We start from the raw sequence: 57,362 nt of genomic DNA, 5'->3' as shown, positions 1-57,362 counted from the left end.
TTGCAACTGCGCGTGAAGCCGCTTCGGTGCGTTCCCAAAACTGCACATAACCCAGTGCTGAGCCATACAAATCGGCCAACAGTTCAGGTGGTGCTTCCAGTTGCAGTTCGGCAATGCTGTCGGCGGCCATGCCGTAGTGAGCGTTGCCGTCGATGTCCACGTGCCAGGTGCGGCCCTGGCCATTGGGCGCTTTGCTGCCGGGCTGGTCGAAGGCCAGTGGTTGGGCCTTGGCAAAGGCGGCTTGTTGATCAAAACCTTGGCCTTTGAACAGGGTGAAGGGGTAATTGATTTCTTTGCCGGGCTCAATGGTGGCTCGCGGTGCGGCTTGCGGCGACAGGCCGTTGGTGTCGCTGCCAAAACCCATCACAAAGGGGTGGGGGCTGCCGCTGTTGCGCCACGCGGCACGCAAAATTTTCCATAGTTTTATAAAGTCGGCGGTGTCGTTGTAGGTGGGGTACACCAAGCCACCCGTGGCAAAAATGCGTTTGGCTTGGGTGAGCGACAGGCCGCTGAAGCCGTGGCCCGATATGGTGGGGTAGTTGGGGCTTTGCGCGGCCGACAAGTCGAGCAACTGGTTTTTGAGCGTGTAGCCCAGGTGGTCGATTTCAAAATTGAAACCCAGTTCCATCACCTTGCCAAAGGTGTACAGGCCGATGGGGGTGAGGGTGCGGGCATTGCATTGGGGGCCAGCCGGGTAGCAGGCGGTGGTGCCGCCGGGGCGGCCACCACGCCCCGTGTATTGGCAGGCGGGTGGTGGCGGGCCAAGGTTGGTCATCTCGGCCCCAAGGGCAGGGAACACGGTGCCCACCTCGGGGTCGTCGATGCTGGGGCAGGTGTGGGTGGTCCAAAATTCGCCGGTGGGCAGGCCATTGGGTTCCAGCGCGGCCAGGGCGGGGGCTTGTGCGCCACTGCCTGCACCCATGCCCAGGTTTTTGGTGATGGTGTCCACGCCACCAGAGTTTTCTCGGGTGCCCAGGTTAAGCACCAGGCCTTCAAAAATGTCGCTGCCACCAAAGGCGTTGTCAAATTCGTGGATGGTAAACAGGTTGCTCACGCCCAAGGCCTTCAGCTCTTGCAGTTGCGTGAGGATTTCGTGCGGCGCGCCGGTTTCGGTCATGGCGCAACCGTAAAACTGGCCGGTGGGCCCGCCCGTGGTTTCTTCAAAGCCCTCTTGCCGGTTGGCTGGGTTGTAATGCACGGTGCAGTTCAGCAGGTTAGAAATTTCAACCCCCAGCAGCACGGCCAGCTTGCCTTGGGCAATCACCTCGCGCGCTTGCGCGGGTGTGGTCACAATGCGCCACCACCCCTGGCCGGGGCCACCGTATTGGGCGTCGATATAATCTTGCATGGCCCATGCCACATTAATTTGTTGGCGGGCGCTTTGCATTTCGTTGCAGTCGCGCGTGGGTTGCCCTGCCACATTGCGTTGAATTTCGCACAGGGTTTGGTTGTCCACGGCAAAGTTCACCGTGAGGCGAAGGCCGGCTTTCCAGGCGCGTTCAATCCATTTCCAGTAAGTGGCTTCGTGGGTGGTGGCTGTGCGCGAGGGCCAGTCGGTAAACAGCGGCCAGCCCTGGGTGCTGTGGCCATCCACATCGCCGGTGAACAGGCTGCCCACCACATCGCGCTGCCCTGTGGGGCCGTGGTCGCGGTCGCAGTCGTGCAGTGCATGCACCACGCCAAATTTGTGGAAAGGTGTGCCGGGTTTTGCGCCACCCAAAAATGTGGTGGAGGTGGCGTGCAGGTGGGTGTCTGCAAAACCCGCCAGGGCCGGGCCGGCAAAGGTGTCGCCTTCCACATTGCTTTGTGCTTCGGGGAATGTGGCACATGCCGTGCCACTGCTTGGGCGCAGGCGGAACGCACTGGGCTGGGTGCCCATGGTGAGTTGCCCTTGTGGGCCCACGCTTAAAAACTGGCCGTTGCTGTTGGCAAGCACCACTCGCTCGCCCCTCACCAAGGGGTCTTTAAAGCGTCGGTAGGCATCGATGGCTTGTGGCGTGGCAGGCTGCCCCGCCGCAGGCAGCGCGGGGTAGACGGTGCTGTCGCCTTCTACTTTAAGCGTCCACAACGCCAATGGGTCGGCATTGGCCAAGGGGGTGGTGCCCACGTTGTTGGTGCTGGTCAGCAGTTGTTCATCGGGCGTGTACAGCAGGTATTCGCCCAGGGCCGAAGGTTTAAAAAACAGGGGGCTGCCTTGCGAGGTGTTGTCGGCGGTGGCTTGCCAGCGACCATTGTTGTTGAGCACTGCTTTACCGCTTTGTGCATGCTCAAGCACCATGCATTGGTTGGCCGGCGCATAGCGGGTGTTGGCCAGGCGGCTTTGCTGCGCGTCTACCCGGCCTGTGCTGCCGCTGCTGTTGCTGCCCCCGCCACCGCCCAAACAGGCGGCCAAGGCGCCTGTGGCCAATGCAGCCAGCGTGGCCCATGTGAGGCGTTGATAAAAATGGGGTGAGGCTGGGCTTGGCATGGTGGCGGCATTTGTTTACAGGGTGTAAGTAATACCGCCAGTGCCAGCGTTTAGATTTTTTGGGTTAGCGCACGGCTGGTTTGAGTGAGTCTTTCTTTCATCATCTGTGCCATCGAGTGCTCTAGCAAGTGTTGTGTGGCTTCAAAACCCGCTTTCACTCTGTCCACAAAGCTGTGCAGGTGTTTTAGAGCGTGGGCGTTGCTTTCGAAGCCAAATTGCAGGGCATGTTGTAACAGGTTGTTTGCGGAAATTTGTGAACTGTTCAAACTGAGGCCCATGGCTAGGTGTGTTGGTGTGGTGTCGGGGTTTGGCACCACATCAAAGGCTGGGGCAAGGCGCCAGCGGTGGGCCTCTGGGTCGTAAATTGCGGCGTGGTTGCGCGGGTGGTCGTCGTCGTTGCCGCAAAGCGCATTGAATACCATTCGCTCAAACAACTCTATGCCATCTTCGGCGGGTGCGCCAATCAACCTCAATTGACCGGCCAAGCGCGGGTAGCTGGGCACTGCTGGAGGAATGGTGCCGCCCGGAAACTCCACCTGTAGCAAGCTGGCAGCGCTAATGCAAAGCGTTCTTCGGGATTTGTGGCGGTCGAATCGAAGCACCCGGACCGCAGCATGCCCATCCCCGGGTTCGTGATAAACCGTTTTTGCAAACCGCATGCCACATTCAAGCCCCCAACTTTGAGCAAAGTGCTCGAGCATGGGGATGTTGGCGGTGTCGTTGGCGACCAAGGGTTTGACTAGCCAGTACTGCCCATGATGGTCTTGTACAGTGGCTTTGGGGCGGGCTCCGCCCAGGCTGGGTGTTTGCTGCAGGCGCGCTCGCAGTGCTGGGTCCACTGCCGGTTTGCGTGCTGCCATGGCCTGCAATTCAATGACCACCGCTTGTAACTTGGGCAATTTTGGGGTGGCAAGTGCGGCGATGCTGGGCTTGGCGGTGCTACCTACGGCCAAAGCACCCCAGCGGTCTGCGTTGCTGGCGGCTTTGAGGTAAGCCAGCATCGGCGCGTTGGAGGGCAAGCCATGCAATTTGCGCAGCACCGCCTGGCCCCAGGCGTCGGGGCAAGCATCTCGCAGCACATCGTGCAGGCCTTGGTAGCGGTTGCAGGTGTACACATGCCCCGGCGCTTGTTGACGCGCCAGGTTGATTGGGTCGATGGCCCATGGGTGGCCCGCTGCCTCGTAGCTTGGAGCGTATTTGAAGCGCCCCGTTGCATTCTCCCTGTCTTTCCAATAGGCGCCCACGGTGAGCCAAGTGTCAGTGCTTGGCACTTGCATGTACACGTATAGCGGGCGGCGGCCCTCGGTGCTAGAAATAGCCAAGGTCATCCCCCGATTCTTGGCGACTTGGCCGTGTTCGTTGCTTGGAAGGTGCTTGCCATAACTCGGGTGGAAGAGCCGGTGTGGCGGTGGATTGCAGGCCCAAGGCAAATAGGGCGCTTAGGTAACTGCCCACTGCAACGGCGGGGTCGCCTTTTTCAATGCGGCTAAGGGTGGGCAGCGAAACCCCCACCCTCGACGCAAGTTGGGCAGTTGTGAGCCTTTGCAGCAGCCTGTGCGCCCGTACGGCCTGCCCCCAGGTCATGATCAGATCGTGTACCCCGGCCGGTACGGCCATGGCGGGCATGGATTTTTTTGGCATTGATATACCTCATAGATTTGTTTTTATAGCATATAAAACAATATCTATGATAGTCAAATGAGCTGCGTCAGCCCAAAGCCCTGGCTATAAAGTCCCTGGGTACGGTGGGCCGTGGCACTTTGTGTTCAAACCAACTGCGCACGTTCTGCTCCAGGCCGATGCCGTGCATGTAGTTGTACAGGGCCTTGTTGAGCGCCACGCCCAAGGTGTCGTGGTCCACGCCAGTGGGGTCGTAAAAGCCCACGTCGTTTTTGGCAAAATTGCCTGGTGGCATGGGCAGCAACTCCACGCCATACTCTTGCGGGTTTTTGCCCACCGGCGAATGCACGGTGCAGGCAAAGCGGTGGAAGTAACCGCTTTGTATGCAGCCAGCTTCAAACAGCTGGCGCACGTATTCAAGGGCGTCCACGGTGTCTTGCACGGTTTGGGTGGGAAAGCCATACATGAGGTAGGCATGCACCAGCACGCCAGCGTCGGCAAAACCTTTGGTGACGCGCGCCACTTGCTCCACCGACACGCCCTTTTTCATGAGTTGGAGCAAGCGGTCGGAGGCCACTTCCAGCCCGCCGCTGATGGCAATGCAGCCGCTTTGGGCCAGCAGTTGGCAAAGCTCTGGAGTGAAGGATTTTTCGAACCGGATATTGCCCCACCACGAAATGGACATGTTGCGCTCAATCAGTTCCATGGCCAGGGCCTTGAGCGCCTTGGGCGGGGCGGCTTCGTCCACAAAGTGAAAACCTGTTTGCCCGGTTTCGTTGACAATGGCTTCAATGCGGTCGACCAGCACTTTGGCGGTGGTGCCTTCGTAACGGGCAATGTAGTCCAGGCTGACATCGCAGAAGCTGCATTTTTTCCAGTAACAGCCGTGCGCCACGGTCAGCTTGTTCCAGCGCCCATCGCTCCACAGGCGGTGCATGGGGTTGAGCATGTCCAGCACGCTGAGGTAGTCGTTCAGGGGCAGGCCGTCCCAAGTGGGGGTGCCCACTTCGCCAAAGGGCACATCGGGCTCTTGCCAGTTGTTGTATTGCACCTGGCCCTTCGCGTTGCGCGTAAAGCAGCGCACCAAGCGCTGCACGCTGCGTTTGCCTTGCAGGTGTTCGATCAATGCCAGCAGGGGGCGCTCGCCAGCGTCCAGGGTAATGAAATCGACAAAATCAAAAATGCGGGGCTCGCCCAACTCGCGCAGCTCGGTGTTGGCGTAGCCGCCGCCCAAGCCAATACGCACCTCGGGGTGGTGGGCCTTGATGGTTTGGCCCATGCGCAGGGCTGCATACACTGCGCCCGGAAAGGGCACCGACAACAACACCAAATTGGGTTGGTGGGTTTGTATGGCTTGCAGGGTGAGGTCGGTGTAAATGTCGTCGACCAGCGTGTGTGGTTCTGCCAATGCGTTGGCAAGGGGGTCGAAGGTGGGCTGGCTGCCCGCCAGTTGCTCGGCGTAGCGCACAAATTCGAACCGGGGGTCGATGGCGTCTTTAACCACATCGGCCAGGTCGTTGAGGTACAGGGTGGCCAGGTGGCGGGCCCGGTCTTGCAGGCCAAGCGTGCCAAAGGCCCAGGCCAGCGGGTCGCCGCCTTCCTCGTCCACGTACACGGCCAGGGACTCAAAGCGCGGGCCCTCGGGCAGGTAGTTGCGGCTGTTGATGCGGTGGGCCAGGGTGGGGTCTTTGCCTTGCAAAAACCGCAAGGTGGGTTCAATGGTGGCTTGGTAGCGTTCAAACTGATCCATGAACAGCGCCACCCGCTCGGTGACCTCCTCGTGCTGTTCAATTTCATCGGCCATGGCATTGAGGCCCGCGCTGGAAAACAGGGTAAGCACCAGTTGCAGTGCAATGTCGGCCTGCACGGCGTGTACGCCATGCTGGCGCAAAAACCCGGTGAGGTAGGCGGTGCTGGGGTATGGCGTGTTGAGCTGCGTCATCGGCGGGATGAGCGACAGCACGCGAAAGGCGTTGGTTTGCATGGCGGGATTATCGGGCAGATTGGCGGTTTCTACCAGATGCGTTTCACGTGTTTGTACAGTTGAACACAACAGCGTGGTGCTTTAACTAAAGAATTTTTTGAATTCTTTGCTGGCTGTTTTTTTGGCTTTGATTTTTTGCAGGCGTTCGCCTTTGTCTTTGTCGCTGGCCCAAATGACCTCTGGGAAGAGCAGGGTGCGAAGCAAGCCGATGAGCATCCACAGGTAAGAGCCCGAGAACAAGAGGGCGCACAGCATGCTGACCCATTCAAAGGAATGGTGCACAAATTTAATGCCCCACCAGCTCATGACGTCGACCAGGCAGGCCACCAGCCCAATGGGGAACACCCACTGGTACAGGCGGATGTGGTTGAACTGCATGGAAAACGGGATGCCCACAATAAAGAATGCGGTGGTGAAGCCAAACAGGTGGGCGTGGGTCATCACGATGAGCTTGGCCGTGGACATGCTGGCAATGTACTGGGCCGAGTTGTCGAAAAACTGCATTTGGTAGGCAATTTGCGAAGCACCAAACGCAAAGGCCACACCAAACAGCACCACGGCCAGGGCCATGCCCCGTTTGGCGGCGGGCGGGAAGTTGCGCAGGTTGATGTCTACCGTGTGCTTTTCAAAGGGGATGAGCCACTTGGTGATGTAAAGCAGCAGCACGCCAAACAGCACCAGGGCCACGGGCCCGCCCACGCTGATCCACAGGGGCGCCTCGGGTGGCAGCACCACCACGGCCTCTGCGCTCACGGGGGCGTCGCTAAAAAAATTAAAGTCGTCTTGGGCGGGGGCTTGCTCTTGCATGATCGGTGGCCTGGGCGGTGGGGCGTTTAGGCGTTCTTAAGCCGCACATACACCAGGGTGCCCGCTTTTTTAACCGCTTGTGCAATGGCGGCTTGCAGGTCGCTGCCTTGGCCTGGGGGCAGTTTGTCCAAGGCCATGCCTTTGTAGCTGTTGTACAGGCTGGGGTCGCTGGCGGCCTTCACTTGCCGGGTGTTCAGCGGTGCCACTTGGGTGATGTTCAGTTGCCGGTCGGTGGTGAGCAGCAAGAAAAAGGGTTTGCCTTGGTACTCGGCCTGAAACACAATGCCCACGCCCACAGGCTTGCGGTCTTGCAGGGCCACGTACAGGGTGTTGTCGTCGGCTTTGCCCAGGGTGGCGCCCATGCCTTTGGCGCGTTCAATGTCTTGCGGTGTTAAAAATGCATCGCGTGGCAGGTATTCTTTTACGCCGGGGAAAGCACGCTGAATTTCTTTGGGAATGAGGCTGGCGATGTCCAGCCAATCGCCTTTGTTTTGCGGGGTGCTGGTTTTGCTGCCGGGGTTGGATTTTGCGGTGGCTTCGTCGCCGTTGCTGGCACCATCGCCATCGGCGTCTTTGCCGGCGATGGCCGTCAAGCTACCCGGTGTGGAGCCAGCGCTTTTGAATTGTTCACCAAAGGTGTTGAGCTTGGAGCCTCCGCCATCGGTGTGGCAGGCCATGCAGGCGGGTGTGTAGCCGTATTGCTGTTTGTAGTAGTTGGCGTACAGCGGTTGGGCCAGAGCGGTACCGCTGGCGAGCAGGCCGAGCAGGCCAAGCAAAATGGGTTGGGTGCGTGGCATGGTTTTAAAATCCAAACAGGCTGGGCACTTGCTTGCGCATGTCGTCCAGCAATTGCGGGTTGTGTTTTAGCGCTTCTTGCATCATCGCATATTGCTTGGAGTCTTGCGGGGGCATCACGATGTTGTCTTTGTCGGTGCCGACGTAGCGTTGCCAGTCCAGCGCATCACGAATTTCAACTTTCTCCCGGATTTGCGCCAGCACTTCGTCTTCGGTGGCTGCGCCCATGAAGTTCAGTTTTTTGGCAGGGTTGCCGCGGTGACAGCTAAAGCAATAGGTCTCAAACGGTTGCAGGGGCGAGTTGGCGCTAAGTTCCAGGGGCGGCACGCCGCTGAACAAGGGGGGCGACATGTCTTTGGTGTCGGTCCACACATAGCCCACGGGGTTGGCGGCCCCCAGCAGGGCTTGAACGGTTTTGGCGCGTTCAAAGGGGCGTGCGCCCAGCAGGTCGGTGGGCAGGCGGTCTACGGCGCCCATTAGCCTGGGCAGGCTGCCTTGGTGAGCCTGCAGCAGGGTGTCGATGTCGGCCTCGGTCAGCAGGCTGGCCAAGCCGTAAGCGCCATCAATGTGTTGAGCATTCAAAACACGTTTGGGGGCGCGGGGGGTGAGGGGGTCAAGCTCGCGCGGCAGCTTGGGCAATGCGTCAAAGGCTTCCAGGTCTTCGTTGTTTTTTGCACCATCGCCCAGTTCAATGCGCCCGCGGGTCAGTTGGTGCCACCAGCCTTTGAGGCCTTGTTGTTCCAGCACGGGGTTGCGGTTGGGGATGTCGCTTTCGGCCACAGGTATGGTGCGCTGCCCCAGGCTTTGGGTTTGCAGGGTGCGCAGTTGCTCCACCAGCGGGCCTTCTTCTTTAAAGTCGCCCGGCTTGGCTTTGTACTGCAAGGCCAGTTTGAGCATGGTGCGCCGGCAATCGCGGGCGCCATCGCCCAGGGTGGCGGGGTCGCCGCAACCATCCAGCCACAGGTGTTGGGTGCTGGCAAAAAAGTTGCCCACGTCGGTGAGTTCGTCAAAGCGCTCGGGTGCGGCCAGCGGGGCGGTGGTGTCCAGGCCCAGGTATTGGTGGGGGTCCAGCCCGGCGGCTGTGCGTTCGCGAAGCATGGCTTCCGCGGTGCCAGTGGCGGCGTTGGTTTCTTCCCAAGGGCGCTGCGAGAATATGGGTGCACCCCCTTGGTGGCAGGTGAGACAAATGGCGCGGCGGGCATACACCAGTTTGCGCGCGCCCGTTGCGGAATAATCTTGAACCAATTGGAATTCAAAGCGCCCGGCTGCTTCGTTGTAGCTAAGCACTTCAATTTCGTTGGCATTTTCTACAAAGCCCAAAAACAATTGGCCCCGCATGTTCACACCCAAATTGGCTGGGGTGTTGGGGGCCTGAAAGTCCGTGGCCAAGAGCACGCGCGGGCGGGTGTTGTCGCTTTGGCCTTTTAACAGGGAGCGCCCATGCGGCAGCATGACCAGCACGGGTGGCTGGCCTTCGGGGTGCAGTTGGGTGAGTGCTTCGACCAGTTTGGGGAAGGGGTAGGGCACGCCACCCTGTTGGGCGGCGAAGTGGTCAAACAGACTGCGGGTGCCCGCGGGGGGCAGGTCTTCGTCGCTAAGCACGGCGCGGCTTAGGGCCAGGCCTTCGGCTTGAGCCAGGCTGCCCTGGGCCTCTTTGGCCAGCGCAGTGACGCTGGCGCTGCTGTCTTCGCGCTGGCTGAGCCAGGTGCCAGCGGCAGCCACCGCCAGCACCAGGGCCACACCTTTGAACAACCTTGCTTTGCTACCCAACTTGCCTGCTTTGCCGACCATGGCCCGTGCCGCCTCCAGTTACATCAGCTTGAGGAATTCACGCAGGGCGTGTTTGTCCTCTTTGCTTAAGCTCACACCAAACTGGTGACCTTTGTTTTCTACCAAGTCGTCACACTTTTGTGTCACAGGGCGGTGCGGGTCACTGCTGGTGAACTTGCCAATGGGCGTGCCTTTGCTCACGGGCAGCTTGATCAGGCCACCTTGGTCTTCCTGCAAGGCCAACCAGATGTCGGTGTCGGTCTTGGAGATTTTTTGTGGGCGAGAAGGCTTCACCTTGGGGTCGTCGCTCATCATCAGCTCTTCAAAGGCTTGCTCGAAGGCTTTGACGCGCCCAGCCACGGTGACATCGGGTGAACCATCTTTGAGTACAGGCATTTCGCCAATGGCGTTGTTGTGCAGAAAGGGGGCGGTGGCCCACACCGACAACAGGCTGATGTTGCGCAGGTAGCCAGGGCCGCCTTTGATTTCGCGCTCGCCGATCTTCATGCCGCCCAAGCCGGGCACCATTTGGTTCAGCGTGACATCCACTTTGCCTGGGCTCTTGCGCTGCTTGTAGGTCTCAGAGGAGAACTCTTCCCAAATGTGGCCTTCGTTGTGGTTGTCGTGCAGGGCGCGGCACATGTTGGTGCCAATTTCATGGAAAGGCACAGGCTCGTCGTTGCCCAACCAGTCTTGACCAAATACGCCATCTTTGGCGAACTGTTTGGGTCGCAATTTGCCGTCTTTGTCTTTGGCCATGTACTGGGTGACAAACTTCACAGACTCACGCTCTTCTTTGGTGAATTCGTACTGCCAAAAATCTTCTGAACCAAACACATGGCCCTCGTAGAAGCGCTCCAGCGCAGCCTTGTCACGGCGAATGTTCTCGGGCGCCACCTTGGAGGAGTGGCAGCTTGCACATTCACGCGCAAACACTTTGCGGCCCTGGGGCACTTTGCCCAGGTCGACGTACTTCAGGCCCGGGGTGTTGTCCACCTCGGCCGACTTGCCCAGGTAGGTGGGGCCGCCGGTGATCAGGAAGGCCGCCAGGTCGTGCATTTTGGCGTCGGCGTAGTTCCAGGGTTCGCACTCGGCTGCGCACTGCTTGATGCTGAAGGGGCTTTGCTTTGAACGCTCGCCAAACAGCTTGCCCGGGGTGGGGAAGTTGGGGGTCCAGCATTCTTCGGTGCACATGCCGATGTTGACGTACACGCGGATCAGGGCCAGGCGGTCGCCCACCGAGTCTTCGCCACCTTTCAACACGTTTTGGGTGAGGCCTTTTTTGATTTCGCCGGTCACGGGGTCTTTCATCACGTGTTCAAACACGCGACGGTTTTGAAAGTCCATGATGTTGTTTTGTGTGCCGGGGTTGTTCTGGAAGTCGTTGGCCACCAACGAGGTGTCGATGGTGCCTGGGCGGCCCGCTTTCAACACTTGGCGCACCACGGCGTCGTGGTCGGTGCCCTGGAAGAACATCAAGGGCTGAACAATGTGCTGGTTGCCGATGGTGGCAGACAGGTTTTCCCAGCGGGGTTTGTTGGGGTCTTTGGGTGGGTTGGTGGGGTCAAAGCCCACGTGGCACTGCACGCAGGGGTGGCCCACCACGTAGCGCAGGTTTTTCTCCAGCTCGCCCTTGGTGTAGGGGCTGGTTTTGGGGTCAAACACCACTTTGCCGGTTTTTTCATCTTTGGTGGGGTCGGCGTAGTACTTGCGGTAACCCAACACGCCACTGCTGTGCGGGTCGGGGCATTTGTCCCAGTAGTTGGTGCTGGCATCGCCCTCGGTGCAATCCGGGTCGTTGATCAGACCGTATTTTGTAAAGCGGTGCTTGCGTTCGCGGGTGTCCAGCCAGGGGTAGAAAATTTTGTCCTGTCCGCCAGCCACGCGTGCAAAGTGCAGGTAAGGCTCGTCCTGGTTGCCAAAGGTGCCTTTGAACCACACGTCGCGGCCGCGGCGCACTTGCTCGCGCAGTTGTTGGGCGCGGGCGGGGTCTTTGGCCTCCACGTCTTTAAACAGAGTGTTTACATAACGGCAGCCTTCCGCATCGTAGCCCGTGGGTTGGGGCTGGTTGCAAGGGGGGGGCGGCAGTTGGGGAATGGGCTCGTATTTCCAGGTGATGGGGCCTTGAAATTCGTGGGTCTTGGGGCTGGTGCCAGGGTTCCACACCTTTTTAGCGGCCAGGGTGGCGTAGAAGTTTTTCTCGTACCACTCCTTGTTGGCATTTAACTGCGGTGTGCCGTTGTACACGCCCAGCGGCAAGATATTGCGGTTGGCCAGGTCGTCCAGGCTCACCGAGCGCAGGGTGTGCCGGTAGGGCACTTGGGGCACGGGGTATGCGCCGGGTGTTGGCCAGTATTCGTTGCTGACGTCCACCAGGCCGGTTTTTTTCTCGATCTTGGGAGGTGGGGTTTTGGTTTGCGTGCTTTGCGCGTGGGCGCCATGGGCCAACACAAGGGCGGCCAGCAAGGTGAGGGGCAGACGCATTGGGGCTGTCTCCGAGCGGTTGTTGTAATAAAAATAGAAAATGGGGTACTGCCTTACTGCTCTTTGCGAGTCTATGCGTTGGGCGGCTGGCTGGCAAGAATGTAAAAAACCCTACAAATGCCGGTTTTTGAATAACTTTTCGCAGAAATAACAGAATTATTTGGTGTGTGAAACTGGTGGGGCTGGGTTTTCAGAATGCGGTTTTGTACTGTGAAATCATTCGTTTAATGTTACCGTCGGGTAACGGAACGAGCGGACCGTGACATTGGTCAATGTAAATAAAATGCTGGAAAATCAAGGTGTTAACAAACGTTTCGATTAGACGCTCTATTTGGTCAAGTGGGGTGTTTGAGTGATGACGATTGGCAGATTGCCCGGCTTAATTGTTCCGTGCTGTTAAGCAATGCTTCCAATAAAGAAGATTCAATCTCGGTTATTCCCTCGTATTCCGCCATGTTTCTCTTTTGATGGGCCATGGCGAATATCCGCCACGATGCAGGGGGAAGACCCGCGGTTAACTCGAGCAATTGAAAGACTAGGTAACGGTTTTCTGAGCGGTGGCCGGTTTTCCGCAGCGCTGCCAGCGCCAAGGCATGGGCAGCGTTGTAAGCCAAGTCAAAGCGGCTGTCGATAGAGAGGGTCAGGTTGCTGGCGTCTTTGAGCTTGCGCTGGGCTGCGCGGGTTAGTCCGTCAAATTCAGCCTGAATGAAGGGCTCTGCCTTGATTTGACCGATTTTCAGCAGGTTCTCAAAGGTTTGCTTGTTTGTGCTCATTCAGTTGGCCAATGAGTGGAATGACAGGGCCAGCCAGCACTCGGCGAAGAAATTCCCCGGCTTGTTTTTGTTTGAACTCGTGACTTCTGTAAAGCGTTGCTTGAATTTGCTTGCCCAATTGCGCCTCTGCAGGCATCAGAGTTTGAAGTAAATCGGGGAGTTCTAGCTCGTCGCTGATGATCATGAGGTCAATGTCGCTTTGGGCGGTGGCCTCGCCTTTTGCGAAAGACCCATAGATGAAAGCAAGACTTATTGTTGTGGCTTTGGGCGATAAAAAGTTCATCAGGACATCTTTAATGCCGAAGGTTTTAACCACAATGGATCTCAGTTCTTGAAACACATGACAGTCTGCGTTGGCTTGAAAGTGCTTTTGGTTGCCAATGTGTTGAACGCGAACCAGCCCAGCCGTTTCGAGCTTATTCAATTCCCGCTGCACGGCGCCCTTGCCAGCATTGCTATGCCTGACGATCTCGTTGAGGTAAAAAGATCGGTCAGGATTGAGAAATATCAAAGCCAAGACCGTTTGCTGGGTCTTGGAGAACAGACTGTCTGATAGCAAATTCGATGCCATAATGGGTACGATAATACCCGATATGAGTACGAAGTATCAATTTTTTCTTGCGCCGCTCAATTGGTCTAGGCCCACCGCCCCGCCGACTCAAACACCTCACCCCGCGGCCCTTGCACTTGCGCCAGGTTGGCATGGGCCCAGCGCAGGGCTTTGCAAAATTCTTCACTCAGTGGGTTTTCACCGCTGCCGTGGCGCTCAATGTAGTTTTTGGAGGCCACCATGGCGCGTAGTTCGTCCAGAAGGCCTGGGGTGTTGATGTAGCGCACGGTGCCGTTCACATAGTTTTCTACGCTGTCGGCCACGCAGTAGTCTTGCAAATCGAAGGCGGCCAGCACGTCGTAGTCGCTGCGCGAGTGGGGTTCTTGCCCCAGCAAACCAATGCTGGGCAGGCCAAGCACCATGCAGTCGATGGTGCTGGTGGCGTTGCCAAAGGGGAAGGGGCTGAGCGCCAGGTGGTGTTGGTTCAGCCGTGCCAGGTATTGTTGGTAGTTGCTGCGCTTGGCCACGGTGGCGTTGGGGAAGAGGCGCTGTATTTGCCGCTCGGTGGTGAGGTGCGAAATACCCCCCTGGTTGGGGAAGAAGGTAAAGCGCACGGGTTTATCAGCCAGGCGTTCAATTTCCTTGAGTGCGGTCATGAAGCCGATGTTGATTTTCATGAGGTTGCAGGGAATGGCGATGTGCACTTCGTCACTGGGCAGCTGGGCCGGTGGGGGCAGTTGCAGGTCGCGGTGGGCTTCAATCAGGCTGCCAATTTCAGATTCCAGCACCAGCAGGTTTTCGGCCACAATGCCGGGCTGGCCCACGGTGCGGGTGTTGATGAAGGCCAGGTCCATTTCTGTGCTGTGGGTGGTGGCCGGGTGGCCAAAACTCATGACCTGCAAGGGGGCCCAACGCAGGTTGGCCATGCTGATGCCCCAGCTGCGCATGCCCACGCTGGTGAAGTAGGCGATGTCGGGGGTGCATTGGTCGAGCACGCTTTGAACGTTGAGTTCGTCGTGTGCCGGCACTTCCAGGTAGCGGTCAAAGAGGGCGATGGCTTGTTCGTCCACGTCGGCGCGCAGGGCCACCAGCACCAGGTAGTGGTCTTCTTTGAGGCGTTTAATGATGGGCGCGTACCAGCGGTACATGGCGTGGAACGATGAAAAACTCTCGGCCACCACAGCCATCACGGGTTTGTTGTGCACATTGCCTGGCTGCGCAACGCTGCCGGTGGGCTTGACCCTCAGCCCCTTGGCTTTGTGCACGCGCTTGTACCAGGCGTTGAGGTGTTTTTTTATTTCATGTTTGCCCGGGCTTGCGCTGTAGCTGCACAGCATCCACACATTGGCCACCAGCGCACTGTAGGCGTCGTGGGGCTGTAGGGCCTCGTAGGGGTTGTATTGCTCAAGCAAAAACTGCCGGCCCGCTTCGCCAGCCAAGTTGGTGGGCAGGCGGTCCAGCAGCAGGCCGATGGCCAGCAGGGCGGCGGTTTCGCTGTTGTCCAGGCTGAGCTGTACCAGTTCTTCGGCGTCCAGGGTGCTCAGGGTGCTGGCCAGCACGTGGCGGGTTGCTGCCTGGCTTTGTGTGAGGGTTTTGTAAGGGCGCTCTTTGCTTTTGCGAAGTAGAAGCTTTTGCAGGGTTTGCACGCTGCCATACCCTGAAATTTCAAACACCTGTTGAATAAAACGTTTTTGAAGGGTGAGCATCACGATGCTTTTAAAGCTGAGGTTGCTGGAGAGGTCGCTCAGCAGGCGCTGGTAGATGCTGGCCATTCGAGTGCACAACTCGCGGGTGGCCTGGGTGTCCAGTTCAAACAGTTGGCAGTGGGGGCGGCGCTCGCAACGGTCCACCAATTGGCCCATGCTGCGCAGGTGCTCCTCGACGCTGCTGGGCTTGTTGAGCAGGGCATATTCCAGTTCGTGCAAAGGTTGGTCCACCTCGGCATACAGGGCTTGCAGAGCATCGTGGACGCTGGGGCTTGGCTCGGTGATGGCAATGGTGGTCATGGCTTCTCTTTGCACAAAGGGTGGCTGTGCTGTTGCGCGGGCATGCGAAGGGCGTGCAGGTGCGGCAGCAGGCCAGGGGCGGTGTGGGGCAAATGCCCGGCCAGCGCAGTGCGCAAGCGGGGCAGGTTGTAGTAAGGCACGCTGGGGTGCAGGTGGTGTTCGGTGTGGTAGTTCATGTTCCAGTACAAAAACGCCAGCGGCTTGGGCAACAGCAAGGTGCGGGTGTTGTGCCGCAGGTCGCCCGCATTGCGTGGCAAGGCAGCGTGCTGTAGCTTGGCCAGCACGCGGTTGGGCAGGGTGCACACAAAGGCCGCCAAGGTAAGCAACAGCACCCATGGCCAGAACCCCAGCGCAAGCGCAACCAGGGCCAGGGTGGTGTGCAAGGCCACGTGCCAGCGGGCTGTGTGCACCAGTTGGCGGCGGGCTGTGGTACCCACTGCAAAATGCCCTTGGCCAAAGGGGCCGGGCACCCGGTCGCGGGTGTTGTTCCAGTAAATGGTTGCGGCGCGCTTGAAGGCGTCGGTGTCGAACACCGCAAAGCGCCACCAGCGCTCCAGCAAGGGGTAGGGGTCGGGGTTGACCTCATAGTCCACCCCCTGTTGCAAAGTGTGTTGGTGGTGCACGCGGTGGCTGGCCCTAAAGTACACCGGGTTGCTCCAGCTTAAAAACGACACCAGGTGGAAGAGCGCCACGTTCAGCGCACGCGAACTAAACACCGTGTGGTGGGCCAACTCGTGCCCAAGCCCGGCGTACCCCAAAAAACTGAACACCACGCCATAGGCCAGCCAGCAGGCCAGCGCAAGCACAAACCGCCAGCCGCCCAAGGTGTGTTCAGCCCAGGCCGATTGCAGGGCAAACACCACCGCTGTGCCCAGTGCACACAGCAGGCCCAGGTGCAGGGCCAGTCGCCAGGCGCTGGGCCAGTTGCGCCGCTCATTGAGCGCGGCCAGGGTGTGCCGGGGCAGTGGGCTGTTGGCCATGGCTTACAGGGCAGAATCCAGCAAGTGTTTGAAGCGACCATGAAGTTCAAAGGCAATCATGGTGTTGGCCACGTGCACAATGGTGCGGCCCTCAGAATGTTCATCCAGGAAGGTGGTGACCTCATCGTGAATGGTTGAGGCGTAGTCGTGCCACACCACCACGCCATCGGGCTTGAGCATGCGATAGGCGTTTTCGGTGTCGCGCTTCACAATGTTGTAGGCATGGCCGCCATCCACAAACACAAAATCAAACTGGCCTTTGTAGCCACGTGCGTTCACATCCAGGTCAAGGCTGTTCTCCAGCACCTGGGTGACCTTGCCCTGCACGCTGGCGTCGGCCCGCTGTATGCAGCGTGCACCATGGCTTGCAAAGGTGTGGGTCAAGAAGGCGTCGTTGGCATGGCCATCTTTGAGTACATCTTGAGTTTGGTGCGCCGTGTGGCTGGCATAATCTTGTGGCAGGTCGAGTGTCACAATGTGGGCGTTGGGTGGAGTGTTCTCGGCCAAAAGTAAGGTGGTGGCGCCCATGAAGGTGCCAAACTCAAACAGGTTTTGTGCATCGGTCAATTTGACCAGGCTCACCAAGATGCTGCTTTCAAGCAGGGTCATGCCGCCAATGTCTGGGCTGGGCACGTTTACTTTGAAGCTCACATTTTGATGCGGAAAGTGCGTTTCAATCAGTTTGAACAGAACTTTGGGTCGAATGGTGCAAATGCGCTGTTGTTCGATCACGTTGCTCATGGTGGGGTCCAGGGTAAGAAACTGCAATGGGGCGGCCCAGCTGTGCCGATTCCGAAATGGCCTGGCACAGGGCCAGCCCCTCGGCGGCCACGCCCAGGCCAAGGGTGTGGGTGTTCAATTGCCCGGCCCGCATGGCTTGAGCAATGTCGCAGTAGTAGTTGGCAAAGGCCTCTATAAAACCAGCGGGGTGGCCGGCTTTGAAGCGGTTGTAGCGTGCCTCGGTGGTCACACAACTGCTGCTGCTGATGCGGTCGTACACCAGGGTGTTGCCACGCGCATCGGCGGCGCGCAGTTGTTCGGGCTGCTCTTGAACCCATTCCAGGCTGCCCAGTGTGCCCAGCACGCGGATGCGCAAGCCGTTGCGTTGGCCAAGGGCGGCTTTGCCGTACCAGGCGTTCACACGCAGGTTGTCGGTGTAATCAATGATGGCGTCGACTTCGTCGATCAGGCCTTCAGACACGCTGCTGATGGCGCGTTGCCAGGCGTTCACCTGCACGGGGGTTTTGCCGGTGACGTAGTGCACCAGGCTGTGCAGGTGTACAAACAGATCCAGTGATACGCAACTGATCAAGCCGTCTTGCAGGCGCCAGGGCTGAATGGCCTGGGTTTTGTTGGTGTTCTTGAGCCGCATATAGGAGTCTTGCGGCATTTCAATCATGATCTTGAACACCTGCCCCAGTTCGCCCTGTTCAATGCGCTGCTTCATTTCGCGCACGGCGGGGTAGCCTGTGTAATTAAAAATGCAAAACACGTCGGTGCTGTGGGCGGGCACGCGATCCAGAATGGTGTGGCATTCGGCCAGCGTGCTCACCAGGGGTTTGTCCGATATGACCCGCAACCCATGGTCCAGGGCCAGGTGAATATATTCCGCATGCGAAGCAATGGGGGTGGCAATCACCACGGCATCCACATCCAGCGTGGGGTCGTCCAGCATGGTTTCGGGGCGGTTGTACACCCGGTGCGCTGGCAGGCCATAAGCCTGGCCACTTTGGTGGTTAAATTCGGGGTCGCGGCTAAAACAGCCTGCCGTGAGCGCGAATTCGAGGTCCATGCGCATGGCGATTTCGTGCACGCGGCCCACGGCCGAGTTGACGCCACCGCCAATCATGGCGACGCGTATGGGCTTGCTCAGGCTGTTGTGGGGTGATGTGGGCATGGCCGCCTCCCTGTTCGATATTGGAAGCTTAGGCCATGCCAAGGCAAATCAATTGGTCTATGAACCGGTAAAAAACATCACTGTTTCAGACCAACCCTGGGTGTAATGGCGCAGCCTAACCTTGTAGTGGGGGTTCATGGCCAACACGCGCAGGCACACTTCACGGCAGTGGGCGGCATGGTGGTAAACCGAGATGGCCAGTTTGGGTTGGTGTTGTGCAATGTGCCGTTGGCAGCCCTCCAGGGCGTGTAGCTCCCAGCCTTCCAGGTCCATTTTGATGAAGCTCACGGGGCCGGGCACCAGGGCGTCCAGAGTGTCTACGGGGATTTGAATGTCGCCTGCCTGGCCCACGGCACTCGCAGAGCCAGCCCCATCATTGAAATTTAATTGCCCGGCTTGGCTGGACAAGCCCACGGGCAACCAGGTGATGCGTTCGTCGCAACCTGCAAGCCGTTGTTGTGCGGCCTTTAAATTGCTGGGCGAGGGTTCGACAAAATACACCCGGCGGTGCTCGGGGTCGTGTTGCATGAACAGTTCGGTGGTGTCGCCATCAAAGCCGCCAGCGTCCACAAACACTTCGCCTTTCAGGTTCAAAAAGGGTTCAAAGTATTGTTGTGCCAGCCGCACGGTGCGACCCTTCATGTAAATCGGGTTGGCGCTTAGCCGGTAGCACAACATGTCGGTGAGCACGCGCTTGCTTTCGGCGTCTTCCAGTCGGCTGTAAAGGGCGGCCCAGGCCTGGCGGTGTTGGGCAAATTCTTCGCGTTGCTGCAGCACAAACCAGGGCAGGTGCTGGTCGGGCCAGGCGGGGTGGGCAAGCAGGTCGCTGATGTGCAGGCGCTGGGCAATGTTGGCGCGGGTCAGCGCACGGTTGACATTCACCGGGGCGATGGAGGTGGCGCAGTTGATGACCCAGGCATGTTTTGGCACCGCATGCATGGGCAGCACGGGCAAGCCACACCATTGGCTGGGCGCGCCCGGGGAGTCGTCAATCACCCCCTGGAATGGCAGCAGCCGGGCCAGGTGCTGTGCATCGGCGTTGCGGCCCACCAGGTAACGTGGAAGTTGGATGTTGGGGTTGATGAACAGGTCCACCCGCGCATGCATGCGCGGCTCAAGCGCCTGGTCGGCTGCCTGTAAAAATGCATCCACGCTGGGGCTGGGCTGCGTGATGGCTTGTGGCGTGGTGGCTGGTGGGGTGTGGTTCATGGCGCGTTCACCGTAAACAGGGTTCTGGAAATGGCCCGTTCGGCCAGGTGCTTCAGGTTCTCCACGCTGGTGGCGCGGGCAAACAACAGGGCAATTCGGCCCTTGGGTGCAGGGGTCAGCGCCTCGCCGGTGCTGGCCACGGGCACCCAGCGTTCGATCTGCAAGGGCTCATTGAACCGCAGGTGGTGCAGCACCCCGCCCTCGGGCAGGGTGAGGGTGTGGCGAAGCACGTGGGCTGGCTCGGCTTGGGTGGGTTGCGCTTGCACAGCGTTACCCACAAATGGCGCCAGGTATTGGCGCACATAGCCGCGGCCCACACTGAGTTCAATCAATTGGCTGTACAGGTCGCCGGGGCAACGGCGGGTCAGTTCAATGAGCCAACAGCGAGAGCCGTCCCAAATAAACTGGGTGTGCAACAGGCCGTCGCCCAAGGCCAGGTGCTGGGCCAGGCGTTGCAGTTCGGTTTCCAGGCGGGCCAGGGCTTGGGCCGGCAGGTCATGGGGGGCCAGGTGGCTGGTGTCCACGGCATGGGGGTGGGCCACACAGTGCTCCACCACCACATGGGACTGCACAATGCGTTGCCCTGTTAAAAAGGCAGAGTGGCTGTAAAGCTGGCCTTCCACCCAGTCTTCCACCAGGGCTTGGCCTGTGGCGCTGCAGGCTTTGGCGTGGGCAATGGCGTGTTGAACTTCGCTGGGCTTGGGCGTGCTTAACACGGTGATGCCCTGGCCGCTAAACGCATCCACGGGTTTTACAATCATCGGCGTGGTGGGCAGGGCCTCGGTGGGCAAATACACCCGGGGCGATGTCAGGTCGAGTTGCCTGGCGCACTGGCGAAACTTCAGCTTGTCGTTGATGGTCAGGGTGACGTCCAAGGAGTCTACCCCGGCATAGCGGGTGTGGCCTGTGTGCTGGCGGGCCTGGGCGCAGCTTAAATAGGCGCGGTCGTTGCAACCGGGTACCACATGGTCGATGCCCAGTTGGTCTGCCAGGGCCGCCAGGGCGTGCGCATCAGCGTAATTCACGGGGTGGTAATTGGGCTGGGCTTTGGCCAGCGCATCGTGTGGGTTGCCGCCACACAGGTGCACCTCATGCCCTAATTGGAGCAACTCACCCTGCAGGGGACCTGCAGAAAAGTTGGTGTCCACCAACAGCACCTTAGCCACGCGCTGCCTCACGAATCAAATCGCAAATGGTTTCTACATCATGGTCGGCCAGGTTGGGGTAAATCGGCAGGCAAAGCACTTCGCTGGCGGCGCGGTGGGCCATGGGCAGGTTGGCTGGGTTGGCCGAGGGCAAGCCTCGGTACATGGGCATGCTGCTGATGAGCGGGTAAAAGTAGCGGCGCCCGTTCACCCCGTTGGCCTTGAGGTGCTCGTACAGCGCGTCGCGGCTGAGTGCAAAGCCAGGCTTGACGTACACGGCCAGGTAGGCCCCATTCCATTGCAGCTTGCCCGGAATGTGCATCAGTTCAATGCCCGGGATGTCTTCCAGCAGCACCTTGTACATGTGGTAAATGGCCAGGCGGCGGGCCACGGCTGCATCCACATGTTGCAACTGAAGCAGGCCCATCGCGGCGTTGATTTCGCTCATCTTGCCGTTGATGCCCGGGGCCATCACCGTTACTTCGTCGGCAAAACCAAAGTTTTTCAGGTAGTCAATGCGCTGTTTGACCTTGGGGTCTTTGCACACAATGGCACCACCTTCAAAGGTGTTGAACACTTTGGTGGCGTGCAGGCTAAGCACCGACAGGTCGCCTGCGTTGAGCACGCTGCCTTGCTCATTGCGCACGCCAAAGGCATGGGCCGCGTCATAAATCACCTTAAGGCCATACACATCGGCGATTTGCTGGATGCGTTCCATGGCGGCGGGCACGCCATAGCAATGCACGGGCAAAATGGCTGTGGTCTGCGGGGTGATGGCCTCTTCAATGCGGGCTGGGTCCAGGTTTTGAGTGAGGGGATCAATGTCCACAAACACGGGCTGCAGGTTGTTCCACAACAGCGAGTGGCTGGTGCATACAAAAGAATAGGGGGTGGTGATCACCTCGCCCTGAATACGCAGGGCCTTAAGCGCAGTCATGAGGGCCAGGGTGCCGTTGGCGAACAGTGAGATGTAGGGCACACCCAGGTGCTTGCACAGCGCCGCTTCAAGCTGCTGGTGAAAAGGCCCGTTGTTGGTGAGGGTTTTGCTTTCCCAGATTTTTTCCAGGTAGGGCAAAAACTCGTTCAAGGGCGGCAGCGAGGGCTGCGTTACAAAAATGTTCTTCAATTCGGTTTGGGTGTCCACGGGAGCTCCCTGCGGCCTGGCTTGCAAGTATTGTGTGGCATGGGCTTGGCCCACCATCGCTTGAACACCCGCGTTTATTCCCGGCATTCAATGATTTAGCCCGGGCTTGTTTGCTATAGTGCGGGCTTGCAAACACGGGGGGCAGGGCATGGCGGTGGCTGGTGTTGGGTGGCTGGAGGCAGTGGTTCTGGGCTTGATTCAGGGCCTGACCGAGTTTTTACCCATTTCATCGAGTGCGCACCTGCGCATCATTGGCCCCATGTTGCCCTCGGGCCTGGACCCCGGTGCAGCTTTTACGGCCATCACCCAACTGGGCACCGAGCTGGCAGTGCTGGTGTACTTCCGCCACGACATTGCCCGCATATTTTTGGCCTGGTGCGCCTCGTTTAAGCGCCATGCGCCTTTTAACCCCGATGCCCGTTTGGGGTGGCTGGTCATCATCGGCACCTTGCCGATTGCGGTGCTGGGCCTGCTGTTTCAGGACCTGATTGAAACCTACCTGCGCAACCTGTACCTCACCGCTGTCATGTTGATTGTGTTTGGCCTTATTTTGGGTTGGGCCGACAAAACCGGCTGCAGGCAGGTGGAGCTAAAGCAAATGAGCTGGCGCGACGGCATTTTGTTTGGCTTTGCGCAGGCCATGGCGCTCATCCCCGGGGTAAGCCGGTCTGGCGGCACCATCACGGCGGGCCTGTTGATGGGCTACACCCGCGAGGCCGCGGCGCGGTATTCGTTTTTGCTGGCGGTGCCAGCGGTGTTTGCCTCGGGCTTTTACCAACTTTACAAAAGTTGGGGCGTACCCGGGCCGGTGAGCCCTGCCAACACGGCCTTGGCCACCTTGGTGGCTTTTGTGGTGGGCTATGGGGTCATTATTTGGTTTTTGAAGCTGGTCAGTACCCGCGGCTATGGCCTGTTTGTGGCGTACCGGGTGGGGTTGGGCGCGCTGGTGTTGGGGCTGTTGGCGGCTGGGGTTTTGCAGCCGCTTTAATTGAGCTTGGCGTATTCAGGTCTGCTTAAGCCCGGGCGGGCCCGCTGAAGCCGCCAGCCATGTAATCAAAAAACAAACGGCGCATGGCCAGGATGGCGGGCTCTTTGTCCCCCAGCGGTTCTAGCGCTGGGTCGTGCAGCAAAATCGAAAAGTCTGCCAGGCCGTGGATGCAATTGTTCACAGCCAGGTAAATTTTAAAACGCAACTCGGTTGGGCTTAAGTGCGGCACGCAGCCCTGCAGGGCGGGCAAAAACAGGTTGCCATAGGGAATAAAAAAATCGGTCAGCACCCGCTGGCCTTTGGCGCCCGACTGCCAGGTCAGCCGGGACATAAACCGAATGCAGGCCTCCCCCACCGGGCCGCTGGCAAACAAGGTCACAAAGGGCTCAAACATCACTTCCACCAAAGCAGGCAATTGCGATGGCTGCGGCAAGATGCCCAGCAATCGCCCGGCCGCCCGTTGCATGTGGGTGTCCAATTGCCCCTGCACAAATTCAACCACCGCTTGCACCAAGGTGTCTTTGTTCTTGAAGTGGTAATGCATCACCGAGCGGTTGCCCTGACCGGCTGCATCCCGAATGTGGCTGAGCCGCACGCCCTCCACCCCGTGGTCCGCAAATGCAAGCAAGGCCGTGCGCAGCAAATGTTCGCGGGTGTCGCTTTGGAGGGCTGTGGCCGGTGCGAGGGTCATGGGGTGTTGTGGGTATTTTACGGATTGTGGGGTTTAATACTTTGGTATTAATGTGGTGGCATTAAAGCATACAAATTGCTGGCTGCACAATTGACCAGCAAAAATTGGAGACAACACCGTGGGCAATTTATGGATAGGCCGCACCGCCTGGGCGGCTGCATTGGCAATGGGGCTGACGGCCTGCGTTGGTGGGGAGCCTGCCGTGCCTGGGTCTTCCGGGGGTGCGGGGGAGTCGGGCAGCAATGCACCGTCGGCCACGCTCACCCAAGAGCGCCTGCAGCAGGCTTTTGCGGGCATGCAAAATGGTCAACCGCCCGTGGGGCTGGGGTGTGGCTGGTTTGCGGCCTCCGATGCCGACAAAGCCAACGTTGCCTTTCCCGATAGCGAGGCCAAGTATTGGGTGGCTGCCGCGCCTGTGACCCCCCAAACCCGGGTGCGTATTGATGGCCGCTATCCCGATGCGCGGTATTTTTCTTTCAATGCTTACGACGCCGCCGCCCGCCCCACCGATGCGCTGGCGGATTTTGAGCTACGACCCAATGCGGGCTCTTCCAATCCCTTTGATGCGGGGCAGCCTCAAGCCAAGGGGGGCAGCTACACTGCTTATTTGCAATATGGCCCATCGCCCACCCAGGACCCAGCGCTTACCCGCGCAGCCAATACTTTTTACACAGGCGAGGTGGGTGCAGGGCCTGCGCAGTTGCCCAATGGCTTGGCCCTGTTCATCTACAGGGTGTATGTGTCGAAGGCGGGTGAGTTTTTTGATGGGGGCGTGGGTTTGCCCACGCTCACGCTAGAGACTGCTGATGGCAGCCGCAGCCTGGGCACCTTGCCCAACTGTGAAGAGCCCCTGCTGCCCAACCTGGGTGGCTTTGCGCCCGCTTTGGGCCTGAATGAACGGCTGTTGGGGCTGGATTACCCCAATGAGTTGGCCCTGCCATTCCCCACCGCCACCTACCCGCCCACCACCGCCAAATTTTTTGGCTTGGGCGATGCGGGTTTGCGCATTGCGGGCAATGTGGTGGGCACGCAGGCGGCCAATCAGCAATTGGGCGGTCGCTTCGATTCTGGCTCAGGCGGTTTTTTAAGCAATATTCACAACGCCTACACCACCACAGGTTTTTCCCGCCGATACGGCAGCTTGGCCCTGGTGCGCGCCAAGGCCCCCAGCTTCAAAGGCCAGGCCGAAGTGGGTGAAGGCCAAGAGGGTTTGCGCTATTGGTCTTTGTGTGGCAACGAATTTGCCACCCAGCGCTACACCGACTGCGCGGCCGACTATCGGGTGCCCTTGGATGCCAACGGGTACTTTACGGTGGTGATTTCGGACCCTGCCGACCGGCCCGCCAATGCCACTGCGGCCAACGGGTTTTTGTGGTTGCCTTGGGGGCCGTACCCCGACCACCTGCTGTTGTACCGCCACATGCTGAACAACCCGGCATTTAAAGAGGCCATCCAGAATGTAGAGTATGGCCAGCCTTTGGCCGAGGTGATGGGCGAGTTTGCCCCCGTGGGCAGTTATTGCCGGCCCGCCGTGTTTGTGCAGAGCAATCAGCCGGCGCAAACCTTCGCCCTGTGCGCCAAAGACCAGGCCGACAACCCTCCCGCCCAAGTGGCCGGGCGATAATGCAACTTAAACTTGCATCGAATTTGCTCTGCGGGCAGTATCAGTTTTTGAATTGCAGTGCGTTATATCCATTACAACAACCATAACAACCAAACCATCATGAGGAGACTTTTCATGGCAGTTGCAGGCAAGCAGTTCAATTGGCGCTACGGGGTATTGGCCCTGGTTTCTGGCGCTGCGCTCTCGTTTGGGGTGTCGGCCCAGGCCAACGACCTTTCCGAACTGGGCAAATCACTGACCCCCATTGGGGCAGAAAGAAAGGGCAATGCAGCAGGCACCATTCCCGAATGGACCGGCGGCTTGGTCACCCCACCCAAGGGTTTTGACCCCGACAAAACCGGCTACGTCGACCCTTTTGCTGACGAAAAGCCATTGTTTACCATCACCGCGGCCAATATGGCGCAGTACCAGGCCAACTTGACGGCTGGGCAGATGGAAATGATGAAGCGCTACCCCAGCTACAAAATGAATGTGTACCCCACACACCGCACAGCCGGTTACCGGCAGTCGGTGTATGACGCGGCCAAGGCCGAAGCCCCCGGTGTGAAGCTGGTGGAGGGTGGCAACGGGGTGGTGGGCATTAAAAAGTCGAATGTGCCATTCCCAGTGCCCAAGAGCGGGATCGAGGTGATTTGGAACCACAACTTCCGTGACCTGGGCGGCTCGTTTACCCGTTACTCGGCCGACTTCCCCGTGCAGTCTGATGGTTCGTTCACCGCGGGCAAACGGGTTGAAACCGTGTCTTTGGCCTCTTACATGGACAACCCCGAGCCCAACCGCATTTTGTACTTCATGAACCAAATCACAGCGCCTGCCAACTCGGCTGGTGAAGTGGCCTTGGTGCACGAGCCCATCAACCAGGTGGAAGAGCCCCGCTTGGCCTGGCAGTACAACCCAGGGCAACGCCGTGTAATCCGTGCGCCCGAATTGGCCTACGATTCCCCCGGGATTGGCGCCGATGGGCTGCGGACCAACGACGACCTCAACGGCTTTAACGGTTCACCAGACCGTTACGACTGGAAGTTGATTGGCAAAAAAGAAATGTACGTGCCCTACAACAACTACCGCATGGCCGATCAAAAGGTGAAGTACAGCCAGATCATCCAGAAAAACCATGTGAACCAAGACATGGTGCGTTACGAGTTGCACCGTGTTTGGGTGGTTGAAGCCACATTGAAGCCCGGCAAGCGTCACATTTATGCCAAGCGCGTGTTCTACATCGACGAGGACTCCTGGGGTGTATTGGCTGCTGACAAATACGACAGCCGCAACACCTTGTGGCGTGTTCGTGAAATCTGGGGTGTACAGGCTTACCACGCACCCACCTTCGCCTCGGCTGGCGAAGTGATTTACGACTTGCAGGCTCGCCGTTACCTGGTGGGCGGTTTGACCAACGAAGAAAAATTTGCTGAATTTGGCAAGAAGTACAGCCCAGCCGACTTTTCTACCGCTGCACTGCGCCGCATGGGTCGCTAATTGCCCCTGAATGGCTGATAATCGCGGCTTGATCTTCTTCAAGCCGCGATTTTTTATTTATGGCCCTTGGCGCAACCATCTACAAGGCCCAGCTCGACATCAGCGACCTGGACCGCCATTATTTTGCAAGCCATGCGCTAACCCTGGCCCTTCATCCCTCTGAAACCGAAGAGCGCCTCATGGTGCGCTTGCTGGCGTTTGTGATGAACGCCGATCAAGACCTGCAATTTGGCAAAGGCATTTCCTCAGAAGGCGAGGCCGCGGTGTGGAACATCGACCCCACCGGGCGCATCCGATTGTGGGTGGAAGTGGGGCAGCCCGACGAAACCCGCGTGCGCAAAGCCTGTGGGCGAGCCGACGCCGTGGTGGTGTATTGCTACAGCCGCGCTGCCGAGGTGTGGTGGAAGCAAAACCAGGAATGGCTCAACAAACTCGACAAGGTGACCGTGGTGCAACTGGCGGTGGAGGACACCCAAACGCTGGCAAGCCTGGCCCAGCGCAACATGGTGCTTGCTTGCACCGTCCAAGAGGGCTTGGTGTACATCAACGAAGCCAGTGTGCAACCTGTGGTGTTGAAGGCGGTGGGTTAGTCAATCATGGAGTTTCTTGACATCGCTTGAATTTGCGACTACTCTTCGTTGCGTACTCACCTACGGCGTGCCGTGGGCCCAAAAAGCCACCAAATTTTTGGTGGCTTTTTGCTTTATGGGTCTTAGGTCATGAAAACGTTTGTCTATATCGATGGCTTTAACCTGTATTACCGAGCTTTAAAAGGTACTGCACACAAGTGGTTGAATCTCGAGGGGCTTTGCCGTGCTGTATTGCCCAGTGCTTGTGACATTGCGCAGATCAACTACTACACAGCAAGGGTGACAGGCCGCATCAATCCAAATTCACCGAAAGACCAGCACGCATACCTAAGAGCCCTGGGTACTCTTGAATCGGTGCGTATTCATTACGGTTCTTTTCAAACACAGGACAAATGGATGCGATTGGCCGAGCCGCTTGGGTTTCGACCTCCTGGTGGTATTTCGGCACCTTTGCCGCGATACGCCAAGGTGATCAAAACAGAAGAAAAGGGCTCCGACGTCAACCTGGGGGTGCATCTGCTTAGGGACGCTTTGACCGGTGCCTTTGAGCACGCTGCGGTCATCACCAATGACACCGATCTTGCTGAGCCACTGCGAATTGTAAGTCATGAATGCGGAAAACCGATCACATTGATTTCTCCGGTTTCTAGGCCAGCACAAACATTGGTTGACTTGGTAAGCCATGTTCGTCATCTTGATGGCTACCTTTCGGGCAATCAGCTCCCGGCAACGCTGCAAGATCTCAATGGCCGAGCAATTGTCAAGCCCTCAGATTGGTAAGCAAGTTTTCTTCCTTTAAGATCTTTTATGTATTTCAACACGTCAAACACCGCACCTCGCGACAACTATCAGCTACTCACCGGGGCGGTGGTGCCTCGGCCCATTGCCTGGGTGAGCACACTGAGCGAAGACGGTGTAGCCAACTTGGCGCCCTATTCATTTTTTACCGTGGCCAGTTGCAAGCCACCCGTGTTGTGTGTGGTGCAGGTCAACCCCCGCGACCGTGCTGAAAAAGACACGCTAAGCAATTTGCAAAGCACACGCGAATGTGTGGTAAACATCGTGAGCCATGTGTTGGTGGATGCCATGAACACCAGTTGTGCAGACTACCCGCCGCAGGTGGATGAGTTTGAAAAATCTGGCTTGCGCAAATCCCTCAGCAAGGCCGTGGCGGCCCCGGGCGTGGAGGAGGCCCTGGTTCGGTTTGAGTGTGCTCTGCGGGAAATCAAGCCCATTGGCGAAGGCCCCATGGCGGGCACCATGATGTTGCTCGATGTGCTGGGTGTGGAGGTGAATGAAGCTGCACTTCGCGATGGAAAAATTGCCCACGACTTGCTCGATGCTGTGGGCAAGCTGGGTGGGGATGGGTATTGCACCACGCGCAGCCATTTTGACCTAAAACGCCCGCAGGTTTAACGCCGCTGGCGTGTGAAGGCCTAAGCCGCCGACTTGGCATGCAATAGAGGCAGCGTGGCCACCAAATCTGCAAAGCGCTGGCCCTGAACCATCACGTGCTTGCGCAGCAGCTCGTTGGCGGTTTCGCCATCGCCTTTCAAAATGGCCTGCACAATGGCCTCATGCTCATCCAGCGAATTTGAAATTCGGCCACGCACGCGCAACTGCAGTCGGCGGTAGGGGCGCAATCTTCTGCGCAAGCCCCAGGCCTGTTCCATTAAAAATTCGTTGTGGCTGCCGCGGTAAATCACGCCGTGGAACTTGTCATTGAGCTGGTAGTACTCGTCGGGGTCACCGCCTTTTTCCATCGCTGCCTTGCATTCTTCATGGGTAGCCACCAGTTCTTTCTGTTCTTCATCGGTTAGTCGCCGGGCTGCCAAACGGCCGCACATGCCTTCAAACTCGCCCATCACCTCAAACATTTCCACCAGTTGCTGGGCAGTAAACTGCGCCACCACCGCGCCACGGCGGGCACGCATTTCGACCATGCCGGCGGTGGCCAACTGGTTGAGTGCTTCCCGAATGGGCGTGCGCGACACACCAAAGCGCTCGGCCAGTTCGGTTTCGTCCAGATGCTCGCCCGGCAGCAGCTTGCCGAAGGCAATCAGTTCTTCAATCTGGTCTCGCACATCTTCTGAGAGCTTTTTCTTCATAAGGGCAATTGAAAAAATTAAACAGCACCATTGACAATGTATACGTCAAAATATAGTCTTGTATACAAGAAATACAAAAACGCATACAAAAAGGCGTTCTGTACATACATCATAAGTGACCGCAGCCAGCAGCACAACGGTTTTGCGGCGCCTCAGGAGACATAAGGATGGAAGCACGCATGGGCGTCAAAGCCTTGGCTTTCGATGTGTTTGGCACGGTGGTCGATTGGCGCGGCAGCGTGGCCCGTGAAGCCGCGGCGCTGGCCGCGCAGTTGGGTATTCAAACCGACCCCCTGGCTTTTGCCGATGCCTGGCGTGCGGGTTATGCCCCGGCCATGGATCGGGTGCGCAAAGGCGAGCTGCCCTGGATGCACATTGATGCCCTGCACCGCATGATCCTGGACTCCATCGCAGAACAATTTGGGTTTGGCGGGCTTAGCGAAGCGCAGCGCCAGCACCTGAACACCGTGTGGCACCGCCTCACGCCCTGGCCCGATGCGGTGGCCGGCCTCACACGGCTTAAACAACAGTTCACCATCACCACGCTGTCCAACGGCAATTTTTCGCTCCTCACCGCCATGGCCAAAAATGCTGGCCTGCCGTGGGATTGCATTGTGTCGGCTGAACTGTTCCAGCACTACAAGCCTGACCCCGAAACCTACCAAGGCGTGGCCCGCTTGTTGAACCTGCCCACCAGCCAAATGATGCTGTGCGCCAGCCACCCCAGTGACCTGCGTGCCGCGCGGGCCCAAGGCATGAAGACGGCCTACGTGATGCGCCCCTTTGAATTTGGTGAGCATGTGCCCCTGCCCAAAGTGGAGCCGGGTGAATTTGACTGTGTGGCGCAAGACTTTGTTGACCTGGCCCGCCAGCTCGACGCTTAAATGGAGTACCCCATGAAAACGAATTACCGGATCGGGCAAATTGTGCCCAGTTCCAACACCACGATGGAAACTGAAATTCCCGCCATTCTTCGAGCCCGTGAGGCCGTTGAGGCCGAGCGTTTTACCTTCCATTCCAGCCGCATGCGCATGCAGCACGTGACCAAAGAGCAATTGGCCAAAATGGACGCCGATTCTGACCGTTGTGCGCTGGAGCTGGCCGACGCCCGCGTGGACGTGTTGGGCTACGCTTGCCTGGTGGCCATCATGAGCATGGGCTTGGGTTATCACCGTCAGTCCGAAGAGCGCCTGCAAGGCCGCACCGCCGAGGCTGGGGGCCCTGCGCCAGTGGTCACCAGTGCGGGTGCGCTGGTGGATGGCTTAAAAGCCATTGGAGCCAGAAAAATTGCCATTCTCACGCCCTACATGAAGCCGCTCACCCAGTTGGTGGTGGATTACATCGAACACGAGGGCGTGGAAGTGGTCGACAGCATTTCTTTGGAAGTGCAAGACAACCTTGAAGTGGGCCGCTTGAATCCCCTGGCCCCCATTGAGCACACCAAAAAACTGAACACCGCCAACGTGGATGCCATTGTGGCCTCGGCCTGCGTGCAAATGCCATCACTGGCCTCCATTCAAGCCATCGAAGATCGCCAGGGCTTGCCTGTGTTGTCTTCCTCGGTGGCAACCACTTACATGATGTTAAAAAAATTGGGTCTGAAGACCTATGCACCTGGCTTCGGTTCGCTGTTGTCGGGGAAGTATTGAACGGGTCAGACCTGGCACCGTTCGGATGTGAAGGCCATTGCGGCGGGGCGTTTTGCTCTTTCCGCAATGTTCATTAGAAGCAAAGAGGAGACCATCTCATGCGTTTTATGTTCAAACCCCTGGTGGCTGGTTTAACCGCCGCCGCACTCACCTTTGGCATGGCCAGCACCGCCTCGGCCCAAACCACCCTGAAAATTTCTCACCAATTCCCGGGTGGCACCGAAGAAGAAGGTGATTTCCGTGACCGCTTGGTGCGCAAGTTTGCCCGCCAGGTGAGCGAAAAAACCAATGGCGAATTGAAATTTGAAATTTACCCCGGCGCATCGCTGGTGAAAACATTCGCCCAGTTCGGTGCCATGCAGCGCGGCTCGGTGGACATGATCCTGCTGCCACTGGCCTACGAAGGCGGCAAAATTCCCGAGGTGAACATCACCCTGATGCCCGGCCTGATCACCAGCTACGAGCAAGGCCACCGCTGGAAAAACCAGCCCATCGGCAAAGAGCTTGAAAAATTGTTGGAAAGCAAAGGCGCCAAAGTGATCACCTGGATTTGGCAAGCCGGCGGCATTGCATCCAAGAAGAAAGTACTGGCCCCCGATGATGTCAAGGGTGTAAAAATCCGTGGTGCTTCCAAGCACATGGACCTGATGCTCAAGGGCGCAGGCGGCTCCATCACCAACGTGCCCTCCAACGAGGTGTACAACGCCATGCAAACTGGCGTGCTGGACGCAGCGGTCACCTCAAGCACCTCCATCATTTCTTTCCGTCTGGAAGAAGTGGGTGATCACCTCACCGATGCCAGCCAGAATTCCTTCTGGTTCATGTTTGAGCCTTTGATGATGTCCAAGGCCACCTTTGACCGCTTAACGCCTGCCCAACAAAAGGCAGTGATGGAAGTGGGAGCAAGCCTGGAGAAATTCTCGATTGAAGAATCGAAGAAGGACGACATGCGCGCCGCCGAAGTGTGGAAGAAAGCCGGCAAGCAGGCTTATGGCATGGACGATGCCACTTTCGCCAAGTGGCGCGCCGTGGCAGAGCAAACCGCCTGGAAAGACTTCGCTGAAGAAGTCAAAGACGGCAAAAAGTGGTTGGACATGGCCACTGCCGTGAAGTAAACCGATTGGGTTGAACTTGCATAAACCACCGGGCCGCCCGCAGCGGTGCGCCCGGTGTACAGGGCTCTCTTGGAGGCAATTATGAACAACCCAGTGTGGCGTATGTTCAGCGGCACAGTGCGCGCCATTAATCAGTTGATGGCATATATCGCAGCCGCACTCATCGTGATTTGTTCTTTCGTGCTGGTGTACGAAGTGATTACCCGCTACGTGATTTCAGTATCCAACGACTGGGTCATCGAGCTTAGTATTTTTATGTTGATCGCAGCCACTTTTTTGGCTGCTGCGCACACCCAGCGTGAGCGCGGGCATGTGGGCATTGAGGTGCTGGACGAAGTCATGTCCCGCAACGCAACCCGCTATCGAATTTTGTTGGGCGACATTTTGTCGTTCTTCTTTTGCGGCTTGGTGGCTTACCTGTCGGCTGAGTACGGGCTTGAAGCCTGGGAAGGCCAGTGGGCCACCAGCTCTACTTGGGGGCCGCCCCTGTGGATTCCGTATGCCTTCATGGCCTTGGGCATGTTCCTCATGACCCTGGAATTTTTAATCCAGATTGTGCATGGCTTGGCCGGTGTTCCGCCTGAGCTGCCCAGCCACAGCCACGCCAAAGGAGACTGAACATGGGCGTTTTGGAAATCGGGCTGATTTACACAGCCCTCACCTTGGTGCTGTTGTTCTCGGGCATGCCCATCGCATTTGCGCTGGGATCATCGGCCGTGATCATCATGTACTTCTTCATGCCCTCCAACAACATCGGGCTGATTGCAGAAACCATCTTCAGTGAGCTGGAAAACTTTACCCTGCTCACCATTCCGCTGTTCATCCTGATGGGCGCAGCCATTGGCAAGACCCGCGCTGCCGTGGATTTGTACGAGTCGGCCTACCGTTGGTTGTACCGCATGCCGGGCAGCCTGGGTGTGGCCAACGTGGTGGGTTGCACCATTTTTGCAGCCTTGTGTGGTTCAAGCCCAGCCACCTGTGCTGCCATTGGCGGCATGGGCATTCCCGAGATGCGCAAGCGTGGTTACACCGGGGCCCTGGCCTCCGGCTTGATTGCGGCGGGCGGCACCTTGGGTATTTTGATTCCCCCCAGCATCACCTTGATTATTTATGGCGTGATGGCTGAACAGTCCATTGGTGAGCTGTTTGTAGCGGGCATCATCCCGGGCATGTTGTTGGCATTGTTGTTTGCCGTGTGGGTGGTGATCAAATTCATTCGTGATCGCCATGAGTGGATGAAAACTGCCACCCCCGCGCAAATCGCCGAGTTGGCCGACAAGGAACATTTCACCTGGAAAGAAAAAATGGAGGCCCTGCCTCGCCTGCTGCCTTTCCTGCTGTTGATTGCGCTCATCATGGGCGCCATGTATGGCGGCTTTGGAACACCCTCCGAAGTGGCGGGTGTGGGCGCAGTGGCCGCGTTGGTGTTGGTGGTGGCGCTGTACAAGTGCTACGACTGGGCCTCGCTGAAAATGATCTTCACCGGCACCGCCAAAGAAAGTTGCATGGTGATGATGATCATTGCCATGTCCTTTTTGTTCACCTATGTGATGAGCTACCTGCGCATCAGCCAAAGCATGGCCGAGTGGTTGGTGGCCCTGGAAATGTCCAAGTGGTGGTTGCTGTTCTGGGTCAACATCCTGATGCTGGTGATGGGGTTCTTCTTGCCCCCAGTGGCCATTATTTTGATGCTCACCCCAGTCATTTTGCCGCCGATTCTGGCTGCTGGTTTTGATCCCATCTGGTTTGGCATTGTGATGACCATCAACATGGAGTTGGGTTTGATCACCCCCCCTGTGGGCCTGAACCTGTTCGTGATCAACGGCATTGCGCCAGACATTAAATTTGGTGAAATTTTGCGGGGCATCATCCCCTTCATCTTGATCATTTCTGGCTACATTGTGCTGCTTGCAATCTTCCCTGAAATTGTGACCTGGCTGCCAGATCAGTTCTACAAGTGATTCAAAGGACGGGTGCAATGAACTCAACACAGAAGGACTGGCGTACCGGGCAACAGTCCAAAGCCAAGCGGCTGGCCCGCGCTGCCCAAGCCTTGGGGCAGCCGGGTAAGCGGGTGGTGGCTGAACAAGCCACTGCACTGCTGCAGGCGGTGATCCAGCCAGGCGACCGGGTTTGCCTGGAAGGCAACAATCAAAAGCAGGCGGATTTTTTGGCGCAGTGCCTGGCCAAAGTGGACCCCACGCAGGTGAACAACCTTCACATGCTGCAGTCGGTGGTGGCCTTGCCTGAGCACACGGCGCTGTTTGACAAAGGCATCGCCCGCGAGATTGATTTTTCTTTCTCGGGCCCACAAGGCGCGCGCTTGGCCAACCTGGTGGCGGCAGGCAAAATCAAAATCAACGCCATCCACACCTATCTGGAATTGTTTGGCCGTTACTTTGTGGATTTAACGCCCCATGTGGCCTTGATTGCCGCTGAAGCCGCCGATGCACAGGGCAACTTGTACACCGGCCCCAACACCGAGGACACGCCCGCCATTGTGGAGGCCGCCGCCTTTAAAAATGGCATTGTGATTGCCCAGGTGAACGAAATACGCGACACCTTGCCCAGGGTGGATGTGCCCGCGGCGTGGGTAGACTTTGTGGTGCAGGCGCCGCGCCCCAACTACATCGAACCCTTGTTCACCCGCGACCCGGCGCTGATCTCAGAAATTCAAGTGCTCATGGCCATGATGGTCATCAAAGGCATTTACGCGGAGTATGGTGTCAAGCGGCTGAACCACGGCATTGGTTTTGACACCGCAGCCATTGAATTGCTGCTGCCCACGTACGGCGAGCAACTTGGTTTGAAGGGCAAAGTGTGCACCAACTGGGCGCTTAACCCGCACCCTGCGCTCATTCCCGCCATTGAGGCTGGCTTTGTACAAAGCGTGCACAGCTTTGGCAGCGAGTTGGGCATGGAAAAATACATTGAGTCCCGACCGGATGTGTTTTTTACCGGGGGCGATGGCAGCATGCGCAGCAACCGCGCGTTTTGCCAGGCGGCAGGCCATTACGCCTGCGACCTGTTCATCGGCTCCACCCTGCAAATAGACACCTATGGCAACAGCAGCACCGCCACCAAGGGCCGCATTGCCGGTTTTGGTGGAGCGCCCAACATGGGCGCCGACGCACGGGGGCGCCGCCACGAAAGCGAAGCCTGGGTGAAGGCTGGGCGTCAGGCGCAGGTCGACCCCCAACAAATACCGCGCGGTCGCAAGCTGGTGGTGCAAATGGTTGAAACCTTCCGCGAACACATGGCCCCGGCCTTTGTAGAGCGGCTGGACGCCTGGGACCTGGGCGACAGCATGGGTTTAAACAACCCGCCCGTGATGATTTTTGGCGAAGACGTCAGCCACATCGTGACCGAGGAGGGCATTGCCAACCTGCTGCTGTGCCGCACTCCAGAGGACCGCGAGCAAGCCATACGTGGCGTGGCAGGCTACACCGAGGTGGGCTTAAAGCGCAACAAACGCAAGGTCGAAGAGCTGCGTAGCCGCGGCATTATTCAACGCGCCGAAGACCTGGGCATCGCCCGCCGTGAGGCAAGCCGCGACCTGCTGGCCGCCAAAACCGTGAAAGACTTGGTGCGTGCATCGGGTGGGCTGTACAACCCGCCCAGCCGGTTTAGAAACTGGTAAAGCGCAAAAGGACAAACACCATGAGCATGGAACATTTGAATTACACCTTGCCCAGCAAATCACAAAGCCACCAGCGCGAGGCCGTGTTGGTGGGGGTCACCGCCAGCGGCAATTGCGAAGTGCTGCTAGAGCCAAGCAGCGATGCCCAGCATTGCACTGTGCAAGTGCACACCTCAGCGCGCGGCTTTGGCAACATTTGGCAGGCGGTGCTTCACGACTTTGCACAACGCAGCGCCGCGGGTGGTTTGAACATCGAAATTCACGACGTGGGCGCCACCCCGGCGGTGGTTAGCCTGCGTCTGGACCAAGCCATGGAGGCATGGGAGAACACACATGGCCAATAGTTACCTGGAAGCCAGCGCACGCGAGCGTGTATTGGGTCTGCTTGATGCCGGCAGTTTTGAAGAAATCTTAAAGCCCGCAGAGCGAGTCAGCAGCCCGCACATGGCGCTCTTGGAGCAGCCCGTGGCCTTCGACGATGGCGTGATCATTGGCCGCGCCACACTGGACGGGGCAAATGTGTTGGTGGCCGCGCAAGAAGGCCAGTTTTTGGGGGGAGCCATCGGTGAGGTGCATGGTGCAAAAATCACCGCCCTGATTGAATTGGCCCTGCGTGAAAAACCCGCCGCCGTGGTGCTGCTGTTTGAAAGCGGCGGGGTGCGCTTGCACGAGGCCAATGCCGGTCTGATCGCAGTGTCTGAAATCATGCGGGCCGTGTGTGCCGCGCGCGCCAAGGGTGTGCAGTTCATCGGGGCCATTGGGGGGGCCGCCGGGTGCTTTGGCGGTACAGGGTTGATTGCCCGTTGCTGCGATGTGCTCATCATGTCTGAAGAAGGGCGCTTGGCCATGTCGGGCCCCGAGGTCATCGAGACCGTGCACGGTGTTGAAGAATTTGATTCGCGCGACCGCGCCTTGGTGTGGCGGGTCAGTGGCGGCAAGCACCGCCACGTCATGGGCGATGTGCAAGCCTTGGTGGCCGACGATCTGCAAGCCTTTCGCCAAGCGTTAACACACGCCTTGCAAACCAACGCCGCACGGTTCGACTTAAAAAGCCTGGAGGCCGAGCACGCCATGTTGCAGCATCGCTTGAACCACTTTGGCGATTGCCGCGATGCCAAAGACATTTGGCAGCGCTTGGGCCTGCCCTCGGCCGAGGCCTTGGCGCTGATGCCGGCCGATGAATTTGTAAGCACCACGGCCAGGGCCCGCGAGCAAGCCAGGGGGCAAGCATGAACCAAGAGCGCGTATTGCAAGACCTGTTTGGCGGCACTTTCAAGGCCCATGTTCAACAGGCAGATTACTTTCAGGGCACAGCCCGCGTGGGCCAGCAGCCCGTGATGGTCATTGGCACAGCCAACAAAGCCGAGGTTGGTGCCGACATGGCCCTGGCCATGGCGCGAGTCGTTCTTGATGTGGTGGCTGAAGGGCAGGGCCTGCCCATTGTGTTTGTGCTGGACACCCAGGGCCAGCGGCTGCGCCGCCGCGATGAGCTGATGGGTTTGAACGCTTACATGGCGCACCTGGCCAAGGCGGTTGAATTGGCCCGGCAAAACGGTCACATCATTTTGAGTGTGGTGTATGGTGAGGCCGTGAGTGGGGGGTATATCAGCACCGGCATGATGGCCGATGCCTGCTACGCCCTGGCCCAGGCCGAAATTAAGGTCATGAATCTGCCCGCCATGTCGCGCATCACCAAAATTCCCCTGGAGCGCCTGGAGACCTTGGCCGAGCAGTCGCCCGTGTTCTCGCCCGGGGTGAACAACTACCTTCGCATGGGGCATTTAAAAGACGTGTGGCACAATGAGCCCGCTCGCCATTTGCAAGAGGCGCTGGCTGAATTACAAACACTCAGCCCCGAACAGCGCATGCGCGACCTACGAATCGCCCAAGGGAAAGAACGCGGTGGGCGCATTGCAGCGGCTGAGGTCATGGCCAAGGTGTTGGGCCATGCTTGAGCCACGCATGCAGCGCCACGATTTGGTGTGGATATCCCCAGAGGCCGTGCAGTATGCCCAAGCCGCTGGCCCCATGCCCATGGAGCCCACCCGGGCCTTGTCGTTGCTGCACCGTTGGGCGCATTGCAAATACCCCCTGATTGTGGCGCGGCAAGACAACCTGCCAGCCACGCACCCTGGCGATCGCTGGTTGAGGGTGGGTTTGGCCGAGCCACCAAGCTGGGGCAAGCGCCGCATGGGCTATCTTGTTCGGCGGGTTGATGTGCTGCTACATCGCCGCGGCCCCGCCCTGGGCGATGTACTGCACTGCTTGCCCCTGCCTTGGCAAAAACCAGCCAGCGCACTGGTGCAAGCCTTGGCTCACCTTCGGGTGCAAGCGCATGTGTTTGGTTCGGCAGCCATCCAATGCACCACCGATTTAACTTGCCTGCATGCAGGTTCAGACCTTGACCTGTTGTTTGTACCGCCCTCGTGGCCGGCAGCGCAGGCCCTGTGCCTTTTGCTTGAAGATTTGCGCAAGGCCCACCCCGCTTGCCCCATGGATGGAGAGGTTCTGAACCCCGACGGCCAGGCCGTGCATTGGCGCGAGTTGCTGAGCCGGCCCGACCAATTGCTGTGCAAAAGCCTGCAGGGCGTTCGCCTGCTTGATGTCGAAGAGTATTGCGAAGGCTTTGAGTATGCACCTGAGGCCCGCGCATGAACGGCCCGCGCATGAACGGCCCGCGCCTGGAAGAGTTGGCCCTGCATATTGACCACATGGCATGCCAGGCGTTGCGCGATGAAGTGAACCTCCCGTTAAAGCCCGGCTTGGTTTGCCCCCAGGACCCCGGCAGCCATGCGGACATGACTGCCAACACCTTCCTGCGCAGTGTGCATGCGCTACGGGGCTACTTCCACGATTGTTTTGTGTTGGGTTACCAAGGCGAAACGCTGCACCCGTTGCAGCAGCGCGGCCTGCTGGCCGAGCGCGCCATGTTGGCGGCCACCGAAGGTGTGAACACCCACAAAGGCGCCATTTTTTTGCTGGGCCTGCTTGCTGCGGCAGCCGGTGTGCAGTGGGCCAGGCAGGGCGACATCAACCCCATGCAACTGGGTGGTGTGGTGCAAACCGAATGGGGCGCAGCCATTGCGGTGGCCGGCGTACAGGCCAGCACAGCGCCGCACCTGGCCTGCTCACATGGCTTAAAGGTGAAAGCCAGCCATGGCCTGCCCGGCGCGCGCGAACAGGCGGCCCAAGGGTTCCCGGTGTTGTTTCACATCACCTTGCCCCAACTGTTGTGGGCACACCAGCAGGGCGCAGGCCCGCACCAGGCACGGCTGCACGCTTTGTACAGCACCATGGCGCGCCTGCCCGACACCAACCTGGCTCACCGTGGCGGGCTTGATGGCCTGAATTGGGCCCAGGCTCAGGCCGAATATTTTTTGGCGCGGGGCGGGGTGTTTGCACACGCTTGGGCAGTGCAGGCCCAGGCCATGTGCCAGCGCTTCAAGGCGCGCTGGCTAAGCCCGGGGGGATGCGCCGACCTGCTCTCGGCGGCTTTGTTTGTGCAGCGCTTGGGTGTGGTTTGCCACGCCACCCATGTTCAGCAGCATCAAGATCACCATGCAATATTGGGTGAACCATGAGCCTGTGCCTGCTGTGCCCAGGGCAGGGCAGCCAAAGCACCGACATGCTCACTGCCCTGCTGGCAGACCCCCTTGTTGCCCCATCTTTGCAAGCCTTGATGGGGGGGCAGACCGAGCACTGGCTGGCCGTGGCTGCCAACCCCCAAACCGCTTTTGAAAACCAACACGCCCAACCGCTGATTGTGATGGCTGGGCTTGCGGTGGCTCAGGCTTTGCAGGGGCAGGGCATCTGCCCAGGTCTGGCGGCGGGTTACAGCGTGGGGGAACTCACCGCACAGGGCGTGGTGGGGGCGCTGCCTGCTCACATTTGTGTGGCGCTGGCGCAAACCCGTGCCCAGAGTATGGACCAGGCCAGCCCCAGTGGGCATGGCATGATGGCGGTCAAAGGCGTGCGCCTGCCCGTGTTGCAAGCCGAGGTTGAGCAACATGGCTTGCGCATTGCGATTGTGAATGATGAACAACACGCTGTGGTGGCTGGCCCAGTGAAGGTGATGAAGCAAATCTGCCAAGGCTTGCAGGCACGCTTGGGGGCGCATGTGGTGCACCTCCCCGTGCATGTGCCCTCCCACACGGCTTGGCTGGCAAACGCCACGGCGCAGTTTGAGCAAACCTTGCAGCAAGCTGCTTGGCAAAGTTTTGAGGCCCCCGTGCTGAGTGCGTTGGATGGCAGCCCGGTGCACTCCCAGACCGAAGCCGTTCCCCGCCTGGCGCGGCAAATTTCTGAACCCCTGCAGTGGTCGCGCACATTGGATTTAAGCGCCGAAATGGGCGCAAGCGTGTACTTTGAGGTGGGCCCGGGCAACACCCTCACGCGCATGGTGCGCGAGCGTTTTCCGAATGTGGCTGCGCGCAGCATCACAGAATTTCAAACCCTGGCGGGTGCTGTGGCTTGGCTGCAGCAACATGTGGCTTAGGGCCTGCCAGGCATGGAATGGCTTAGCCATGTACTCACCCCAGAGGCGCTGGCCGCCTACGTACTCATCGGCGTGGTGGCAGGATTTCTGGCGGGCCTGCTGGGCGTGGGCGGGGGCAGTGTGCTGGTGCCCGCGCTGGTGTGGGCCTTCAAGCTGGCCCTGTTGCCGCCGGGCTGGGCTTTCCGCTTGGCCCTGGGCACTTCCATGGCCACCATCTTGTTTACGTCGGTGTCCAGTGTGCGCTCGCACCACCAGCACAGCGCCGTGCTGTGGCCCGTGGTTAAAAATTTTATACCGGGTATTTTGCTAGGCACCTTGATCGGCACGTTTCTGGCACGCCATGTGTCAACAGTTTTTTTAATTGTATTTTTTGCGGTTTTCATGGGCTTGGCCGCTGTGCAAATGTTCTTTGAATACAAACCCAAGCCAGGCCGTGTGCTGCCTGGTCGCTGGGGGCAAATGGGTGTGGCCACTTTCATTGGCACAGCATCTTCACTGGTTGCCGTGGGCGGCGGAGCGCTCACCGTGCCCTTTTTAACGTTTTGCAATGTGTCCATTAAAAATGCCATTGGCACTGCCTCGGCCATGGGTTTCCCCATTGCGTTGGGGGGCACCATCGGTTTTGTGTTCAATGGCTGGACCGCCCAAGGCCTACCCCCGGGCAGCCTGGGTTTTGTTTACCTGCCAGCGTTGGTGTTCACCGTGGTGGCCTCGGTGCTGGTGGCCCCATGGGGCGCCAGGGCAGCGCACGTGCTTCCAGCCAAACTGCTGCGCAAAGTGTTTGCGGTGGTGGTGTTGGGCATCGCAGTGAATATGCTCAGGGGGGTGGTGTAGCTCGCAAATACTTTGATGATTTGTCAATGGTATTGATCCCGCGTCTTGGGATCGTGCATTGAGGGGTGGGCTACCTTGACCAAGGTATCAATTTTCGCTTCCATTCAGATGTGTCTAAACTTCCGAGCACGCGTCACTCTGCGGCAAACAAAGCTTAATCAGTCTCAGTTTGATGCCTTGGTCAGCTTTGTTTTCAACGTTGGTGTGGGAAACGCTCGCACCACCTTGGCATTCGCCAATGCCGGTGAGTTCAAAAAAGTCGAAGAAGAAATGAGCCGGTATGTATTTATTACATTGAAGGATAAAGCTGGAAAGCCCTCCAAAAAGCAGCGGTCAAACGGCTTGGTAAACAGGCGCAAGCGTGAGGTTGTCCCTTTTCAACAGTCGAACCATTGATCAACTCAGAACCGCTAGTCAATTCATGAGAATAGTTTTAGCTACCTGCTTGTCAGTTCTTGTTTCAGCCTGCTCAGTCAAAAACGACTCCAGCCTCAAACTTATTGCTCAATGGCAGGTTACCGAGATAGTCGCCTCGGCCCCGATCGTTGGGCTTGATGAAAATGAATCAACCGCGATCTTGGGCCGTTTGCTCTTCGTAAAAAAGGACAGGCTAGAGTTTTTAGGAGAGACGTGTCATTACAAAGAAGTAATACCAGCCGAAAAGTCAATCGCAGCTTTCTTGAATGAATATGCGCTGGACCAAGCCATCGAGAACGAGCTCGATGGTGCGACTTTGATGAATATCGCTTGTGAAGGCGACTTCGTTTTGGACCACATTGTGGTGAGCGAAGAAAGGGTTTGGTTTGTTTGGTACTGCGTGCTGTTGGAAGCCCGCAAGGCTGGGCCAGCTTAAAGGCGATTTTCCACCCCCCAATACAACAACCACCCCGCCGCCACACTCACGCCCCAAGTGAGCAAAAATGCAAGCAACATGGGCACAAAGCTGTTTAGGCCCAAGGCAATCACCATCGAGCTGGCCAACACGGCCAGTCCGTAGTGAATCAAAAACACCGAGTATGAAATATCGCCCAGCCACCGGATCGGCCCCTTGGTCAGATGGGCGACCATGTGTTCTATGCGCTCACTGTGCATCAGCAGTAGCGCCACTGCACCGGTGAGCAGCAGCCGCTCACGCCATTCAATCCATAGGGCAATTGTCAGCAAGCTCACCACACCAAGGCTGCCAAGCAGTAACTTGTTTTCGCGTTGTGCCCAGTGGGCCAGCACGCCCATGCCGTACGCGCCAAAAAAATACCAGGCCCACTCATCGTGCCCGGCGTGGCGGTTGTACCACCACAGGGAGGCCACGGTTGTTGCGGTCGCTAGCATCAGCATGGCGTGTTTTGCCTGCAGCCCGTTTGGCCAAGCCAGCTTTTGGCCAAGCCATCCGAATAACATCAGCAGGAAAAACAGTTGCAGGTCAATGGCCACATACCACACCCCGGCAGACAAGGCTTCTACCTCGACAATGTCGTGCAGCAAAAACACATGGGCCAATACTTGCGTTGGTGTGGGTGACTGCGCCACTTCGCCATGTACAGCGATGCGGCTGGCCAGCCAATTCAATAACACCGCCACTGCAATGGCCACCCAAAACGGTTTGGCCAGGCGAAGGTATCTTTTTTTAAACAGGGGCCACAGCGCTACTGCGCGCTTGTTTTGCAGCATGCCAAACAGCGATTGAGTGGCCAAATATCCACCGATCACCAAAAAAATTTGCACCATGTAGCGGCCCTCGTCGGCCACCCAGCCCAACAAGGTTGGCCAAGCTTGTTGCAGCACCGGTGACATGGGCGTGTACAGCAGCAGGTGGTGCAGCACAATCAGTTGTGATGCAAGGGCTTTAAGCAAGTCGATGGTGGAGTTGCGCATGCAGGTTGCGGGGCGGTTAGGGTGGCAGGGCCACACCGGGCTCAATGGCCTTTAGATGCTCGCGCAATATGCGTCGAATTTCCACAATTGCCTCGGGTGTTTCTTGCACGCTGTGCCACGAGGGGACCACCAGTTCAGAAGCCGCACCATCCAGATACGCGCTGGCGTAGGGCACCACCCCATCGCTGCTGGCGGCCAGTGGCAGGGTGGGGGTGTTGTTGCCCATGATCGAATGGTAGGTTACGCGCGGCGAGATGGGCAGCTTGGCCGATTGACGCACAAAGGGGTCTTGGTCGCTCAGGTTGCTGATGCTGTTCAAGTTGCCAGTCAGGGGCACGTCGCTGGCGGAATCGGGCGCAACCAGCAGTTGAGCAATTTCACCCACCCGGTTTAAGACCGTGGCTGGCAGGCGAATCAAGCCCGACACAAATCGTGCAAAGTGGTTCTCGGCCATCGGGGTGCCGCGATGCGGCGCGGCAATAAAAACCGCGCGAGTCACTTGGGGCACCGGCTCAAACATCACAAAGGGCCCCAGCTTTTGCTTCAGGCGCGCTTCCCGGTCTGGGCGTACATCGTATTGGTCCAGAAAGGCTTCCCACAACTGGTCTCCAGAACTGGTCACCATCAGCCGGGCCAACACGCCGCCCATGCTGTGCCCAACCAACACCATGTCGCGCGAGGCACGCCGTGTGCCCTGTGGGTCAAAGGTGATTAGCGTGGTTTGCAGCGCGTCTCGAATCGATTTGTTGTTGAAGGCCAGTGGCAGGTTGGTGGGGTAGTACACCTGCCAAATCTGGAAGTTCTCTCGAAGGGCTTCGTCGCCCAGCACCTCGTTGGCCACGTTCACCCACGCCTCGGGGCTGCTGGCCAGGCCATGCAGCATCACCACGATGCGGCGGTTGGGGTCAAAGGGCTGCATCAAGTAAATTCGGGGTTGCTCAAAAGCTTCGCTTCGGCCAATCAAGGTCAACAGGCTTTCTTGGGCAAAGCCAGAGCGCGCCAGCCACAGCCCGTAGCCCGCGGTGAAATTGGCGGCCAGGGGCACTCGTATGCCGCGCACATCCACGCTTTGCGCCTTGTAGGGGTCAAAGCCCGCCAGCTCGGCGTTCTGGGTGTTTAATACGTCATTCAGGCTGCGACCCGGAAAATGCAGCATCACGGTCAGTGAGGGGAAGGGGGTTTCACTCCAACTCACGCCGTCGTCCTCTTTGGCCAGCACTTTGTCGGCAAACACAGCCACCAGCTCGGCACCCAAGCCATCGCGGCGGTATTGGTTGCGCACGCCATTGAAAGTGAGCGAGGCCGCCGCCATCAGCTCTTTGGGCAGGGTGCCCTTGCGGTTCAGGGTGAGGCCTGCTGTGCTGCCTTGCACCGTCCAGCCGTCAAAGTCGAGCGTGTAAGTGCTCTGGGCCGACACTGATTTTTCAAGCGCGTCTCGGTAGCGGTTAAACAGGCCCACCACAGCCTGTTGGGTTGCAAAGTTGTAGTAGTCGCGCACCTGGGCTTGCCGGTCTTCCAGCGCGCGAAGGTCGGGTGTTCGTCCAGTAAAAAACAGGTAGGCGTAGGCGTGCCGAGCGCTTTCAAGGTAGGCCTTTAAAATGTCGGTCTGAAGTCTCTCATTCGCGCGCTCCAGCTTGGCCACCTCGGTGAGTTGTAGGGCCTCACGCAGCCAAAGCTCAGACAAAGCAGACATGCGTTGCTCGTCGCCCAAACCGATCGTTTCTTTGAGTGTGGTTTTGCAGACCTCAAAATTGGCCTTGCATCGCGCATTGTCAATGCCCACCACCTGCAGTGCGGTTCGGGCCGATGCACTGAGCTCCCCGGTGGTGATCACATCGCCACGTCGGTTGCTCAAGTATTCTTGAGTGCTCACCGAGCCCACACTCACCATGGCGCAACCCTGCACACCCAACAACAGGGCAAGCAGTGCAAACAGGCCGACCCCACGCCTGGCGGAGCGGGCTGGCATGGGGGCTGGGAATTGAGCGAAGGGGGGCATCAGTTGACCGCGAGGGTGGCCATCGTTGAAACTGAGCCATCATGCCACAACCCCTGCTGGTATTGATACAAGCCATCATCGCTCAACCGCCACAAGTGCAGCCAGCCGTTGTCCAACAGGTTTTTAACCACTGCATGTTTTGAAATCACTCGGTCAATCGCTGCTTGTGTGGCTTCAATCACCACGGTCAGGCGCAGGGGCTCGTGCACCCAGCGCTCACCATCATGCACCGACTGCCGGGCCAATCCAATTCGCAGGTCGCCGCCATTGCCCTCAAACACACCCAAATGCCCACCCACCACGTTGTGCAGCAGTTTGTTGCCGCTGCCCAGGTGCTGGGGGTCGCAGGTGGAGGCATGGTATTGCCAGTTAATCCAATGGGTTACCAACATGGGTGCGGTCATCAGCAATTCAAGCACTTCTCCGGTGGGGTCTTGCTCGGGGTTGTAGTCATGCAAAAAGCAGCGCCCATCGAGGTTCAGCCCAAGGCTGCGGTGCCGGGGGGCAATCAAAAAGCCTGCGTTGTTGGCCAGGCCCCATTCTGGGCGGGTTTGTGCCCCATCGTTGGCACGGCGGCGCAGCTTTTGTAACAACTGTTCGGCGGTGGTGTCGGCCTTGATGCGCAATGCTGGGGCGCGTTCTTGCCGCACCTGTTCTGCGGCCTTGTCGAACTGCTTCTGCAGGGTGGTCCATGCGGTTTGCGCGTTGCTTGGCAACAGGTCGATGTCAAAGCCTTCCACCTCATCCGTGGTGGTGTTGTGCAGTGCCGCCACAAAGCGCGTGGAGTCCGGTATTTGGATGTGGTGGGCGAGCAGTCCCTGCCTCACCTCGGTGTCGTTGAGCAGCAAGGCGAGGCTGCGGGCGTTCACCTCGCCGGTCTGGCCGCAGCATGCGCCGCAGTCCAGCGCGGCGGCGTGGGGGTTGTTGGCACTTTGGCTGCCGTGGCCCACCAGCACCACCAGTGGGGCAAAGCCACTTCGCAAGCCCATGGCCCCCAACACTTTGGCAGCCAGGGCCACTTTGTCGCTTGTTTGCAGACCCAGCAATTGCGGGCGGCACATGGGTCTGTAGCGGGTGGGCATGCCATACAAATCATCGCGCTCGCGATCGTGTTGACCGGGTTTCAACCATTGGCCCAATTTGCCCAGGTAACCCATGCCCGCCGATTCTACAAACGAGAAGGCCGTGCCCGGCCAGCGGCTTGCAGCTTTCCAATGGTCCATCAGGCCCAGGCGCGTGTTGCGGGCCACGCTGGCCATAGCGTCCAGCGCTGGGTTGGTGGTGGCATGGCCACCGCCCACGGGCACCAGCCGGTCGCTCACCTCCATGGCTGGCGCAAGCAGGCCCGGCAACTGCGGGCGGCGAGCTTGGGTGCCCAAGGGTGTGTAGGCCACCGGCAAGCCAAAAAAGCCAGCAAAGCCCAGGGTCTGAATGCTGGCATCGGTGTGTTCCAGTGCCCTGCGCAAACGCTCACTGCGCACATCAATGCAAAAGGCCGCTTGCGCGTAGGGAACAGCGCCCGGGCTGGGGGTGTGTTTTAGCCCATCGGTCAGTTGTTGTTTCAGATCGCTTTGAAAGCCTTGTTCCAAGGCGCATTGCCACACCTCGTCCACCAGCATCGCCAGCTCAACTTCGGCGATGGTGAGGCGCACATCACGCCAGGCCTTTTTAACGGCGGCGAAAGCGTGTTGTGCTGCTTCGTCGTCTTTGCATTCCAGCAACAAGGCACCCCAAGCCAAGCGAATGGCCAACAACTCGCGAAGGTGTGGGTCGCTTCCCCCGGCCAAACGCGCCTGCCAGCCCAGGTAGGCGCACCAGGAGGCCCAGCCTTGCACGGTCAGCAACACAGATTCCAGGTAATCGGCCCACACGTCGGCTGGAAAATCCAGCTTGTGCAAAGCCCATTGCTCTGCATCTTTGGCGCTGGCGGGCAGAGCGTCGATCGCCTTTCCAAGTTGGGGTAGCCCCATCAACAGCCCGATGCCATGGTCGTGCGCCAATGTGTCTCGCCAAAAGGCATACAGGCCTTCGGTTCTCTCGGGCTGCCAGTCGGCTTGGTGTTGGTCAAAATATGCGGCACAGGTTTGGCTCACCTGGTGCGTAATTGCCTCACGCCAGGACAAGCGCGTGTGCCGCAGTGGGTCGTTGTCAAGCAGGTCAATCAACAAGGGCAACTGGTACACGGGTGCAGGCTGGTCCAGGCTGGCCATGCATTGGGCAATCTGTAGCCCGGCCTCCACGGCCGCCCCGTTGCTTTGCAATGCAGCATCTACATGGGCCTTGGTCAAGCGGCCCTCCTGCCAGGCTTGCTTCACAAGCGCGCGCGGGGGAAACACCTGAATGCCGCCCAGCACGGCCATGCGGGCCGCCACGGAGCGAAGCGGCAGGTGGGTGCGGCACCAGTGTGGGTTTACAGCAATCGATTGATCCAGCGGCCAAGCCGGGGCGATGGCATTGCAAGCCTGCTCGCAAGCTTGATCGATTGAATTTAAAGGTTTGCTCATGCTGCCAATCTCCGTGCTTCTGCAGACCATCGGGCAGGCCAAATGCGCAAGGCGATCCGCGTGTAAATTTCGTCCACATAAAAACCGGCGTAACTCCATCGCCGCCAGCGCTGCAGCGCGTGGGGCTTGAGCTGCATCAGAACCAAGGTGAGGTAAAGCGCGGCCATGCCCAGCAAGGCCAACATGCCGGCCATGTGTTGGGGCGCATCTGCGATGCCAAGGGGCAGTGCGTGGCCCAGCACGGTGAGGCCGGTCAACCCAGCGACCATCCCCAGCCCAAACAGGCCTTGCAGGCCCAGCGAGGGACCTTGCCCAGGGTGCGGACGCAACCAAAGCAAGGGCGCCCAGGCCAGGGCCAGCAGAGCACTCCACCACAAGGGCCAGGTGGCTTGCCCATGTGTTGTACCCATGGCGGCTTGAGCAATTTCTTGAACCGCCCACACCATGGCCAGCGCCACGGCGGGTGACCACCCCAGGCTGTGGGCCAGCGGTTGCACCGCTTGCACCAGCATTTTTAAACGGGTTTGGCGCACAGCCATGGAGGCTGACAAAAACGTGTGCGCTTTGTAAAGCGAGTGTCCAATCAGGTGCAGTGCCGCCAGGGTGTACAGGCCCAAGGCACATTCCAGCAGCATGAAGCCCATTTGAGCAACGGTGGACCAAGCCAGCCGCACCTTGATGCTGATGCGGGTCAGCATCACCATGCCCGCCAGCACGGCGGTGCCCAAACCAAACACCATCAGCAAGCCACTGGCCACCTGCGATTGCCCAAGCAGGGGCGCAAACAACACCAACACAAAACCGCCCAGGTTCACCACCCCGGCGTGCAGCAAGGCCGATACGGGCGTGGGCGCCTCCATCACCTGGATCAACCAGCCGTGCACCGGCATCAGCGCGGTGCGCAGCACCACTGCCAGCACCAGCGCCACTGCGCAGGCGTGCAATGCAGTGCTCATGCCATGGTTGGCAATGTGCTCGCTCAATACAGACAGGCTGCCGGTGCCGGTTTCCAGCCAGGCCAAGAAAGCCGCAAACAACAACAGGGCATCGGCCAGCAGGTCGGCCAGTCGTTTTTTGTGGGCCGCAAGGCTGGCAAAAGGGCGATCAGGGTAAAAGCAGAGCAAATGCTGCAAGGCCAGCCCCACCACGCTCCATGCCACAATCAGCACCAGCCAGTGGTCGGCCATCAGCAACAGTTGTACCGCTGCCAGCACCGTGGCCAACGCGGCAACATAGCGGGGTTGCCCGGTTTCACCCTGCAGGTAGCGGGCCGAAAAGCTGCCAATGGCCAGGCCCAGCACCTGCACCAAGGCGGCCAGCACAAGCCCGAAGGTGCTTGTTTTAAGGCCCGTCACGGTTACCCCGGGTTCGCCCATGCCCAAGCCGAGCAGATTGATGACCGCACACAGCAGCGCCAGGCTGGTGACCCCATGAAACACCCGCCATAGCGTTGTTTTGTGAGCCCTGAACAAAGGGGCCAGGGTGGCAGCAAGGGCCATCAGCACGACTGGGCCCAGGGCGGTGATCGAGAAAACAGTGAGGTTGGAATTCATGTTGCTGCCAAATTGAAAACGCACCCCGGATGATCCAGATCCTGCGCTGTTCTGTAAAATACATAGATACGATATTAATGTTCACTAAAATCGAACAATGCAGCTCCACCAACTGAACTTTCATCATCTGTTTTACTTCTGGCGAGTGGCCAAGCTCGGCCATTTGACCCGCGCCGCTCAAGAACTACACACCTCCCAATCGGCGGTGTCGGCCCAAATCAAACAGTTTGAAGAACGGGTGGGTGAAGCTTTGTTTGCGCGGGATGGGCGTCGCCTTTCCCTCACCGACACGGGTCAGTTGGTGTTTGCCTATGCCGAAAACATTTTTGGCCTGGGCCAGGAAATGTTGGGTCGCTTGCAAGGCAGTGCATCTGGCATTGCGCGACTTAGGGTTGGCAGCGTGGCCACCTTGTCACGCAACTATCTTGAAAACTGGATCCGCCCGGTTTTGTCCAATCCGGAGGTGGTGCTCACCCTGGAGTCTGGTTTGCTGGAGGGCCTCATCGCCCGCCTGGGCAAGCATCAACTGGATGTGGTGTTGTCCAATGAAATGGTACCCGCCAACCCCGACCGGCCTTTGCATTGCACATTGTTGGGCAGCCAGCCCATTGCCCTGGTGGGCCCAGCAGACCGTTGGAAAGTGCTGCGCCTTCGCATTCCAGAAGACCTCGACGGGCTTGAACTGGCGTTGCCCGGCCCACGCCATGCCTTGCGGGCACAGTTTGAAGCCATGTGCTCCTCGGCCAATGTACGGCCCAGGGTGAGGGCAGAAGTGGACGACATGGCGATGCTGCGCCTGATCGCCCGCGACAGTGGCTGGCTGACCGTGTTGCCCGAGGTGGTGGTGCAGGACGAATTGAAAGCCGGTGTGCTCGTGGCGGTGGGGCATTCCACAGTGTTGGAAGAGCGGTTTTATGCCATTACGGCGCCGCATCGGCACAGGCTGGATTTGCTGGAGTCGCTGATCGCGCGGCAGGGCTAGTGCCTCCTGATTGCCCGGCTTGTTGGTGCTGGAATGGCCCTTTGGAGTGTTGTGCGCCGCGCTTCTAGGCTGGGGCGGTCCAAGCCACTGGGCCTGGGATCAGCCCGTGTATCCCTTCTCGTCCCTTCCGAGGGGACATGCAAGGCGAAAATGTCGCCATTGCATCCGATTCGGTTTCCCGCCAAGCGGGGCTTGGCGGGAAAACACGCCTCGGCCCCTCGGTGTGGGCCAAGCCGGGCGGGCTGCCCTGAATCGGCCTGCGCGGCCTGTGCCACCCCAGCCCCGGCGCTGCGCTTGGCCACGCCGGTGATTCGCGTAGCCGACGCACACGCTGCAGCAAAGCCATGCTCGCATGCCACCACGGCCGCCTTCGCTTGCCCAGAAGCCTGCAGGGGCCATTGACCCTGCAGCGACCTTCAGGACAATCTGCCCGACCGTGCCAAGAATGAACGGTGCCCCCAAGGGGGCAGAGGCCCGAACCGACCTCAGTTTTGGAGGGCGGGCCTCAGTTCAGGCGAGGCTCAGGGAGGGAAATACAGATTGGCCGTCGCAAAGGGGCATGGTCCTGCTGGCTTCAGGGAGCAAGCGAATCAAACAGGCGCGCGCAATAATCGGCATGGATCTGATTGCTTCAAAGAGTAAGCAAGTCAAGCGCGCAAACTGACCCTCGCTTTACTTGAGCGTGCCCTCAAAATGCCGCCAAACATTGTTCAACATCACCGGCTGCACTTGCGCGGCCGGGTGAATGCCGTCGGCCTGAAAGGCGGATGGGTCTTGAGCAAACCCGTCGAGCAGGAAGGGCACAAAAGGCACTTTTTGTTTTCGGGCCAAATCGGCAAAGGTTTGGGCAAACTGCCGGGTGTAGGTGGGGCCGTAGTTGGGTGGAATTTGCATGCCCACCAGCAGGGCTTGGGCTTCGGCTCGGCGAGCCATGACCAGCATGCCATTGAGGTTGTCTTTCATGGCTTCAAGCGAAAGGCCTCGCAGTCCATCGTTGGCGCCAAGTTGCAGGATCATGTGGCTGGGTTGATGTTTTTTCAGCAGGTCGGGCAGGCGGGTTTTACCACCGGCGGTGGTCTCGCCCGATACCGAGGCGTTGACCACGCTGCAGTGCGGGAACTTTTCGGCCAGGCGCTTCTCCATCAAAGCAACCCAACCTTGTTCAACAGGTAGGCCATAGGCGGCCGAGAGGCTGTCGCCAAGCACCAAAATTTTGCAGGGCTTGGGCTGTGCTGCGGCAAACGCCGATACACTGGTGACTGAGCTCAAGGCGAGAGCCGCCAACACCAAAGTTTTTTTTATTGTTTTTGCAGTCAAGGCAATCATGAGTCGTACAATCCTCGAGGTTAAAAATTTGAACCAGGTGGTGCAAGATGGCGCAAGCCCTTTGTCCATTCTGGACAACATATCATTTTCTGTCTCAGAAGGTGAGGCGGTTGCGATCGTTGGCGCGTCTGGCTCTGGTAAATCAACTCTGCTTGGAATGCTGGCGGGCCTGGATGTTCCCTCCAGCGGCGAAATTCAATTCTTGGGTCGCTCAATTACGACGTTGTCTGAAGATGATCGCGCAGCCCTGCGTGCGGCCCACGTGGGTTTTGTGTTTCAGTCTTTTCAATTGCTAGACCATTTAACCGCGCTTGAAAACGTGATGTTGGCCACTGAGCTGACGCACATGGACAACCGGCACCAGGCCTGTGTGGACATGCTGACCCGCGTGGGTCTGGGGGATCGCCTAAAGCACACGCCCAAAACCCTGTCGGGGGGTGAGCAACAGCGAGTGGCGCTGGCACGGGCTTTTGTGCGCAAGCCCAGCATTGTGTTTGCTGACGAGCCCACGGGCAGCCTGGACTTTGCGACGGGTCAGCGAATCATCGACTTGATGTTTGAGCTTCAGCGTGAGCATGGCACCACATTGATTTTGGTTACCCACGATGAAAAACTGGCTGCACGTTGTAGCAGGCAGTTGATGATTTCAGCGGGTGCCTTGGTGCAAGAGACGGTTTAATACCTGCTTCATTCGAAGTGAAATCTCGCTGGCATGGCTCACCAGCAAGCCCTCATCGCTACCGCCGAGTGGCTCTACGCTGGCACCGTGCACATGCACTGCCAGGCAAGCCGCGTCAAATCCTTTAAGGCCTTGCCCAAGAAGGGCAGCAATGGCACCTGCCAGCACATCACCACTGCCTGCCGTGGCCAAAGCTGGGCCGCCGCTGAGGTTAATCTCCAGGCCTTGCGGGTCAGCAATCACGGTGCCAGCCCCTTTTAACACCACCGTGGCCGCGTATTTTGCGGCAAGCGCGCGCGCATTGCCTAAGCGGTCGGCCTGAATGTGTTCTGTGTTTTGGCGCAGCAACCGCGCCGCCTCAAGAGGGTGGGGGGTTAGTACCATGGCCCGGTCGGGGTGGGTTGCGCGTAGCGTTCTGAGGGCGCTGGCCACTCCCTCATGCTTGGCCAAAATATTCAGGGCGTCTGCATCCCACACCATATGGTGGGCCTGATCAGCATTGAGCACTTGTAGCAGCAGGTCGATGGCTTGATCGCTTTGCCCAAGCCCCGGGCCCAGCACCAACACATCTGCAAACTGCAGGTTTTCTTGCAGGGGTTTGTTCATGACCTCTGGGCAAAGAATATCCAAAAAGGCTGAGCTCCCTTGAATTTGAACATCGGGCCACTGCTGTCCGTGTTCGGCGAGTAAGGTGAGCGCGACTCGTCCAACCCCCATGTGCAGGGCGGCTCTGGCGGAAAGCACGCAGGCCCCAACCATGCCCGCTTGCCCGCCCACAATGCCCAGGCTGCCAAAGCTACCTTTGTGATGCTGATGCTTGCGTTGGGGTAGCCTTGCCAGTTGATCGGTTCGTGAGGCGGTGTGGGCGACCTCGCCGAGCATGTGTTGTTGCAGGCCAGCTCGGATGAGGGCCTCGCAGCCCAGGGCGTCAACCCACAATTCGCCAGCCAAAGATTTGCCCTCGTTGGTGAGTAATCCTGGCTTTAAGGCGAGGTAAGTGAATGTGACATCGGCTTGCAGGCAAGGGCCTTGCGTTTGGCCGTTGTCACAGTTCAAGCCGCTGGGGCAGTCTAGCGCAACCACATGCAAAGGCTGGCAGGCGCGCAATGAATGGATGTGTTCGACCCAGGCCAGCATGGCCCCTTGTAATGCCCGCCCGCCAGCAATACCGATCAGGCCGTCGATGACCCAGGCATGCCTCGGGAGATCATGCAAGGGGGGCGATAATTCGGATGCAGGTTGCGGTGTGATGCCGCACTGTTCGCACCATGCGGCTGCGCGTTGGCGATCGGTGCTGCTTTGAACGCCCTCTGCAAAGTCGATGAGCCGAACATTCATGCCTGCGCGGTGGAGTGCACCCGCCACGATGAATGCATCGCCTCCATTGTTGCCAGGGCCAGCCAAAACCAGCATGTGGCTTGCTGCGCTTGCACTGTGTGAGAACTGGTCCAGCAGTTTGTGCGCTGTGCGCAGGCCCGCGGCCTGCATCAACACAAAGGAGTCTATTTCGGCAAAGGCGGCAGCCTCTACGGCGCGGATCTGGGCAACGGAAAGCACAGGCAGGCGGGCTTCGCCGGGGCGCTGCCAATGGCCATGCGTCAAGTTTTCAGGGTTTAGTTCGATCAGGTCGCTGGTGGGCTTGGGTGGCATGTTGGGTGGGTGTGTTCGGGCCATCGCGCAGGGGGATGGCCGGGTGTTCAAGGGTATAATAAGAGATTACCTCAACCACACCCGCTGCTGTTATGTCTCTTGCCTTGTCCTCGGCTGATCAATTCGAAGTTTCTGTGTTTCACGGCGCGTCTGCCCTGTCTGAGTTTCGGGCAGAGGGATTGCTAAAGCGGTTGCAAGCGGTGGATGCCCATGTGGTCGGGGTTGCTGCTCATTTTGTACATTTTGTGGCGTCCAAGGGCGAGTTGGCCACGCCGCAGCGCATGGTGATGGAGGGCCTGCTCGACTACGGCCATTTGCCCAAGCCCTTGGAGCGGGTGGATTTGAAGTGCGTGGTGGTGCCCCGCTTGGGCACGGTGAGCCCCTGGGCTTCCAAAGCCACCGACATTGCTCACAATGCTGGCCTTGCGCATGTGGTACGCATGGAGCGGGGCATTGAATTTCACCTCATGTTTAAAAAGGGTTTGCTCGGCGGTACCAAGCTGCCAGAGGGCGATGCATTGGCGCAATTAAAGGCTGTGTTGTACGACCGCATGACCGAGACCGTGTTGCCTGATGGTTTTGATGTGAAAGGGCTGTTTTTGCCCCTTCAGGGCAAAGCGTTGCAAATTGTTGAGTTAAAAGAAGGCCGCAATAGCTTGGTGAAAGCCAACAGCGAATTGGGCTTGGCCTTGAGTGATGATGAAATTGACTACCTGCTGGATGCATACACCAGCATGGGCCGCTCCCCGACCGACGTTGAGTTGATGATGTTTGCCCAGGCCAACAGCGAGCATTGCCGCCACAAGATCTTCAACGCCACTTGGACCATTGATGGTCAGCCCCAAAGCGAAACTTTGTTTGGCATGATCCGCAACACGCACAAAACCACGCCTCAAGGCACGGTGGTGGCGTATTCCGACAATGCAGCAGTGATTGAAGGTCACACGGTTCAGCGTTTTTTTGCAGACAGCGATGGGGTGTACCGCCCGCACGAAGAGTTGACCCATTTTGTGGCCAAGGTAGAGACTCACAACCACCCCACGGCCATTTCTCCCTACGCCGGCGCGGCCACGGGCTCGGGGGGCGAGATTCGCGACGAAGGGGCCACTGGCCGCGGCGCCAAGCCCAAGGCGGGGTTGTGTGGGTTTACCACGTCGCACCTTCGGTTTGATGACGCGCCTCAGGCCTGGGAGAGCGGGCAAGATGCCCTGCAGCCTCTGGAGAAGCGAACTGAGGCCAAGCCGGTTGGAATTCCCTCGCGCATCGCCACGCCTCAGCAAATCATGATTGACGGTCCCATTGGTGCAGCGGCTTTTAACAACGAATTTGGTCGACCCAACCTGGGCGGATATTTCCGCACTTTCGAGCAGCGTGTGGGGGAGCGCGTGTACGGCTATCACAAGCCCATCATGATTGCTGGTGGCATTGGCAACATTCGCAATGGCCACACTCACAAACTGGATCTGCCGGAAGGCACTTTGCTGATTCAACTCGGCGGTCCTGGCATGCGCATCGGCATGGGGGGTGGTGCTGCATCGTCAATGAATGCAGGCACCAACACGGAGGCACTGGATTTTGATTCGGTGCAGCGTAGCAACCCAGAAATGGAGCGCCGCGCCCAAGAGGTGCTGGATCGTTGTTGGACGATGGGCGATAGCAACCCAATTTTGAGCATCCACGACGTGGGGGCTGGTGGCATTTCAAACGCATTTCCTGAACTGGCGGATGCGTCCAACCGGGGTGCCACCTTTGATTTGCGCAAGGTCAACCTGGATGAAAGTGGTTTAAGCCCTGCCGAAATTTGGTGCAACGAATCACAAGAACGCTATGTGATGGGCATTGCACCAGAGTCACTGCCCTTGTTTACCGAGCTTTGCGAGCGTGAGCGCTGCCCATTCTGCGTGGTTGGCGTGGTCACCGAGGAGCGTCAGTTGAAAGTGCTGGATGCTGAAAGCGCGAGCAACCCAGTGGACATGCCCATGGAGGTGTTGTTGGGCAAACCTCCGCGCATGGAGCGTAAAGATCAACATGTAGAGCCTGCCAAGGCGCAGGTGGACCTGACTCAAAGCGAGTTGGCCGAGGTGATTTCGCAGGTGTTGAAATTTCCGGCAGTGGCCAGCAAGCGATTTTTGATCACCATTGGTGACCGCACGGTGGGTGGTTTTACCGCCCGCGACCAAATGGTGGGGCCATACCAGGTGCCGGTGGCCGATGTGGCAGTAATCACCAACGATTACACCGGGTATTCCGGCCAGGCCATGGCCATGGGCGAACGCACGCCCTTGGCGGTGTTGAATGCACCGGCCTCTGGCCGCATGGCCATTGCAGAGGCCCTCACCAACCTGTTGGCTGCACCCGTGGCCAAGTTGGAAGATGTCAAGCTAAGCGCCAACTGGATGGCTGCTTGCGGCACGCCTGGCCAAGATGCCGCGCTGTTTGACACAGTCAAGGCCGTGGGCATGGAGTTGTGTCCTCAATTGGGCCTGGGTATTCCCGTGGGCAAAGACTCGCTTTCCATGCGTACCCGCTGGAACGAAGGCGATGAGCAAAAGGAAGTGCTGTCCCCGGTGAGCCTGATTGTGTCGGCCTTTGCCAAGGTAGATGATGTGCGCGGCACACTCACGCCTGTTCTGGATACTGCGGAGGATAGCGTGCTGGTGCTGGTGGATTTGGCCCGCGGCAAGATGCGCATGGGCGCCAGCGTGTTGGCGCAAGTCACCAACCAGTTGGGCCAAGACACGCCCGATGTGGAAAGTGCAGACGACCTGAAGGCGTTTGCGCAAGCCATGGTGGAATTGCGCGCCAAGGGTTTGGTGAAGGCATACCATGACCGCTCGGATGGCGGGCTGATGGCCACTTTGGCCGAGATGAGTTTTGCAAGCCGCACTGGTTTGTCAATCAACCTGGACATCATCACCATCGACCCCTACGCGGCCGATTGGGGTGATTTCAAAATTCGCCCTGAGCAAGTGGCGGTGCAGCGAAACGAACTCACCTTGAAGGCGCTGTTTAACGAAGAACTGGGCGTGGTGTTGCAGGTACCCGCGGCGCGCAAGAGTGAAGCCATGGATGTGCTTCGCAGCGTGGGCTTGAGCAAACACAGCAACATCATTGGCAAGCCCAATGATCGCGACGTGATTGAACTGTATCGCGATGCCAAATGTGTGTATTCAGAATCTCGTGCTGTGCTGCAAGGTCAGTGGGACGAGGTGAGTTTTCACATTGCCAAGCGCCGTGACAACCCAGCATGCGCCAACAGCGAACACAAGGCCCAGGCTGACCTGCCCAATGCCTTGGTGTGGAAGCCTTCATTTGATACTCAAAACAACATCGCTGCGCCCTACATTGCAAGTGGTGCGAAGCCTCGCGTTGCGGTGTTGCGGGAGCAAGGCGTTAACGGACAGTTGGAGATGGCCGCCGCATTTACCCAGGCCGGGTTTGAGGCGGTGGACGTGCACATGAGCGACTTGCTCACGGGTAGGCGTACTCTGGCTGAGTTCCAAGGCTTGGCCGCTTGCGGCGGCTTTAGTTATGGCGATGTGCTGGGCGCAGGCGAAGGATGGGCAAAAACCATTCGCTACAACAGCGTGCTTGCCGATCAGTTTGCTGCGTTCTTTGAGCGTGGGGATGTGTTTGGGCTAGGCGTGTGCAACGGTTGTCAGATGATGGCCACCTTGAGCGACCTTATTCCCGGTGCGCAGTTGTGGCCCAAGTTGATGCGCAACGAAAGCGAACAGTATGAAGCCCGTTTGGTGAATGTTCGCGTCAACAAGACCCCATCGATTTTGCTGCAAGGGATGGAAGGTTCTGTGGTGCCCGTGGTGGTGGCACATGGCGAGGGGCGTGCTGATTTTTCCCGCCAGGGTAACCACGCGCAGTTGTCTGCCAACGGTTTGGTGGCAGTACAGTATGTGGGTAGCCATGGTGAGCCCACCCAACAATACCCGTTCAACCCG

49 protein-coding genes (1 of these 49 running past the window's edge) are annotated in these 57,362 nt (G+C 58.6%); 24 read left to right on the top strand and 25 right to left on the bottom strand.

The window, feature by feature from the left end:
* From ACEQU8_RS06745 to ACEQU8_RS06665, 17 genes are all read right to left on the bottom strand, one after another.
* Positions 1-2,467 carry the 5' portion of a hypothetical protein gene (locus tag ACEQU8_RS06745; protein WP_370262455.1) on the bottom strand. It extends 53 nt beyond the left edge of the window, so the window shows 2,467 of its 2,520 coding nt (coding positions 1-2,467); the start codon lies at positions 2,465-2,467; its stop codon lies beyond the left edge, outside the window.
* Between the two features lie 50 nt (positions 2,468-2,517).
* Positions 2,518-3,795: a type II toxin-antitoxin system HipA family toxin gene (locus ACEQU8_RS06740; RefSeq protein ID WP_370262453.1), complete on the bottom strand. Its 1,278-nt coding sequence runs from the start codon at positions 3,793-3,795 to the stop codon at positions 2,518-2,520.
* A complete protein-coding gene (locus ACEQU8_RS06735) occupies positions 3,776-4,108 on the bottom strand; it encodes a helix-turn-helix transcriptional regulator (RefSeq protein ID WP_370262452.1) in 333 nt (110 codons plus the stop codon). Before ACEQU8_RS06735 ends, ACEQU8_RS06740 begins: the two co-directional genes overlap by 20 nt.
* Positions 4,109-4,175: 67 nt before the next feature.
* On the bottom strand, positions 4,176-6,071 hold the full coding sequence (locus tag ACEQU8_RS06730) for a radical SAM protein (RefSeq protein ID WP_370262451.1): 1,896 nt from the start codon (positions 6,069-6,071) through the stop codon (positions 4,176-4,178).
* An 81-nt stretch (positions 6,072-6,152) separates the two neighbouring features.
* The gene (locus tag ACEQU8_RS06725) at positions 6,153-6,878 is read right to left on the bottom strand and encodes a hypothetical protein (RefSeq protein WP_370262449.1); all 726 of its coding nucleotides are present in this window, start codon (positions 6,876-6,878) and stop codon (positions 6,153-6,155) included.
* A 26-nt stretch (positions 6,879-6,904) separates the two neighbouring features.
* A complete protein-coding gene (locus ACEQU8_RS06720; protein ID WP_370262448.1) occupies positions 6,905-7,675 on the bottom strand; it encodes a hypothetical protein in 771 nt (256 codons plus the stop codon).
* A 4-nt stretch (positions 7,676-7,679) separates the two neighbouring features.
* On the bottom strand, positions 7,680-9,464 hold the full coding sequence (locus ACEQU8_RS06715) for a hypothetical protein (RefSeq protein WP_370262447.1): 1,785 nt from the start codon (positions 9,462-9,464) through the stop codon (positions 7,680-7,682).
* 18 nt (positions 9,465-9,482) lie between these two features.
* Positions 9,483-11,927, bottom strand: coding sequence for a hypothetical protein (locus ACEQU8_RS06710; protein WP_370262445.1), 2,445 nt, complete (start codon positions 11,925-11,927; stop codon positions 9,483-9,485).
* 335 nt (positions 11,928-12,262) lie between these two features.
* Positions 12,263-12,700: a hypothetical protein gene (locus tag ACEQU8_RS06705; protein ID WP_370262444.1), complete on the bottom strand. Its 438-nt coding sequence runs from the start codon at positions 12,698-12,700 to the stop codon at positions 12,263-12,265.
* A complete protein-coding gene (locus ACEQU8_RS06700) occupies positions 12,675-13,217 on the bottom strand; it encodes a nucleotidyltransferase domain-containing protein (RefSeq protein ID WP_370262443.1) in 543 nt (180 codons plus the stop codon). Before ACEQU8_RS06700 ends, ACEQU8_RS06705 begins: the two co-directional genes overlap by 26 nt.
* Before the next feature lie 119 nt (positions 13,218-13,336).
* Complete coding sequence (locus ACEQU8_RS06695; RefSeq protein WP_370262442.1) at positions 13,337-15,256, bottom strand: hypothetical protein; 1,920 nt, start codon at positions 15,254-15,256, stop codon at positions 13,337-13,339.
* Entirely contained in the window at positions 15,253-16,236 is a 984-nt protein-coding gene (locus tag ACEQU8_RS06690) for a fatty acid desaturase (RefSeq protein WP_370262439.1), read from the bottom strand. The genes ACEQU8_RS06695 and ACEQU8_RS06690 overlap by 4 nt, the downstream gene beginning before the upstream one ends.
* Before the next feature lie 3 nt (positions 16,237-16,239).
* Positions 16,240-16,977: an O-methyltransferase gene (locus ACEQU8_RS06685; RefSeq protein ID WP_370262438.1), complete on the bottom strand. Its 738-nt coding sequence runs from the start codon at positions 16,975-16,977 to the stop codon at positions 16,240-16,242.
* Positions 16,910-18,133: a Gfo/Idh/MocA family protein gene (locus ACEQU8_RS06680; RefSeq protein ID WP_370262437.1), complete on the bottom strand. Its 1,224-nt coding sequence runs from the start codon at positions 18,131-18,133 to the stop codon at positions 16,910-16,912. Before ACEQU8_RS06680 ends, ACEQU8_RS06685 begins: the two co-directional genes overlap by 68 nt.
* Positions 18,134-18,190: 57 nt before the next feature.
* A complete protein-coding gene (locus ACEQU8_RS06675) occupies positions 18,191-19,342 on the bottom strand; it encodes an FkbM family methyltransferase (RefSeq protein ID WP_370262434.1) in 1,152 nt (383 codons plus the stop codon).
* Complete coding sequence (locus ACEQU8_RS06670) at positions 19,339-20,508, bottom strand: acetyl-CoA carboxylase biotin carboxylase subunit family protein (RefSeq protein WP_370262433.1); 1,170 nt, start codon at positions 20,506-20,508, stop codon at positions 19,339-19,341. Before ACEQU8_RS06670 ends, ACEQU8_RS06675 begins: the two co-directional genes overlap by 4 nt.
* Positions 20,501-21,688 (bottom strand): DegT/DnrJ/EryC1/StrS family aminotransferase, encoded by a 1,188-nt coding sequence (locus ACEQU8_RS06665; protein WP_370262468.1) that lies wholly within the window; start codon positions 21,686-21,688, stop codon positions 20,501-20,503. Before ACEQU8_RS06665 ends, ACEQU8_RS06670 begins: the two co-directional genes overlap by 8 nt.
* Positions 21,689-21,737: 49 nt before the next feature.
* Here ACEQU8_RS06665 and ACEQU8_RS06660 point away from each other — a divergent pair, with 49 nt between their 5' ends.
* Entirely contained in the window at positions 21,738-22,619 is an 882-nt protein-coding gene (locus ACEQU8_RS06660; RefSeq protein WP_370262432.1) for an undecaprenyl-diphosphate phosphatase, read from the top strand.
* Positions 22,620-22,644: 25 nt separating this feature from the next.
* Here the strand turns inward: ACEQU8_RS06660 and ACEQU8_RS06655 are convergent, their stop codons facing one another.
* The gene (locus ACEQU8_RS06655) at positions 22,645-23,310 is read right to left on the bottom strand and encodes a TetR family transcriptional regulator (protein ID WP_370262430.1); all 666 of its coding nucleotides are present in this window, start codon (positions 23,308-23,310) and stop codon (positions 22,645-22,647) included.
* Positions 23,311-23,428: 118 nt separating this feature from the next.
* Here ACEQU8_RS06655 and ACEQU8_RS06650 point away from each other — a divergent pair, with 118 nt between their 5' ends.
* The 5 genes from ACEQU8_RS06650 to ACEQU8_RS06630 all read left to right on the top strand — a co-directional run bounded on the left by ACEQU8_RS06650 (position 23,429) and on the right by ACEQU8_RS06630 (position 28,416).
* On the top strand, positions 23,429-24,934 hold the full coding sequence (locus ACEQU8_RS06650; RefSeq protein WP_370262429.1) for a hypothetical protein: 1,506 nt from the start codon (positions 23,429-23,431) through the stop codon (positions 24,932-24,934).
* A gap of 114 nt (positions 24,935-25,048) precedes the next feature.
* Complete coding sequence (locus tag ACEQU8_RS06645; RefSeq protein ID WP_370262428.1) at positions 25,049-26,410, top strand: DUF1329 domain-containing protein; 1,362 nt, start codon at positions 25,049-25,051, stop codon at positions 26,408-26,410.
* Between the two features lie 59 nt (positions 26,411-26,469).
* On the top strand, positions 26,470-27,000 hold the full coding sequence (locus ACEQU8_RS06640) for a YaeQ family protein (RefSeq protein ID WP_370262426.1): 531 nt from the start codon (positions 26,470-26,472) through the stop codon (positions 26,998-27,000).
* 129 nt (positions 27,001-27,129) lie between these two features.
* Positions 27,130-27,780, top strand: coding sequence for an NYN domain-containing protein (locus tag ACEQU8_RS06635; RefSeq protein WP_370262425.1), 651 nt, complete (start codon positions 27,130-27,132; stop codon positions 27,778-27,780).
* A gap of 27 nt (positions 27,781-27,807) precedes the next feature.
* Entirely contained in the window at positions 27,808-28,416 is a 609-nt protein-coding gene (locus ACEQU8_RS06630) for a flavin reductase family protein (protein ID WP_370262424.1), read from the top strand.
* A 20-nt stretch (positions 28,417-28,436) separates the two neighbouring features.
* On the opposite strand, the gene ACEQU8_RS06625 is transcribed toward ACEQU8_RS06630, so the two are convergent.
* Positions 28,437-29,108, bottom strand: a complete 672-nt coding sequence (locus tag ACEQU8_RS06625; RefSeq protein WP_370262423.1) for a GntR family transcriptional regulator — start codon at positions 29,106-29,108, stop codon at positions 28,437-28,439.
* Between the two features lie 167 nt (positions 29,109-29,275).
* On the opposite strand from ACEQU8_RS06625, the gene ACEQU8_RS06620 reads away from it, so the two are divergent.
* The 15 genes from ACEQU8_RS06620 (at position 29,276) to ACEQU8_RS06550 (ending at position 41,694) form a co-directional block, all read left to right on the top strand.
* On the top strand, positions 29,276-29,992 hold the full coding sequence (locus ACEQU8_RS06620) for a haloacid dehalogenase type II (RefSeq protein ID WP_370262421.1): 717 nt from the start codon (positions 29,276-29,278) through the stop codon (positions 29,990-29,992).
* 12 nt (positions 29,993-30,004) lie between these two features.
* Entirely contained in the window at positions 30,005-30,757 is a 753-nt protein-coding gene (locus ACEQU8_RS06615; protein WP_370262419.1) for an Asp/Glu racemase, read from the top strand.
* 98 nt (positions 30,758-30,855) lie between these two features.
* The gene (dctP, locus tag ACEQU8_RS06610) at positions 30,856-31,872 is read left to right on the top strand and encodes a TRAP transporter substrate-binding protein DctP (RefSeq protein ID WP_370262418.1); all 1,017 of its coding nucleotides are present in this window, start codon (positions 30,856-30,858) and stop codon (positions 31,870-31,872) included.
* An 81-nt stretch (positions 31,873-31,953) separates the two neighbouring features.
* Positions 31,954-32,490, top strand: a complete 537-nt coding sequence (locus tag ACEQU8_RS06605; protein WP_370262417.1) for a TRAP transporter small permease — start codon at positions 31,954-31,956, stop codon at positions 32,488-32,490.
* Between the two features lie 2 nt (positions 32,491-32,492).
* A complete protein-coding gene (locus ACEQU8_RS06600) occupies positions 32,493-33,833 on the top strand; it encodes a TRAP transporter large permease (protein WP_370262415.1) in 1,341 nt (446 codons plus the stop codon).
* 17 nt (positions 33,834-33,850) lie between these two features.
* The gene (gene mdcA, locus ACEQU8_RS06595; RefSeq protein WP_370262414.1) at positions 33,851-35,512 is read left to right on the top strand and encodes a malonate decarboxylase subunit alpha; all 1,662 of its coding nucleotides are present in this window, start codon (positions 33,851-33,853) and stop codon (positions 35,510-35,512) included.
* A 20-nt stretch (positions 35,513-35,532) separates the two neighbouring features.
* Positions 35,533-35,856, top strand: a complete 324-nt coding sequence (gene mdcC / locus ACEQU8_RS06590) for a malonate decarboxylase acyl carrier protein (protein ID WP_370262413.1) — start codon at positions 35,533-35,535, stop codon at positions 35,854-35,856.
* Positions 35,846-36,745, top strand: a complete 900-nt coding sequence (locus ACEQU8_RS06585) for a biotin-independent malonate decarboxylase subunit beta (RefSeq protein WP_370262411.1) — start codon at positions 35,846-35,848, stop codon at positions 36,743-36,745. The genes mdcC and ACEQU8_RS06585 overlap by 11 nt, the downstream gene beginning before the upstream one ends.
* Complete coding sequence (gene mdcE, locus ACEQU8_RS06580) at positions 36,742-37,467, top strand: biotin-independent malonate decarboxylase subunit gamma (RefSeq protein ID WP_370262410.1); 726 nt, start codon at positions 36,742-36,744, stop codon at positions 37,465-37,467. Before ACEQU8_RS06585 ends, mdcE begins: the two co-directional genes overlap by 4 nt.
* Positions 37,460-38,167, top strand: a complete 708-nt coding sequence (mdcG, locus tag ACEQU8_RS06575; protein ID WP_370262409.1) for a malonate decarboxylase holo-[acyl-carrier-protein] synthase — start codon at positions 37,460-37,462, stop codon at positions 38,165-38,167. The genes mdcE and mdcG overlap by 8 nt, the downstream gene beginning before the upstream one ends.
* Positions 38,164-39,093, top strand: coding sequence for a triphosphoribosyl-dephospho-CoA synthase (locus ACEQU8_RS06570; protein ID WP_370262407.1), 930 nt, complete (start codon positions 38,164-38,166; stop codon positions 39,091-39,093). Before mdcG ends, ACEQU8_RS06570 begins: the two co-directional genes overlap by 4 nt.
* Positions 39,090-40,007, top strand: a complete 918-nt coding sequence (locus ACEQU8_RS06565; protein WP_370262406.1) for an acyltransferase domain-containing protein — start codon at positions 39,090-39,092, stop codon at positions 40,005-40,007. The genes ACEQU8_RS06570 and ACEQU8_RS06565 overlap by 4 nt, the downstream gene beginning before the upstream one ends.
* A 12-nt stretch (positions 40,008-40,019) precedes the next feature.
* Positions 40,020-40,841 carry a sulfite exporter TauE/SafE family protein gene (locus tag ACEQU8_RS06560; protein ID WP_370262405.1) on the top strand — a complete coding sequence of 274 codons (822 nt, stop codon included), beginning with the start codon at positions 40,020-40,022 and terminating at the stop codon, positions 40,839-40,841.
* A gap of 75 nt (positions 40,842-40,916) precedes the next feature.
* Positions 40,917-41,237: a lysozyme gene (locus ACEQU8_RS06555; RefSeq protein ID WP_370262403.1), complete on the top strand. Its 321-nt coding sequence runs from the start codon at positions 40,917-40,919 to the stop codon at positions 41,235-41,237.
* 25 nt (positions 41,238-41,262) lie between these two features.
* Positions 41,263-41,694 (top strand): hypothetical protein, encoded by a 432-nt coding sequence (locus ACEQU8_RS06550; RefSeq protein ID WP_370262402.1) that lies wholly within the window; start codon positions 41,263-41,265, stop codon positions 41,692-41,694.
* On the opposite strand, the gene ACEQU8_RS06545 is transcribed toward ACEQU8_RS06550, so the two are convergent.
* From ACEQU8_RS06545 to ACEQU8_RS06530, 4 genes are read right to left on the bottom strand one after another with little or no spacing between them, the layout of a single operon-like run.
* Positions 41,691-42,713 carry an acyltransferase family protein gene (locus ACEQU8_RS06545; RefSeq protein ID WP_370262401.1) on the bottom strand — a complete coding sequence of 341 codons (1,023 nt, stop codon included), beginning with the start codon at positions 42,711-42,713 and terminating at the stop codon, positions 41,691-41,693. The two genes, ACEQU8_RS06550 and ACEQU8_RS06545, sit on opposite strands and share 4 nt — an antisense overlap.
* Before the next feature lie 16 nt (positions 42,714-42,729).
* Positions 42,730-44,682, bottom strand: coding sequence for an esterase/lipase family protein (locus ACEQU8_RS06540; RefSeq protein ID WP_372521233.1), 1,953 nt, complete (start codon positions 44,680-44,682; stop codon positions 42,730-42,732).
* 29 nt (positions 44,683-44,711) lie between these two features.
* Positions 44,712-47,216, bottom strand: a complete 2,505-nt coding sequence (locus ACEQU8_RS06535; RefSeq protein WP_370262398.1) for a YbcC family protein — start codon at positions 47,214-47,216, stop codon at positions 44,712-44,714.
* Positions 47,213-48,769 (bottom strand): NADH-quinone oxidoreductase subunit L, encoded by a 1,557-nt coding sequence (locus tag ACEQU8_RS06530; RefSeq protein WP_370262397.1) that lies wholly within the window; start codon positions 48,767-48,769, stop codon positions 47,213-47,215. The genes ACEQU8_RS06535 and ACEQU8_RS06530 overlap by 4 nt, the downstream gene beginning before the upstream one ends.
* A gap of 97 nt (positions 48,770-48,866) precedes the next feature.
* Here ACEQU8_RS06530 and ACEQU8_RS06525 point away from each other — a divergent pair, with 97 nt between their 5' ends.
* The gene (locus ACEQU8_RS06525) at positions 48,867-49,751 is read left to right on the top strand and encodes a LysR family transcriptional regulator (RefSeq protein WP_370262396.1); all 885 of its coding nucleotides are present in this window, start codon (positions 48,867-48,869) and stop codon (positions 49,749-49,751) included.
* Positions 49,752-50,423: 672 nt separating this feature from the next.
* On the opposite strand, the gene ACEQU8_RS06520 is transcribed toward ACEQU8_RS06525, so the two are convergent.
* Positions 50,424-51,077 (bottom strand): arylesterase, encoded by a 654-nt coding sequence (locus ACEQU8_RS06520; RefSeq protein WP_370262394.1) that lies wholly within the window; start codon positions 51,075-51,077, stop codon positions 50,424-50,426.
* Between ACEQU8_RS06520 and ACEQU8_RS06515 the strand changes: the two genes are divergently transcribed.
* Positions 51,076-51,756: an ABC transporter ATP-binding protein gene (locus tag ACEQU8_RS06515; protein ID WP_370262393.1), complete on the top strand. Its 681-nt coding sequence runs from the start codon at positions 51,076-51,078 to the stop codon at positions 51,754-51,756. The genes ACEQU8_RS06520 and ACEQU8_RS06515 overlap by 2 nt on opposite strands.
* On the opposite strand, the gene ACEQU8_RS06510 is transcribed toward ACEQU8_RS06515, so the two are convergent.
* Positions 51,724-53,406 carry an NAD(P)H-hydrate dehydratase gene (locus ACEQU8_RS06510; RefSeq protein ID WP_372521232.1) on the bottom strand — a complete coding sequence of 561 codons (1,683 nt, stop codon included), beginning with the start codon at positions 53,404-53,406 and terminating at the stop codon, positions 51,724-51,726. The two genes, ACEQU8_RS06515 and ACEQU8_RS06510, sit on opposite strands and share 33 nt — an antisense overlap.
* 92 nt (positions 53,407-53,498) lie before the next feature.
* On the opposite strand from ACEQU8_RS06510, the gene purL reads away from it, so the two are divergent.
* Positions 53,499-57,362 (top strand): phosphoribosylformylglycinamidine synthase (gene purL, locus ACEQU8_RS06505; RefSeq protein WP_370262390.1); only part of this gene is annotated, 3,864 nt, incomplete at its 3' end.

Origin of the sequence: Limnobacter sp. (genome assembly GCF_964228395.1) — a bacterium.
GTDB lineage: Bacteria > Pseudomonadota > Gammaproteobacteria > Burkholderiales > Burkholderiaceae_B > Limnobacter.
The sequence above is the reverse complement of the archived record's forward strand: the minus strand, read 5'-3'. Positions and strand labels throughout refer to the sequence as shown.

What these genes read in the sequence shown, in the direction of transcription:
- ACEQU8_RS06740 (WP_370262453.1), bottom strand. Translation starts at nt 3,795, where the DNA reads ATGACCTTGGCTATTTCTAGCACCGAGGGCCGCCGCCCGCTATACGTG.
- ACEQU8_RS06735 (WP_370262452.1), bottom strand. Translation starts at nt 4,108, where the DNA reads ATGCCAAAAAAATCCATGCCCGCCATGGCCGTACCGGCCGGGGTACAC.
- ACEQU8_RS06730 (WP_370262451.1), bottom strand. Translation starts at nt 6,071, where the DNA reads ATGCAAACCAACGCCTTTCGCGTGCTGTCGCTCATCCCGCCGATGACG.
- ACEQU8_RS06725 (WP_370262449.1), bottom strand. Translation starts at nt 6,878, where the DNA reads ATGCAAGAGCAAGCCCCCGCCCAAGACGACTTTAATTTTTTTAGCGAC.
- ACEQU8_RS06720 (WP_370262448.1), bottom strand. Translation starts at nt 7,675, where the DNA reads ATGCCACGCACCCAACCCATTTTGCTTGGCCTGCTCGGCCTGCTCGCC.
- ACEQU8_RS06715 (WP_370262447.1), bottom strand. Translation starts at nt 9,464, where the DNA reads ATGGTCGGCAAAGCAGGCAAGTTGGGTAGCAAAGCAAGGTTGTTCAAA.
- ACEQU8_RS06710 (WP_370262445.1), bottom strand. Translation starts at nt 11,927, where the DNA reads ATGCGTCTGCCCCTCACCTTGCTGGCCGCCCTTGTGTTGGCCCATGGC.
- ACEQU8_RS06705 (WP_370262444.1), bottom strand. Translation starts at nt 12,700, where the DNA reads ATGAGCACAAACAAGCAAACCTTTGAGAACCTGCTGAAAATCGGTCAA.
- ACEQU8_RS06695 (WP_370262442.1), bottom strand. Translation starts at nt 15,256, where the DNA reads ATGACCACCATTGCCATCACCGAGCCAAGCCCCAGCGTCCACGATGCT.
- ACEQU8_RS06690 (WP_370262439.1), bottom strand. Translation starts at nt 16,236, where the DNA reads ATGGCCAACAGCCCACTGCCCCGGCACACCCTGGCCGCGCTCAATGAG.
- ACEQU8_RS06685 (WP_370262438.1), bottom strand. Translation starts at nt 16,977, where the DNA reads ATGAGCAACGTGATCGAACAACAGCGCATTTGCACCATTCGACCCAAA.
- ACEQU8_RS06680 (WP_370262437.1), bottom strand. Translation starts at nt 18,133, where the DNA reads ATGCCCACATCACCCCACAACAGCCTGAGCAAGCCCATACGCGTCGCC.
- ACEQU8_RS06675 (WP_370262434.1), bottom strand. Translation starts at nt 19,342, where the DNA reads ATGAACCACACCCCACCAGCCACCACGCCACAAGCCATCACGCAGCCC.
- ACEQU8_RS06665 (WP_370262468.1), bottom strand. Translation starts at nt 21,688, where the DNA reads ATGGTGGGCCAAGCCCATGCCACACAATACTTGCAAGCCAGGCCGCAG.
- ACEQU8_RS06655 (WP_370262430.1), bottom strand. Translation starts at nt 23,310, where the DNA reads ATGACCCTCGCACCGGCCACAGCCCTCCAAAGCGACACCCGCGAACAT.
- ACEQU8_RS06645 (WP_370262428.1), top strand. Translation starts at nt 25,049, where the DNA reads ATGGCAGTTGCAGGCAAGCAGTTCAATTGGCGCTACGGGGTATTGGCC.
- ACEQU8_RS06640 (WP_370262426.1), top strand. Translation starts at nt 26,470, where the DNA reads ATGGCCCTTGGCGCAACCATCTACAAGGCCCAGCTCGACATCAGCGAC.
- ACEQU8_RS06635 (WP_370262425.1), top strand. Translation starts at nt 27,130, where the DNA reads ATGAAAACGTTTGTCTATATCGATGGCTTTAACCTGTATTACCGAGCT.
- ACEQU8_RS06630 (WP_370262424.1), top strand. Translation starts at nt 27,808, where the DNA reads ATGTATTTCAACACGTCAAACACCGCACCTCGCGACAACTATCAGCTA.
- ACEQU8_RS06625 (WP_370262423.1), bottom strand. Translation starts at nt 29,108, where the DNA reads ATGAAGAAAAAGCTCTCAGAAGATGTGCGAGACCAGATTGAAGAACTG.
- ACEQU8_RS06620 (WP_370262421.1), top strand. Translation starts at nt 29,276, where the DNA reads ATGGAAGCACGCATGGGCGTCAAAGCCTTGGCTTTCGATGTGTTTGGC.
- ACEQU8_RS06615 (WP_370262419.1), top strand. Translation starts at nt 30,005, where the DNA reads ATGAAAACGAATTACCGGATCGGGCAAATTGTGCCCAGTTCCAACACC.
- dctP (WP_370262418.1), top strand. Translation starts at nt 30,856, where the DNA reads ATGCGTTTTATGTTCAAACCCCTGGTGGCTGGTTTAACCGCCGCCGCA.
- ACEQU8_RS06605 (WP_370262417.1), top strand. Translation starts at nt 31,954, where the DNA reads ATGAACAACCCAGTGTGGCGTATGTTCAGCGGCACAGTGCGCGCCATT.
- ACEQU8_RS06600 (WP_370262415.1), top strand. Translation starts at nt 32,493, where the DNA reads ATGGGCGTTTTGGAAATCGGGCTGATTTACACAGCCCTCACCTTGGTG.
- mdcA (WP_370262414.1), top strand. Translation starts at nt 33,851, where the DNA reads ATGAACTCAACACAGAAGGACTGGCGTACCGGGCAACAGTCCAAAGCC.
- mdcC (WP_370262413.1), top strand. Translation starts at nt 35,533, where the DNA reads ATGAGCATGGAACATTTGAATTACACCTTGCCCAGCAAATCACAAAGC.
- ACEQU8_RS06585 (WP_370262411.1), top strand. Translation starts at nt 35,846, where the DNA reads ATGGCCAATAGTTACCTGGAAGCCAGCGCACGCGAGCGTGTATTGGGT.
- mdcE (WP_370262410.1), top strand. Translation starts at nt 36,742, where the DNA reads ATGAACCAAGAGCGCGTATTGCAAGACCTGTTTGGCGGCACTTTCAAG.
- mdcG (WP_370262409.1), top strand. Translation starts at nt 37,460, where the DNA reads ATGCTTGAGCCACGCATGCAGCGCCACGATTTGGTGTGGATATCCCCA.
- ACEQU8_RS06570 (WP_370262407.1), top strand. Translation starts at nt 38,164, where the DNA reads ATGAACGGCCCGCGCATGAACGGCCCGCGCCTGGAAGAGTTGGCCCTG.
- ACEQU8_RS06565 (WP_370262406.1), top strand. Translation starts at nt 39,090, where the DNA reads ATGAGCCTGTGCCTGCTGTGCCCAGGGCAGGGCAGCCAAAGCACCGAC.
- ACEQU8_RS06560 (WP_370262405.1), top strand. Translation starts at nt 40,020, where the DNA reads ATGGAATGGCTTAGCCATGTACTCACCCCAGAGGCGCTGGCCGCCTAC.
- ACEQU8_RS06550 (WP_370262402.1), top strand. Translation starts at nt 41,263, where the DNA reads ATGAGAATAGTTTTAGCTACCTGCTTGTCAGTTCTTGTTTCAGCCTGC.
- ACEQU8_RS06545 (WP_370262401.1), bottom strand. Translation starts at nt 42,713, where the DNA reads ATGCGCAACTCCACCATCGACTTGCTTAAAGCCCTTGCATCACAACTG.
- ACEQU8_RS06540 (WP_372521233.1), bottom strand. Translation starts at nt 44,682, where the DNA reads ATGCCAGCCCGCTCCGCCAGGCGTGGGGTCGGCCTGTTTGCACTGCTT.
- ACEQU8_RS06535 (WP_370262398.1), bottom strand. Translation starts at nt 47,216, where the DNA reads ATGAGCAAACCTTTAAATTCAATCGATCAAGCTTGCGAGCAGGCTTGC.
- ACEQU8_RS06530 (WP_370262397.1), bottom strand. Translation starts at nt 48,769, where the DNA reads ATGAATTCCAACCTCACTGTTTTCTCGATCACCGCCCTGGGCCCAGTC.
- ACEQU8_RS06525 (WP_370262396.1), top strand. Translation starts at nt 48,867, where the DNA reads ATGCAGCTCCACCAACTGAACTTTCATCATCTGTTTTACTTCTGGCGA.
- ACEQU8_RS06515 (WP_370262393.1), top strand. Translation starts at nt 51,076, where the DNA reads ATGAGTCGTACAATCCTCGAGGTTAAAAATTTGAACCAGGTGGTGCAA.
- ACEQU8_RS06520 (WP_370262394.1), bottom strand. Translation starts at nt 51,077, where the DNA reads ATGATTGCCTTGACTGCAAAAACAATAAAAAAAACTTTGGTGTTGGCG.
- ACEQU8_RS06510 (WP_372521232.1), bottom strand. Translation starts at nt 53,406, where the DNA reads ATGCCACCCAAGCCCACCAGCGACCTGATCGAACTAAACCCTGAAAAC.